This is a genomic window from Pseudomonas sp. CCNWLW23 (genome assembly GCF_037095675.1).
Lineage (GTDB): Bacteria > Pseudomonadota > Gammaproteobacteria > Pseudomonadales > Pseudomonadaceae > Aquipseudomonas > Aquipseudomonas atacamensis.
On sequence record NZ_JBAWKM010000011.1, the window covers coordinates 57,672 to 115,342 of the forward strand.

The 57,671-nt window shown below is 60.1% G+C and carries 46 protein-coding genes and 1 riboswitch (2 of these 47 cut by a window edge); of the genes, 30 read left to right on the forward strand and 16 right to left on the reverse strand.

Features of this window, described 5'->3' with window-relative positions; translation table 11 throughout:
- Both V8J63_RS15435 and V8J63_RS15440 read left to right on the forward strand, forming a co-directional pair.
- Positions 1-521, forward strand: partial view of a glycosyltransferase family 2 protein gene (locus tag V8J63_RS15435; protein WP_130902891.1) — the 3' portion only. The gene continues 241 nt to the left of window position 1, outside the view; only the last 521 of its 762 coding nucleotides appear in the window; its start codon lies off the left edge, out of view; it ends in the stop codon at positions 519-521.
- Positions 522-575: 54 nt separating this feature from the next.
- A complete protein-coding gene (locus V8J63_RS15440; RefSeq protein ID WP_024011333.1) occupies positions 576-1,670 on the forward strand; it encodes a glycosyltransferase in 1,095 nt (364 codons plus the stop codon).
- Here V8J63_RS15440 and V8J63_RS15445 read toward each other — a convergent pair.
- On the reverse strand, positions 1,665-2,270 hold the full coding sequence (locus tag V8J63_RS15445) for a lipopolysaccharide kinase InaA family protein (protein ID WP_038860760.1): 606 nt from the start codon (positions 2,268-2,270) through the stop codon (positions 1,665-1,667). The two genes, V8J63_RS15440 and V8J63_RS15445, sit on opposite strands and share 6 nt — an antisense overlap.
- Before the next feature lie 111 nt (positions 2,271-2,381).
- On the opposite strand from V8J63_RS15445, the gene V8J63_RS15450 reads away from it, so the two are divergent.
- The 3 genes from V8J63_RS15450 (at position 2,382) to hldE (ending at position 6,896) form a co-directional block, all read left to right on the forward strand.
- Positions 2,382-3,554 carry an O-antigen ligase family protein gene (locus V8J63_RS15450; RefSeq protein ID WP_336464286.1) on the forward strand — a complete coding sequence of 391 codons (1,173 nt, stop codon included), beginning with the start codon at positions 2,382-2,384 and terminating at the stop codon, positions 3,552-3,554.
- Positions 3,555-3,569: 15 nt separating this feature from the next.
- Positions 3,570-5,375, forward strand: a complete 1,806-nt coding sequence (msbA, locus tag V8J63_RS15455) for a lipid A export permease/ATP-binding protein MsbA (protein ID WP_016771984.1) — start codon at positions 3,570-3,572, stop codon at positions 5,373-5,375.
- Positions 5,376-5,474: 99 nt separating this feature from the next.
- The gene (gene hldE / locus V8J63_RS15460; RefSeq protein WP_016771983.1) at positions 5,475-6,896 is read left to right on the forward strand and encodes a bifunctional D-glycero-beta-D-manno-heptose-7-phosphate kinase/D-glycero-beta-D-manno-heptose 1-phosphate adenylyltransferase HldE; all 1,422 of its coding nucleotides are present in this window, start codon (positions 5,475-5,477) and stop codon (positions 6,894-6,896) included.
- Between the two features lie 78 nt (positions 6,897-6,974).
- Here hldE and V8J63_RS15465 read toward each other — a convergent pair whose 3' ends face one another.
- From V8J63_RS15465 to V8J63_RS15480, 4 genes are all read right to left on the reverse strand, one after another.
- Positions 6,975-7,943, reverse strand: a complete 969-nt coding sequence (locus V8J63_RS15465; RefSeq protein ID WP_024011335.1) for a hypothetical protein — start codon at positions 7,941-7,943, stop codon at positions 6,975-6,977.
- 32 nt (positions 7,944-7,975) lie between these two features.
- Complete coding sequence (locus V8J63_RS15470; protein WP_336464287.1) at positions 7,976-8,788, reverse strand: aldo/keto reductase; 813 nt, start codon at positions 8,786-8,788, stop codon at positions 7,976-7,978.
- Positions 8,785-9,960 (reverse strand): NAD(P)/FAD-dependent oxidoreductase, encoded by a 1,176-nt coding sequence (locus tag V8J63_RS15475; protein WP_125926289.1) that lies wholly within the window; start codon positions 9,958-9,960, stop codon positions 8,785-8,787. The genes V8J63_RS15470 and V8J63_RS15475 overlap by 4 nt, the downstream gene beginning before the upstream one ends.
- 198 nt (positions 9,961-10,158) lie before the next feature.
- Complete coding sequence (locus tag V8J63_RS15480; RefSeq protein ID WP_016771980.1) at positions 10,159-10,491, reverse strand: DMT family transporter; 333 nt, start codon at positions 10,489-10,491, stop codon at positions 10,159-10,161.
- A 108-nt stretch (positions 10,492-10,599) separates the two neighbouring features.
- Here V8J63_RS15480 and V8J63_RS15485 point away from each other — a divergent pair, with 108 nt between their 5' ends.
- A complete protein-coding gene (locus V8J63_RS15485; RefSeq protein WP_125926288.1) occupies positions 10,600-11,496 on the forward strand; it encodes a LysR family transcriptional regulator in 897 nt (298 codons plus the stop codon).
- Positions 11,497-11,507: 11 nt separating this feature from the next.
- Positions 11,508-12,782 (forward strand): lipid IV(A) 3-deoxy-D-manno-octulosonic acid transferase, encoded by a 1,275-nt coding sequence (gene waaA, locus V8J63_RS15490; RefSeq protein WP_336464288.1) that lies wholly within the window; start codon positions 11,508-11,510, stop codon positions 12,780-12,782.
- Between the two features lie 386 nt (positions 12,783-13,168).
- Here the strand turns inward: waaA and V8J63_RS15495 are convergent, their stop codons facing one another.
- The gene (locus V8J63_RS15495; protein WP_336464289.1) at positions 13,169-14,602 is read right to left on the reverse strand and encodes a TolC family outer membrane protein; all 1,434 of its coding nucleotides are present in this window, start codon (positions 14,600-14,602) and stop codon (positions 13,169-13,171) included.
- Between the two features lie 204 nt (positions 14,603-14,806).
- A riboswitch (TPP riboswitch) is annotated at positions 14,807-14,912 on the forward strand.
- Positions 14,913-15,056: 144 nt separating this feature from the next.
- Here V8J63_RS15495 and thiC point away from each other — a divergent pair.
- Entirely contained in the window at positions 15,057-16,946 is a 1,890-nt protein-coding gene (thiC, locus tag V8J63_RS15500) for a phosphomethylpyrimidine synthase ThiC (RefSeq protein ID WP_130927047.1), read from the forward strand.
- 140 nt (positions 16,947-17,086) lie between these two features.
- Complete coding sequence (gene cytX / locus V8J63_RS15505; protein ID WP_336464290.1) at positions 17,087-18,379, forward strand: putative hydroxymethylpyrimidine transporter CytX; 1,293 nt, start codon at positions 17,087-17,089, stop codon at positions 18,377-18,379.
- Here the strand turns inward: cytX and V8J63_RS15510 are convergent.
- The gene (locus V8J63_RS15510) at positions 18,348-19,094 is read right to left on the reverse strand and encodes an RsiV family protein (protein ID WP_137215183.1); all 747 of its coding nucleotides are present in this window, start codon (positions 19,092-19,094) and stop codon (positions 18,348-18,350) included. The genes cytX and V8J63_RS15510 overlap by 32 nt on opposite strands.
- A gap of 227 nt (positions 19,095-19,321) precedes the next feature.
- Here V8J63_RS15510 and V8J63_RS15515 point away from each other — a divergent pair, with 227 nt between their 5' ends.
- The 9 genes from V8J63_RS15515 (at position 19,322) to V8J63_RS15555 (ending at position 28,821) form a co-directional block, all read left to right on the forward strand.
- Positions 19,322-19,939, forward strand: a complete 618-nt coding sequence (locus V8J63_RS15515; protein WP_024011344.1) for an NUDIX domain-containing protein — start codon at positions 19,322-19,324, stop codon at positions 19,937-19,939.
- Entirely contained in the window at positions 19,930-20,382 is a 453-nt protein-coding gene (locus tag V8J63_RS15520; RefSeq protein WP_016771972.1) for a DUF1249 domain-containing protein, read from the forward strand. The genes V8J63_RS15515 and V8J63_RS15520 overlap by 10 nt, the downstream gene beginning before the upstream one ends.
- Positions 20,383-20,479: 97 nt before the next feature.
- Entirely contained in the window at positions 20,480-21,295 is an 816-nt protein-coding gene (cpdA, locus tag V8J63_RS15525; protein ID WP_336464291.1) for a 3',5'-cyclic-AMP phosphodiesterase, read from the forward strand.
- Between the two features lie 290 nt (positions 21,296-21,585).
- On the forward strand, positions 21,586-22,194 hold the full coding sequence (locus tag V8J63_RS15530; protein ID WP_076565352.1) for a YqiA/YcfP family alpha/beta fold hydrolase: 609 nt from the start codon (positions 21,586-21,588) through the stop codon (positions 22,192-22,194).
- A 41-nt stretch (positions 22,195-22,235) separates the two neighbouring features.
- Entirely contained in the window at positions 22,236-24,143 is a 1,908-nt protein-coding gene (gene parE, locus V8J63_RS15535) for a DNA topoisomerase IV subunit B (RefSeq protein WP_024011346.1), read from the forward strand.
- Complete coding sequence (locus V8J63_RS15540; RefSeq protein ID WP_336464292.1) at positions 24,143-25,132, forward strand: esterase-like activity of phytase family protein; 990 nt, start codon at positions 24,143-24,145, stop codon at positions 25,130-25,132. Before parE ends, V8J63_RS15540 begins: the two co-directional genes overlap by 1 nt.
- Positions 25,129-25,653, forward strand: a complete 525-nt coding sequence (locus V8J63_RS15545) for a retropepsin-like aspartic protease family protein (protein WP_024011348.1) — start codon at positions 25,129-25,131, stop codon at positions 25,651-25,653. The genes V8J63_RS15540 and V8J63_RS15545 overlap by 4 nt, the downstream gene beginning before the upstream one ends.
- A gap of 7 nt (positions 25,654-25,660) precedes the next feature.
- On the forward strand, positions 25,661-27,925 hold the full coding sequence (gene parC / locus V8J63_RS15550; protein ID WP_024011349.1) for a DNA topoisomerase IV subunit A: 2,265 nt from the start codon (positions 25,661-25,663) through the stop codon (positions 27,923-27,925).
- Between the two features lie 185 nt (positions 27,926-28,110).
- Entirely contained in the window at positions 28,111-28,821 is a 711-nt protein-coding gene (locus V8J63_RS15555; RefSeq protein WP_336464293.1) for a PqiC family protein, read from the forward strand.
- A 347-nt stretch (positions 28,822-29,168) separates the two neighbouring features.
- Here the strand turns inward: V8J63_RS15555 and V8J63_RS15560 are convergent, their stop codons facing one another.
- A complete protein-coding gene (locus tag V8J63_RS15560) occupies positions 29,169-30,680 on the reverse strand; it encodes an AhpA/YtjB family protein (RefSeq protein WP_130902880.1) in 1,512 nt (503 codons plus the stop codon).
- Between the two features lie 134 nt (positions 30,681-30,814).
- Here V8J63_RS15560 and serB point away from each other — a divergent pair, with 134 nt between their 5' ends.
- Entirely contained in the window at positions 30,815-32,029 is a 1,215-nt protein-coding gene (serB, locus tag V8J63_RS15565) for a phosphoserine phosphatase SerB (protein ID WP_125926283.1), read from the forward strand.
- A gap of 104 nt (positions 32,030-32,133) precedes the next feature.
- On the opposite strand, the gene V8J63_RS15570 is transcribed toward serB, so the two are convergent.
- The 4 genes from V8J63_RS15570 to V8J63_RS15585 all read right to left on the reverse strand — a co-directional run bounded on the left by V8J63_RS15570 (position 32,134) and on the right by V8J63_RS15585 (position 37,224).
- A complete protein-coding gene (locus tag V8J63_RS15570; RefSeq protein ID WP_336464294.1) occupies positions 32,134-33,882 on the reverse strand; it encodes a molecular chaperone in 1,749 nt (582 codons plus the stop codon).
- A gap of 66 nt (positions 33,883-33,948) precedes the next feature.
- Positions 33,949-34,809 (reverse strand): archaetidylserine decarboxylase, encoded by an 861-nt coding sequence (gene asd / locus V8J63_RS15575; RefSeq protein ID WP_024011354.1) that lies wholly within the window; start codon positions 34,807-34,809, stop codon positions 33,949-33,951.
- An 18-nt stretch (positions 34,810-34,827) separates the two neighbouring features.
- Positions 34,828-35,643, reverse strand: a complete 816-nt coding sequence (gene rhdA, locus V8J63_RS15580; protein WP_336464295.1) for a thiosulfate sulfurtransferase — start codon at positions 35,641-35,643, stop codon at positions 34,828-34,830.
- 42 nt (positions 35,644-35,685) lie between these two features.
- The gene (locus V8J63_RS15585) at positions 35,686-37,224 is read right to left on the reverse strand and encodes an HDOD domain-containing protein (RefSeq protein ID WP_130888309.1); all 1,539 of its coding nucleotides are present in this window, start codon (positions 37,222-37,224) and stop codon (positions 35,686-35,688) included.
- Positions 37,225-37,390: 166 nt separating this feature from the next.
- Here V8J63_RS15585 and motA point away from each other — a divergent pair, with 166 nt between their 5' ends.
- Together motA and motB are read left to right on the forward strand one after the other, a co-directional pair.
- Complete coding sequence (motA, locus tag V8J63_RS15590; RefSeq protein WP_016771962.1) at positions 37,391-38,242, forward strand: flagellar motor stator protein MotA; 852 nt, start codon at positions 37,391-37,393, stop codon at positions 38,240-38,242.
- A 3-nt stretch (positions 38,243-38,245) separates the two neighbouring features.
- Complete coding sequence (gene motB, locus V8J63_RS15595) at positions 38,246-39,286, forward strand: flagellar motor protein MotB (RefSeq protein WP_073471668.1); 1,041 nt, start codon at positions 38,246-38,248, stop codon at positions 39,284-39,286.
- Positions 39,287-39,551: 265 nt separating this feature from the next.
- Here motB and V8J63_RS15600 read toward each other — a convergent pair whose 3' ends face one another.
- From V8J63_RS15600 to rsgA, 3 genes are all read right to left on the reverse strand, one after another.
- A complete protein-coding gene (locus V8J63_RS15600; RefSeq protein ID WP_125926278.1) occupies positions 39,552-40,037 on the reverse strand; it encodes a toll/interleukin-1 receptor domain-containing protein in 486 nt (161 codons plus the stop codon).
- Positions 40,037-40,996 carry a caspase family protein gene (locus tag V8J63_RS15605; RefSeq protein ID WP_336464296.1) on the reverse strand — a complete coding sequence of 320 codons (960 nt, stop codon included), beginning with the start codon at positions 40,994-40,996 and terminating at the stop codon, positions 40,037-40,039. Before V8J63_RS15605 ends, V8J63_RS15600 begins: the two co-directional genes overlap by 1 nt.
- Before the next feature lie 313 nt (positions 40,997-41,309).
- Positions 41,310-42,341 carry a small ribosomal subunit biogenesis GTPase RsgA gene (gene rsgA / locus V8J63_RS15610; RefSeq protein WP_024011360.1) on the reverse strand — a complete coding sequence of 344 codons (1,032 nt, stop codon included), beginning with the start codon at positions 42,339-42,341 and terminating at the stop codon, positions 41,310-41,312.
- 107 nt (positions 42,342-42,448) lie between these two features.
- Between rsgA and orn the strand changes: the two genes are divergently transcribed.
- The 6 genes from orn to V8J63_RS15640 all read left to right on the forward strand — a co-directional run bounded on the left by orn (position 42,449) and on the right by V8J63_RS15640 (position 53,803).
- Entirely contained in the window at positions 42,449-42,991 is a 543-nt protein-coding gene (gene orn / locus V8J63_RS15615; protein ID WP_016771957.1) for an oligoribonuclease, read from the forward strand.
- A 151-nt stretch (positions 42,992-43,142) separates the two neighbouring features.
- Complete coding sequence (locus tag V8J63_RS15620; protein ID WP_177421648.1) at positions 43,143-43,757, forward strand: trimeric intracellular cation channel family protein; 615 nt, start codon at positions 43,143-43,145, stop codon at positions 43,755-43,757.
- A gap of 175 nt (positions 43,758-43,932) precedes the next feature.
- The gene (locus V8J63_RS15625; protein WP_125926275.1) at positions 43,933-44,967 is read left to right on the forward strand and encodes a hypothetical protein; all 1,035 of its coding nucleotides are present in this window, start codon (positions 43,933-43,935) and stop codon (positions 44,965-44,967) included.
- A gap of 176 nt (positions 44,968-45,143) precedes the next feature.
- The gene (locus V8J63_RS15630; RefSeq protein WP_130902876.1) at positions 45,144-47,666 is read left to right on the forward strand and encodes a hypothetical protein; all 2,523 of its coding nucleotides are present in this window, start codon (positions 45,144-45,146) and stop codon (positions 47,664-47,666) included.
- Between the two features lie 339 nt (positions 47,667-48,005).
- Positions 48,006-48,992, forward strand: a complete 987-nt coding sequence (locus V8J63_RS15635) for a hypothetical protein (RefSeq protein WP_336464297.1) — start codon at positions 48,006-48,008, stop codon at positions 48,990-48,992.
- Positions 48,993-49,072: 80 nt separating this feature from the next.
- Positions 49,073-53,803: an RHS repeat domain-containing protein gene (locus V8J63_RS15640; RefSeq protein WP_336464298.1), complete on the forward strand. Its 4,731-nt coding sequence runs from the start codon at positions 49,073-49,075 to the stop codon at positions 53,801-53,803.
- A gap of 76 nt (positions 53,804-53,879) precedes the next feature.
- On the opposite strand, the gene queG is transcribed toward V8J63_RS15640, so the two are convergent.
- Positions 53,880-54,974: a tRNA epoxyqueuosine(34) reductase QueG gene (gene queG, locus V8J63_RS15645; RefSeq protein WP_125926271.1), complete on the reverse strand. Its 1,095-nt coding sequence runs from the start codon at positions 54,972-54,974 to the stop codon at positions 53,880-53,882.
- A 63-nt stretch (positions 54,975-55,037) separates the two neighbouring features.
- Here queG and V8J63_RS15650 point away from each other — a divergent pair, with 63 nt between their 5' ends.
- The 3 genes in view from V8J63_RS15650 to V8J63_RS15660 are tightly spaced (at most 51 nt apart) and all read left to right on the forward strand, a layout consistent with a single transcriptional unit that may run on beyond the window.
- Positions 55,038-56,537, forward strand: coding sequence for an NAD(P)H-hydrate dehydratase (locus V8J63_RS15650; RefSeq protein ID WP_336464299.1), 1,500 nt, complete (start codon positions 55,038-55,040; stop codon positions 56,535-56,537).
- On the forward strand, positions 56,525-56,995 hold the full coding sequence (tsaE, locus tag V8J63_RS15655) for a tRNA (adenosine(37)-N6)-threonylcarbamoyltransferase complex ATPase subunit type 1 TsaE (protein ID WP_016771950.1): 471 nt from the start codon (positions 56,525-56,527) through the stop codon (positions 56,993-56,995). The genes V8J63_RS15650 and tsaE overlap by 13 nt, the downstream gene beginning before the upstream one ends.
- A gap of 51 nt (positions 56,996-57,046) precedes the next feature.
- Positions 57,047-57,671, forward strand: the beginning of a protein-coding gene (locus V8J63_RS15660; protein ID WP_370593506.1) for an N-acetylmuramoyl-L-alanine amidase. Its footprint extends 755 nt past the window's final position; only the first 625 of its 1,380 coding nucleotides appear in the window; it begins with the start codon at positions 57,047-57,049; its stop codon lies off the right edge, out of view.

Here is a 57,671-nt window from a genome sequence, read left to right on the forward strand (position 1 = left end):
CCTACGGGCAGGTCAGCACACCCTATATCTTTCATTGCGAAGACGACTGGGAGTTCTACCGTCCAGGGTTCGTCGAAGACTCGATGACCGTTCTGCAGGCCCGGCCGGAAATTCTGCAGATCTGGTTGCGCAGCTATAATCACGATCTGCGGGTTCACAGTCCTTACATCCATTTGGGCGCGCGCGAGATTGTCGATGGCGTTGCGTGTTATCCGCTGATTTCCGACAAGCCGGAGTGGCAGGGGTTCTCGCTGAACCCTGGGTTGCGTCGACTTGAGGACTATCGGTTGTGTGCGCCTTTCGCCGGCCATGGTGGCGAGAAGGCCTTGTCACAGCGCTACTCACAACTGAACAGGGACGCCTTGATACTCGAGGCAGACGCGGTCATGCACACCGGTTTCGGTCTGCATGTGCAAACGGATGTCGAGCGTGAACGCAAAGCGCGCCGCAATCGCCGCGAACAGATCAAATTTGCCTTGTTTCTGTTGCTGGGAGTCTGCATTGGCTGGTTCATCAACTGAGTTCGAGTACCGCGCAGCTTGTCCCCGCAAATCCGTGCAACGGCTTTCTGCCCTATGAATATTCTCAATATCATGTGGGCCGGTGGCGCTCCGTTCGCATCAATCCATAAAGTGCATCAGCAGATACTCTCTCAGGCTGCGCCGTCGGCGGTGGTCAAAACCTGGCTCCTCCAGGGGCAGGGAGCCGAGTGCGGCGTGGATGTCGGTGAGGTCCGGGAGTGGCGGTTATCGTCAGCCCGCCTGAAGGGCCGGCATTTCTGGCGTTTGGCCAAACCCGTGATGCGGGCGAGGTTTCGCCAGGCGCTCGTGGACAGTGACGCTCGATTGCTGCTGCTGGACGGCATGGGTGTCGCACGCACGTTGTTACCGGTCCTCAAGAAACTGCCGCATATCCGCGCGGTAGTGATCTTCCACGGTTCGGCGCGTTTGAATGCCGGCGACCAGGCTCTATTCCAGGCAATCCCTGCGTCCCGACTGACATTGGTTGCCGTTTCCAGCACCCTTGCCGATTCACTGGCCCGCGATCTGCAGATGCCTGTCACCGCGCTGCGAAGTGCGTTCGATCCTGAGGCGTTTCGCGCTGACCTGTTCACCCGCGAGCAAGCCCGGACACGGTTGGGTTTGCCGCAAGGCGATACGCCAGTATTGGGCGCGGTAGGGCGGCTGGTCTCCGAGAAGGGTTTCGGCTATCTGCTGGATGCCTTTGCCGCAGCACTCGACACCCGCCCGGACTTGCGCCTGGTCATTGTTGGCGAAGGCTCCAAACGCGCGGCGCTGGAGCAGCGCATCGACGCGCTTGGCTTACAGGAGAAGGTCTTGCTGACCGGCCATCTGAACGAAGCAGCGCAGCTTTATCGTGCGTTCGACTGGGTGGCCATCCCTTCGCTGGAAGAGGGCCTGGGTCTGGTCATGCAGGAAGCGGTGATGGCCGGCGTACCGGTGCTGTGCAGCGATCTGGAGGTGTTCAGCGAACAGCTGGGCAGCGCCGGCTGGTATGCGCCGGTCAATGACACGAAAGCCTGGGCCGAGGCCATCGACCGCGCCTTCAATGCCTCATCTCAAGCGATCAATGCCGAGCAGTACCGGATGCTTGCACCGGACGAGGCCTGGTCGAGCTTCAGCCAGGCTGCCCGCGCATTGTTTTCATGACGACAAGACCGCGCGCTCAAGTGCCTGCATCGGAAAGCTGTCGTTCAGCTTTTCGCGCGCAATATAGCGTGCGAAGTGTTGCAGGTTGCGTTTGATCAAGCGCTTTGGCAACGGTCCGCGGGTAAAGCGCATGTCGGCAACATCGATCAGGCCCATGCGGTTGTCTGGCGTGACCACGATGTTGCCAAGATGCAGGGAGCGGAAATAGATGCCCGAGCGATGCAGGCTGCGTATCAGGGCGGCGAGGTCCGGCAACGCCTGCTTCCACTCGAATCCTTGTTTGCTGGCGATCTGACGCAGCGTCTGCCCTGGCAGAGGCTCATACAGCACGGCGGTCATGCCTGGTTTTTCAAGGCGAAAGAACTGGAGGATCTGCAAGGTCGGTACGCCGAGTTTTTGCAGCTCGACGGCATTGTCGATGAACCGCTTCGAATAGGGGCGCAGCAGAGCGGATGAAAAAAACCGCTTGCGACGGAACAGTTTGAGAATTTTTCCATCTTGCAGCAGGTAGACTTTCGGCCCGTAGCTGTCCGCTTCCAGCACTTTGGCAGCGTCGATCATTTGGTCTAGAGCGGCTTGGGAGAGCCGGGAGCATCGCATCGTAGGAAGCCTTGTCGAAAGTGCGGGGTGTAGTAGCGGGCAATGATGCCGAAAAGTTTCGATTTTAACCATGCCGCGTCGCATGGGCGAACCCTTGTCAGGAGCAGATTGATGCAGGAAACACGCTGGGCGCAACTATGGATGGCGACGGGGCTCTTGTGGTTTTTACTGGCCATTGCCTTAGCGCCCACCAACAAGGTTTACCAGCAGGGGCTGGTCGCTCTCGTCTGGTTGCCGGCGCTAGTGCTGGGCTGGTCTGCGCGGCACCGCGTCAGGGAAGTGCTTTACGAGCAACGCTGGATCTACCTGCCGTTGCTCGGATTGCTGGTCTGGTCGCTGATCAGTCTGGCATGGACAAACGCACCGGAAACGGGTCGCGAGGCCAAGCGTCTGTTGTACATCGTGGTGTTCCTGCTGTTTTTTCCGGTGTTTGCCAGCGGACGCCCCGAGCGGTTGATTCGCCTGATGCAGTGGGGCGGGCTGGGATTGGCGGTGACGGCGCTGGTGGCGATTGTCAGGTTCTACGTCATTGACGGCAACGTCTGGTCTGCGCGGGTGGAAGGTCTGGGTGAACTGGCGCATCCGATCCTCGGCGGCTATGTCATCGGCCTCGCGGCCGTGTGGCTGGCCCTGTGGGCGCCGCGTGATTTGATGCGGCAAGGGATCTGGGCGCTGGCGTTGACGGTGCTGGTTGTTTTTGTCCTGATGAGTCAGAGCCGCGGTGCGGCGTTGGCGCTGTTTCTGACCATCCTGGCCATGCCGATCTGGTGCCGTGACCGGCACAGCCGAATCGTCGCAGCCGTGGCACTGGTGGTGGCGATTGCGGCGCTGTGGCTGTTCGAGCCGTTGGTGCTGGCGCGCGGGGTCTCGTATCGTCCGCAGATTCTGATGGCTTCTCTGGATATGATTGCCAAGCACCCCTGGGGCGGGCTGGGTCTGGGTGGGGACTATCGGGTGCTCTGGTCTGGAATGACCTTCGATCACGCCCACAACCTGTTCACCCATGTCGCGATCGTGCTGGGTCTGCCGGGACTGCTGTTATGGTCTGCCGTCTGGTTCGGCGTGGTTTTTCAGGCGTGGAAAGTTCGGGAAACGCTGTATGCCCGCGGTGTTATCGGTATCTGGCTGTTCTCGACACTGGCGATGCAGTTCGACGCTGCCAGCCTCACCGGCACCCCGCGCGCCGAGTGGTTCATCAGCTGGCTGCCGTTGGGGCTTGCCAGCGTTTTGGTATGGGCGCGGGCCAATGGCGGCGCTTGTGATAAAATTTCGCGTTCTTCTTAACCAGTGAGCTCTACGATGACTGACGCACCGCCCAAAGCGGAACAGGAATCCAGCCTGAAAATCTACTTTCGGCTGTTGGGGTACGTAAAACCCTATATCGGTCTTTTCCTGCTGAGTATCGTGGGCTTCGTGATCTTTGCTTCCACGCAACCGATGCTGGCCGGGATTCTCAAGTATTTTGTCGATGGCCTGAGCAATCCCGAAGCGGTGCTCTTCCCCAATGTGCCTTATCTGCGAGACGTGCAGCTGTTGATGGCTGTGCCGTTGCTGATCATTTTGATCGCAGCGTGGCAGGGCCTTGGCTCGTTTCTCGGCAACTATTACCTGGCGAGGGTTTCGTTGGGGCTGGTGCATGACCTGCGTATCGAATTGTTCAACAAACTGCTGGTACTGCCCAACCGCTATTTCGATACCCACAACTCGGGTCATCTGATCTCGCGCATCACCTTCAACGTGACCATGGTCACCGGCGCCGCCACCGATGCCATCAAAGTGGTGATCCGCGAAGGCCTGACCGTGGTTTTCCTGTTCGCCTATCTGCTCTGGATGAACTGGAAGCTGACCTTGGTGATGCTGGCGATCCTGCCCGTGATCGCGTTCATGGTCGGCAACACCAGCAAGAAATTCCGCAAGCAGAGCAAGAAGATTCAAGTGGCAATGGGCGATGTCACTCACGTCGCTTCCGAAACCATTCAAGGCTATCGCGTCGTGCGCAGTTTCGGTGGCGAGGCTTATGAGCAGCAGCGCTTTGCGGCGGCCAGCCAGAGCAACACCGACAAACAGTTGCGCATGACCAAGACTGGCGCCGTGTATACGCCGATGCTGCAGCTGGTGATCTACACCGCCATGGCCGTTCTGATGTTCCTGGTGTTGTTCCTGCGCGGTGATGCAACGGCCGGTGATCTGGTCGCGTACATCACGGCAGCAGGTTTGCTGCCGAAGCCGATCCGGCAATTGTCCGAAGTCAGCTCGACCATTCAGAAAGGCGTGGCCGGTGCTGAAAGCATTTTCGAGCAACTCGACGTTGAACCGGAAATCGATACCGGCACGATCGAGCGTGATCGGGTCAGTGGCCACCTGGCGGTGAACAACCTCAGCTTCACTTACCCGGGCACCGAACGGGAAGTGCTGAAAAACATCAGCTTCACCGCGTCGCCAGGTCAGATGATCGCACTGGTCGGGCGTTCCGGCAGCGGCAAATCGACGCTGGCCAGTCTCATTCCGCGCTTCTATCACCACGAGACCGGCGAAATTCTGCTCGATGATGTCGAGATCGAAGATTATCGCCTGCGCAATCTGCGCCGCCATGTAGCGCAAGTGACCCAGCACGTGACGCTGTTCAACGACACCATCGCCAACAACATCGCTTACGGCGATCTGGCAGGCGCGCCTCGCGAAGATATCGAGAAAGCCGCCAGGGATGCATTTGCCATGGACTTCATCGCGCAAATGCCTCAGGGCCTGGATACCCAGGTCGGCGAGAACGGTGTGCTGTTGTCTGGCGGACAGCGTCAGCGTCTGGCGATTGCCCGGGCCTTGCTGAAAAACGCCCCGCTGCTGATCCTCGACGAGGCGACTTCGGCCCTTGATACCGAGTCCGAGCGGCACATTCAGGCAGCACTCGACCATGTCATGAAAGGCCGCACCACGCTGGTGATTGCCCACCGTTTGTCGACCATCGAGAAGGCCGATCTGATCCTCGTCATGGATCAGGGCGAGATCGTCGAACGCGGCACTCATGCCCAATTGCTTGCTCACAATGGCTATTACGCACGGCTGCATGCGATGGGGCTGGATGCTCCGGCCGAAGACATTGCCTGATCTGCAGATGAGGGTGGGCCAGCCTCACCCTCGTGTATTCCCGGTGCGCGCGATCCTGTTAATATCGCGCCCCTGTTCATTTTGTATGTGGGTTGCTCCATGAAATTGTCGATGCCGCGATTCGATCAAGCCCCTGTCTTGGTGGTCGGCGATGTCATGCTCGACCGTTACTGGCATGGCGGAACCTCACGGATTTCCCCTGAGGCACCGGTGCCGGTGGTCAAGGTCGAGCAGATCGAAGATCGCCCGGGCGGTGCCGCCAACGTGGCGCTCAACATTGCCGCGCTGGGTGCACCGGCATCACTGGTGGGCGTGACCGGCGATGACGAAGCCGCCGACAGCCTGAGCAACAGTCTCAAGGGCGCCGGCGTGCGCGCCTTGTTCCAGCGCATCGCGCACCAGCCGACCATCGTCAAGCTGCGGGTCATGAGCCGGCATCAGCAACTGCTGCGTATCGATTTCGAAGAGGTGTTCGCCACCGATGCGCTGGCACTGGCCGCGCAGGTCGACGAACTGCTGGAAGGCATCAAGGTGCTGGTGCTGTCGGATTACGGCAAAGGTGCGCTGAAGAATCATCAGACGCTGATCCAGGCCGCCCGTGCCAAAGGCATTCCGGTGCTGGCCGATCCCAAGGGCAAGGATTTTTCGATCTACCGCGGTGCCAGCCTGATCACGCCGAACCTCAGCGAGTTCGAAACCATCGTCGGTGGTTGCGCCGATGAGCACGAACTGGTGAGCAAGGGTGCCGTCCTGATGCAGGACCTCGACCTTGGCGCACTGCTGGTGACCCGCGGCGAACACGGCATGACCTTGTTGCGCCCGGATCATCCGGCGTTGCACCTGCCGGCCCGCGCCCGCGAAGTGTTCGACGTGACCGGTGCCGGCGATACGGTGATTTCGACCCTGGCCGCGGCCATTGCCGCTGGCGAAGAACTGCCGCACGCCGTGGCGCTGGCCAATCTGGCAGCAGGTATCGTCGTCGGCAAGCTCGGTACAGCAGCGATCAGCGCCCCGGAGCTGCGCCGCGCCATTCAGCGCGAAGAAGGTTCGGAGCGAGGTGTGCTGGGTCTTGAGCAACTACTGCTGGCGGTTGATGATGCCCGTGCGCACAACGAGCGGATTGTTTTCACCAATGGCTGCTTCGACATCCTCCATGCCGGCCACGTGACCTATCTGGAGCAAGCCCGCGCTCAAGGCGATCGTCTGATCGTCGCGGTCAACGATGACGCCTCGGTCAGCCGCCTGAAAGGCCCGGGCCGGCCGATCAACAGCGTTGACCGACGCATGGCGGTACTCGCCGGTCTCGGCGCGGTGGACTGGGTGATCAGTTTCTCTGAAGGCACACCGGAAAACCTGCTGCGCGAGGTCAAGCCGGACGTGTTGGTCAAGGGTGGCGATTACGGTATCGATCAGGTAGTCGGCGCCGATATCGTCACCGCCTACGGCGGCACGGTGAAAGTGCTGGGGCTGGTGGAAAACAGCTCGACGACAGCAATCGTGGAAAAGATCCGCGGCCAATAAGCTCAAGAGATCGCAGCCTGCGCCAGCGCCTGAACAGAATTGTGCAGGCGCTGGCGCAGGCTGCGATCTTTTTGCTTTTCAGGAATTCACTTTCTTGCGCGGTACGATTTTCTTCAGCAGCTGCCTGGCCTTGCCGCGCAGGCGGGCCAGTCCAGTGGCCTTCTCCGCTGGCGTCAGGCCCTGTTGGCGCAACCAGTCCTTCCAGCGAATCCGCTCATCGCGCACCAGCCAGCCATCCTGGCGGGCAAAGCTTTCAGCCAGATACAGACCGCGCGTACTCGCCGGATACAGCTGATCCTTTTTCAGGGTATACAACTCAGGCAGCGGCTGACCGTCGTGCAATGGCATCAAATACAGGTCAGGCCGTTTGCGATCGAGCCGCGCCACCAGTTGATCACCTTCCAGACGCTCGTCGACATGAAACAGGCTCAAGGACTTCGCCTCTTTGGGTACGTCCAGGCGCAGGTCATAGATCAATTGCAATGACGCCGTCGGCAAATGCACGTAGGCCCGTGGCCGCTCCAGCAATTGCAGGTTGGCGCAGCGCACCGGCCGTGCTGAACCGGAGAGCGGTGTCAGGCGAAACGGCAGCGCTTCGCGGTAATGCAGCGCAGCGGAGTAGGGCGCCGGCAACCAGGTGTCATTGAAACGCCCACCGAGCCAGCCTTCCGGGGTTTCCAGCAGGCACTCTTCGGCAATTTCCTGAATTGCTGTGTGCAGCGGAATATTCAATTCGTGGGCCGGCACGTAGCCGGAAATCAGCTTCAGTACCACGTCGCCGCGATCCTGGCGACGCTGGCGCACCAGCACCCAGTAATCGCGATTCTGCCAATGCAGGGTCAGGCGCACGGACACGCCGAGGTTGGCCAGCTCCAGGGCAAAGCGTTCGCTGTCTGCAACGCTGACCGGTTTGCGCCGTTGCAGGGTCTGGGCGAAGTTCAGCGGCATGCCGACGCTCTGGTAGCTCAGGCCTTCGGGCGTGGCTTCGACGAACAGCGGCAGCGTCTTGAAGTTGCTCGGGTTCTTGCGGATGAGCGTGCGCGGCATATCGGCTCCTGGCTTAAGGCCGCGGGGCGGCGTCAGTGACTACGCAGGACCTGGGCAACGGTCGCTACGTTATGGGCGAGGTGCAGCGGATTGATTGTGCCGACAATAGCACTGGCAACGCCGGGATGAGTGAACAGCAACTCGAAGCTGGCGCGCACCGGATCGACTCCCGGACTCAGACAGACATGACCGCTGGCCAAGGCTTTTTTCACCAGAATGGCTTTGCCGTGGGCAGCAGCATAGTCAATGACCGCCTTTTCGTTTTGTTCGTTCAGATTGTAGGTGACCATCGCGCAGTCGCCTTGCTCCAGCGCTTTCAGCCCACCTTCGACGGTTTTCCCGGAAAAACCGAAGCCGCGAATCTTGCCCTCGGCCTTCAGCACCGCGAGAGTGGCGTAGACCTCTTCGTGCTCAAGGATGGCCATGTCGTTGCCGTCCGAGTGCACGAGTACCAGGTCGATAAAATCCGTTTCCAGACGTTGCAGGCTGCGCTCGACGGACATTCGCGTGTGCGCAGCGCTGAAGTCGTGGCGCGACAGGCCATCGGCAAACTCTTCGCCGACCTTGCTGACAATCACCCAATCCTGTCGCTGACCGCGCAGCAGCGGGCCGAGGCGTTCTTCGCTGCGACCATAGGCCGGCGCGGTGTCGATCAGGTTGATGCCCAGATCCCGCGCCTGGCGCAGCAGCATGCGCGCCTCGTCATCGTCGGGAATCTGAAAGCCGTTGGGGTATTTCACCCCTTGATCGCGGCCGAGTTTGACTGTGCCCAGACCCAGCGGCGACACCGACAGGCCGGTGCTGCCCAGCGGGCGATGCAGTTCGTGCAGAGTGGCGATGCTCATGGCAGCAGTTGCTCCCACGCGGGTACACCGAGCGGCGGTTTCGGCAGCGGCGGCAGCGGTTCAGTCACCTGCGGCTGGATGCCGTCGCGTTGCAGCGAGGCGATAACGCGGTCGGCGAAGTCCGGCGCCAGTGCCAGTTTGGTCGGCCAGCCGACGAGCAAGCGACCTTCCTCGGCGAGGAAAGCGTTGTCCGGGCGGGTCAGGCCGGTTTGCAGCGGCTCGGCGCGATCGACGCGCAGGGTCGCCCATTGCGTTGTGCTGAGGTCGATCCACGGCAGCAGCTGGGCGATTTCCTTTTGCGCGGTGGCGATCTGTTCGGCCGGCTCGCGGGCCACGCCTTCGCTTTCGGCGATGTCGCCGCCCATGTACCAGACCCACTGGCCGTCAGCGGCCGGGTGCGTGGTCACGGTGATGCGCGGCTTGGTGCCGCCGCCCAGGCAGTGCGCGTATAACGGTTTCAAGCCGGGGCCCTTGGCGAGGATCATGTGCAGTGGTCGGCGCTGCATGGCCGGACGACTGAGGCCCAACGCTTCGAGCAGTTCGGCAGTGCCGGCGCCAGCACTGAGGACGATGCGCTGGGCGCGGATCTCACGCCCATCGACTTTCAGGCCGACCAGCACGCCGGCTTCCAGCAGCGGTTCGATGACCTGCCCGGCGAGCAGACCGTCACCGGCCAACTCGGCCAGGCGCTGGATCAGGCTCGGGACATCCACCACCAGTTCGGCGAGGCGATAGACTTTGCCCTTGAAGCGCTTGTCTTGCAGGGCCAGCGGCAGCTCGTCGCCCTTGACCTGATCGACCCGGCCACGCACGGCTTTGCTGGCGAAGAAACTGGTCAGGTTGCCGGCCAGCGTGCCCGGCGACCACAGGTAATGCGCTTCGGACAGCAGGCGCACGCCGGACAGATCCAGCTCGCCCGTGCCGGCCAGCGCCTCGCGCCAGCGGCGCGGCATGTCGGCGATGGCTTCCGAGGCGCCCGTCAGCGCACCGTGCAGCGCGTACTTGGCGCCGCCATGGATGATGCCCTGGGACTTCACACTCTGCCCGCCACCGAGGCTGGCGCTTTCCACCAGCACGGTCGAAAAACCCTGACCGCGCAGGCGCGCATTCAGCCAGAGGCCGGCGACACCAGCGCCGACAATCAGAACGTCGGTGGAAATAACGGATGGCATGCAGCGACCTCAGTGTTCAAGACGAGGGCGCAGTATACAGACTCGGGAAAAGGGCGGATTTGTCGATGATCAATGCGCCGAATGCAAATCCAGATGTGGGAGCGAGCCTGCTCGCGAATGGGGAGTGTCAGATGACCATGATGTATCTGACCCAATGCCTTCGCGAGCAGGCTCCCTCCCACAAGTAATGGGTTGATCTCAGTGCCCGGCAGTTTTCGAAAACAGCTGAATCACAACGACCCCCAGCACGATCAACGCCATCCCCAGCATCGCCGGTACGTCGAGCTTCTGCCCGTAAATGAACAGAGCGGCGACGCTGACCATGACAATGCCCATCCCCGCCCAGACCGCGTAGGCAACGCCCACCGGTACGGTGCGCACCACCAGCGTCAGCATCCAGAATGCGATCCCGTAGCCGACAATCACCAGAATCAGCGGCAGCGGCGTGCTGAAGCCCTTGACCGCTTTCATCGAAACGGTGGCGATCACTTCGGCGCAGATGGCGATGGCCAGATAGACGTAGGCGTTCATGGTTTCGATCCTCAAATAAATCGTTGCTTGCTGAGGTGACATTCTAGGGACTGCTCAGATGGGGTAAAGTCATTACCTATCTGTTCAGAAGATGGGTTGGTGGCAAGCATGCAATGGAATCTCGAGCAGCTGCGGGTATTTGTCGACGTTGCAGAACAGCGATCTTTTTCCGCCGTGGCACGTCGACAACGCAAGGCGCAGTCGGCGATCAGCAGCGCCGTTGCGATGCTCGAAGAGGATTTGGGCGTGAGCCTGTTCGAACGCAGCAGCGGTCGGCAGCCGATGCTCACCGAGGCGGGCGCGGCATTGCTGGAAGAGGCCCGCGAAGTGTTGCGCCAGTGCGAGCGCCTCAACGGCAGGGCCATGGCGATGCTGCGCGGTCAGGAGGCGCAGTTGCGAGTGGCTCAGGACGAGGCGATGCCGTATCAGGCGCTGGTGGAAAGTTTCGGTGAACTGGCCGAGCAGTTTCCCAGCCTGGAAGTGCAACTGACCAGCGCCGCCCAGGGTGAAGTTGCGCGCAAACTGGTCGAACGTCGCGCCGACCTCGGCCTGCTGTTCTATCACGATGAAATCCCCGAAGCCCTTGAGCGCCGCGTGCTGGGTCGAGTGGAAATGGTCACGGTTTGCGGTGTCAATCATCCGCTGGCGCAGCAGGCCTACGTGACCTGCCAGCAACTGGCGCAGCACCGGCAATTGCTGATGTCTACGCAGACCAGCGTCTATCCCGGCAATGAGCCGGCCAGCCCGCAGGTGTGGCGCGCGGACAGTTTTTATGTGATGTCCGAATGGCTGGTGCGCGATCTCGGCTGGGCGTGGTTGCCGCGCCACGTTGTGCAGTACTCGGCGTATCAGGGCCAAATGGTTGAACTCGATAGCGAATGGACGCCGCCGGCGTTGGTGGTGGAACTGGTCTGGCGCCGCGACGAACCGCTCGGCCCCGCCGCGCGCTGGCTGGCGGAACGTTTTGCCGTGCACTTGCGGGCGATCGGCGACAAAAGCCGATAAACTCCGCCGCCATGAATAGAACTCTCTACACCGCGCTGTTTTACCTGGGGCTGCCATTGGTGGCGATTCGGCTGTGGCTGCGCGCGCGCAAGGCGCCGGCGTATGCCAAGCGCATTGGCGAGCGCTTTACTCTTGGCATGCCGACCTTGCAGCCCGGTGGCATTTGGGTGCACGCGGTATCGGTGGGCGAAAGCATTGCCGCCGCGCCGATGATCCGTGCGCTGCTGGAACGCTATCCGGCGCTGCCGATCACCGTGACCTGCATGACCCCGACCGGTTCGGAGCGGATTCAGGCACTGTTCGCCAACGAGGCGCGCATTCAACACTGCTATCTGCCGTATGACTTGCCTTGTGCGGCGGCGCGTTTTCTTGATCGCGTGCAGCCGAAACTTGCGGTGATCATGGAAACCGAGCTGTGGCCCAACCACATTCATCAGTGTGCCAAGCGCGGAATTCCGGTGGCGCTGGCCAATGGGCGGTTGTCGCAGCGTTCCGCCAAAGGCTATGGCCGCTTCAGCAAACTCACCGCGCCTATGCTCGCCGAGATGAGCCTGTTGGCGGTGCAAACCGAAGCCGAGGCCCAGCGCTTCCGCGATCTCGGCGCGCGTTCGGAAACCGTTGACGTCACCGGTTCGATCAAGTTCGACCTGACCATCGACCCGCAACTGTTGCAGCGTGCAGCCGATCTGCGTAGCCAGTGGCAGGCACAGGATCGTCCCGTGTGGATCGCCGCGAGCACTCACGAAGGCGAAGACGAAGTGGTGCTCGACGCTCATCGTCGCCTGTTGGCCAATCATCCGGATGCATTATTGATTCTGGTGCCGCGTCATCCGGAGCGCTTCAATTCGGTGTTCGAGCTGTGCCAGCGCGAAGGTTTCGCCACGGTACGTCGCTCGACCGGGGCCAATGTCGATGCGCAGACGAGCGTGCTGCTTGGCGACACCATGGGCGAGTTGCTGTTTCTCTATGCCCTGGCCGACAGCGCTTTTGTCGGCGGCAGTCTGGTGCCGAATGGCGGGCACAACCTGCTCGAACCCGCCGCGCTGGCGAAACCGGTACTCAGCGGCCCACACCTGTTCAACTTCCTCGACATCGCCGCGCAACTGCGCGAAGCCGGGGCGTTGGCCGAAGTGGATGATGCCGAAGGCCTCGCAGTCGAGGTGCAGCGCTTGTTCGAACTGCCGCGTGATGCGCAGCGCATGGCCGAGGCCGGGCTGGCGGTGATGCGGCGCAATCAGGGCGCATTGCAGCGGCTGCTGGATGGCTTGGCGCGGCTGATCCAATAGTCGCTTGGAATATGACTGTGGTGAGGGGATTTATCCCCGCTGGGTTGCGAAGCAGCCCCAAAACCATTCAACACGGTGATTCAGTTAGATCTGGCAAGTCGGGTTTACGACTGCTGCGCAGCCGGACGGGGATAAATCCCCTCGCCACAGTGGATTCATTCCAGATTTTTCATGGCCGTGCCTTTGGCTGGATGGTCTGGCGCGGCTGATCCAATAGTCGCTTGGAATATTACTGTGGTGAGGGGATTCATCCCCGCTGGGTTGCGAAGCAGCCCCGAAACCATTCGACGCGGTGATTCAGTCAGATCTGGCAAGCCGGATTCACGACTGCTGGGCAGCCGGACGGGGATAAATCCCCTCACCACAGGGGATTCATTCCAGATTGCTTATGGCCGGGCCTTGAGCTGCGCCTCGGCCGCCGACGCCAGATCCGGCGGCAGGAAATCCTTGTCAGGGTTGTAGTCGGCTTTCAGATAGCGCCGCAGGTCTTCCAGGTCACCCGGGTTCAGCGTCCCCGCCGCCTGCTTCAGGCGCAGGTTGTCGAGGATGTAGTCGTAGCGGGTGTTGTTGTAGTTGCGCACCGAGGTGTACAGCTGGCGCTGCGCGTCGAGCACGTCGACGATGTTGCGTGTGCCGACCTGATAACCGATTTCCGTGGCTTCCACCGCGCTCTGGTTGGAGATGATCGATTGGCGGCGCGCCTGCACCTGCTCGACGTCGGTGTTCACCGCGCGGTGCAGATTGCGGGTGTTTTCCACCACTTGCCGGCGCAGCGATTCGCGCTGCTGTTCGCTCTGATCCAGTTGCGCATAGGACTGACGCACTTGCGAACTGGTCAGCCCGCCGCTGTAGATCGGGATGTTCAGTTGCAGGCCCAAGGTGCTCTGCTCGACGTTGCCGCCATAAGGCGCGCCGAACGAGTTGGGGTTGGCTAAGCCGAGGGCGTCGTTGTCGCCTTTCTCGTATTTCGCCACGGCGTCGAGGGTCGGCAAGTGGCCGGCCTTGCGCTGCTTGAGCGTCTGCTCGGCGGAGCTGACCGCGTAGTTGCTGGCGAGCAGATTGAGGTTCTGCCGCGCCGCGGTGTCGACCCAGGATTTCGCATCGTTGGGCGCCGGCGGCAAGATCGGTAGCGTATGAACGATGCCCTGAATCGAGTTGTACTGACGGTTGGTCAGGGTGATCAACGCCTGGAACGCATCATCGACCTGACGCTGGGCGACGATGCGGTTGGCTCGCGCGGTGTCGTAACTGGCTTGCGATTGCAGCACGTCGGTCTTGTCCGAGAGGCCGACATCGAAGCGCTCATTGGACTGATCGAGCTGACGTTTGAACGCCGCTTCTTCAGCCTTGGTCGAGGCCAGATTGTCCTGGCTGCGCAGCACGTTGAAGTAGCTTTCGGCGCTCTGCAGGATCAGGTTCTGTTCGGTCGCCGACAGCTGCAGCGCGGCCTGCTCGTTGACGTCCTTCGCCGCTTGATACTGGAACCAGCGATCGGCGCGGAACAGCGGCTGCGCCAGTGTCGCCTGATAGGAATGCGCGCTGCGGTTGGCGATGGCCGAAGGCTGGTCGATCGAGGTGCGCACGTCGGCGACTTCGGCGCCACCGGACAGGTTCGGCAGCAGACCGGCGCGGGCCTGGGGCACCACTTCTTTCTGCGCGCCATACTGGGCGCGGGCCGCGGCGAGGTCGGCGTTGTTGTCGACCGCTTCCTGATAGACGCTGACCAGATCGGTTTTGGTCGACAAGGGTGCTTCCGCTGCCCAGGCCATTGTGTTGGACGCACAGGACACGGCAACAGCCAATGAAAGTTTGCGCAGCATGAGGCGATCCCTAGCATGAATATTATGGAAGTAATCCGGGCGCCAAAGGTAAGGCGCAGCCCGCACAGCGTCAAGGCTGAGCAGGCCCAGCGAGTGTAGTTGCGCATTGCTCCGGCAACAATCGGCCAACCTGGGTATTTACGCCATTCATCATGGCGTTCGCTGCGGTGTTGGCGTTCCTTGATGGTTGTGTCTAGACTGGCCGGGTTCTTGTCGGGGTGCCTTGCTATGAGGCTGAGATCGAATAATTTCGGATCCCGTTGAACCTGATCAGGTTAGCGCCTGCGTAGGGAACAAGATTTCTCGTCACCCGGCGAGTCCTCTTGTGCTTCGTCCGGGATATTGTTCGACAATCGAACGCCATGACGAATGCACAGCACCGGTCCTGGTGCGTCCGTGCCTTTCAGGTTCTGCTCCGACAATCCACTGCTGGATGCTGTCTGGAGAGCCTGTGATGACAACAAAAGAAAAAAACGCGATCAACCTGAGTGACTCGGCCAAGGTCGACGAGCAGTCGGTCAAGCCGTTCACCCGTTCGCAAAAAGTCTACGTTCAGGGCTCGCGCCCGGACATTCGCGTGCCGATGCGCGAAATCAGCCTCGATGTAACCCCGACCGATTTCGGCGGCGAGATCAATGCGCCGGTCACTGTCTACGACACTTCCGGCCCGTACACCGATCCGAACGTGGTCATCGATGTGCGCAAAGGTCTGGCCGATGTGCGTTCAGCGTGGATCGATGACCGTGGCGATACCGAGCGCCTGCCGGGCCTGAGCTCGAACTTCGGCCAGCAGCGTCTGGCCGATGCCGAACTGACCAAACTGCGCTTCGCCCACGTCAACAACCCGCGCCGCGCCAAGGCCGGGGCCAACGTCAGCCAGATGCACTACGCGCGCAAAGGCATCATCACTGCCGAGATGGAATACGTCGCCATCCGCGAAAACATGAAGCTGCAAGAAGCGCGCGCGGCCGGCCTGCTCAAGCAGCAACATGCCGGCCACAGCTTCGGCGCAAGCATTCCGCAAGAAATCACCGCGGAATTCGTCCGCGAAGAAATTGCCCGCGGCCGCGCGATCATTCCCGCCAACATCAACCACGTCGAACTGGAACCGATGATCATCGGCCGTAACTTCCTGGTGAAGATCAACGGCAACATCGGCAACAGCGCCCTGGGTTCTTCGATCGAAGAAGAAGTGGCGAAGCTGACCTGGGGCATTCGCTGGGGCTCGGACACGGTGATGGACCTGTCCACCGGTAAACACATTCACGAAACCCGCGAGTGGATCATCCGCAACTCGCCGGTGCCGATCGGTACCGTGCCGATCTATCAGGCGCTGGAGAAGGTCAACGGCGTCGCTGAAGACCTGACCTGGGAGCTGTTCCGCGACACCCTGATCGAACAGGCCGAGCAGGGCGTCGACTACTTCACCATTCACGCCGGCGTGCTCCTGCGCTACGTACCGCTGACCGCCAAGCGCGTCACCGGCATCGTCTCCCGTGGCGGTTCGATCATGGCCAAGTGGTGCCTGGCGCACCACAAAGAGAACTTCCTCTACACCCACTTCGACGAAATCTGCGAAATCATGAAGGCCTACGACGTCAGCTTCTCGCTGGGCGATGGCCTGCGTCCGGGCTCGATTGCCGATGCCAACGACGAAGCGCAATTCGGCGAACTGGAAACCCTCGGCGAGCTGACCAAGATTGCCTGGAAGCACGACGTGCAATGCATGATCGAAGGCCCGGGCCACGTGCCGATGCAGTTGATCAAAGAGAACATGGACAAGCAGCTCGAATGCTGCGACGAGGCGCCGTTCTACACCCTCGGTCCGCTGACTACCGACATTGCGCCGGGCTATGACCACATCACTTCCGGTATCGGCGCGGCGATGATCGGCTGGTTCGGTTGCGCGATGCTCTGCTACGTGACGCCGAAGGAGCACTTGGGCCTGCCGAACAAGGATGACGTGAAGACCGGGATCATCACTTACAAGATCGCCGCGCACGCAGCGGACCTGGCCAAGGGACACCCGGGCGCGCAGATCCGCGACAACGCACTGAGCAAGGCGCGTTTCGAATTCCGCTGGGAAGACCAGTTCAACCTCGGCCTGGACCCGGACACCGCACGTTCCTATCACGACGAAACCCTGCCGAAGGACTCGGCCAAGGTCGCGCATTTCTGCTCGATGTGCGGGCCGAAATTCTGCTCGATGAAAATCACCCAGGAAGTCCGCGAGTATGCGGCCAACCAACGCATTGACGCGGTCGATGTGGACGTCGCCAAGGGGCTAGCTGAGCAGGCCGAGCGGTTCAAACAGGAAGGCAGTCAGCTGTACAAGAAAGTTTGACCCCGTACTGATCGTTCCCACGCTCCGCGTGGGAATGCAGCCCGTGACGCTCCGCGTCACTGGACGCGGAGCGTCCCGAGAGGCATTCCCACGCAGAGCGTGGGAACGATCACAACAAATGTCCCTTTGAGATAACACCCTTGAGCATTCAACCCGGCACTTATTCCCCCGACCTCGCCGTCCCCGCTGAAAAGCGTGTCTTCGGCGGTCGCGATCTGTTTTCCCTGTGGTTCTCCCTCGGCATCGGCCTGATGGTTTTGCAGACCGGCGCATTGCTCGCGCCGGGCCTGGGCCTGTCCGGTTCTTTGCTGGCGATCTTCCTTGGCACGTTGGTGGGCGTGCTGCTGCTCGCAGCGGTCGGTGTGATCGGCAGCGACACCGGCCTGTCATCAATGGCCGCGCTGAAGCTCAGCCTTGGCAGCAAAGGCGCGAGCCTGCCGGCGCTGCTCAATCTGCTGCAACTGATCGGCTGGGGCTCGTTCGAAATCATCGTCATGCGCGATGCCGCCAGCCTGCTCGGCACCCGCGCCTTCAGCGAAGGTTCGCTGTGGGCCAATCCGATGCTGTGGACGCTGTTTTTCGGCGCACTGGCGACCTTGCTCGCGGTGAGCGGGCCGTTGACGTTCGTGCGGCAGATTCTGCGCAAGTGGGGCATCTGGCTGTTGCTCGCGGCGTGCCTGTGGCTGACCTGGAACCTGTTTGCCAAAGCCGACCTTGCTGCGCTGTGGGCGCGCGCCGGTGACGGTTCGATGCCGTTCGCGGTGGGCTTCGACATTGCCATCGCCATGCCGCTGTCGTGGCTGCCGTTGATTGCCGACTATTCGCGTTTCGGCAAACGCGCGAAGAATGTCTTCGGTGGCACGGCTGTGGGTTTTTTCATCGGCAATTTCTGGCTGATGAGCCTTGGCGTGGCCTACACCCTGGCGTTCGCGCCGAGCGGCGAAGTCAATGCGCTGCTGCTGGCTCTGGCCGGTGCCGGTCTGGGCATTCCGCTGTTGCTGATTCTGCTCGACGAGTCGGAAAACGCTTTTGCCGATATTCATTCGGCAGCGGTCTCGAGCGGGATTCTGTTGCGTCTGAAAGTCGAGCACCTGGCCTTGGCCATCGGCGTGATCTGCACGCTGATCGCACTGCTGGCGCCGTTGGCGCAGTACCAGAATTTCCTGCTGTTGATCGGCTCGGTGTTTGCGCCGCTGTTCGGCGTGGTGCTGGTGGATCACTTCATCCTGCGCAAGCGCAGTGCTCAGGTCGCCTCAGCCGCATTGCGCTGGCCGGCGTTGCTGGCGTGGCTGGGTGGCGTGAGCACCTACCACTTGCTGGCGAATCTGTATCCGGATGTCGGCGCAACCCTGCCGGCGCTGGTGCTGGCAGGGCTGTTGCAGTTAGTGCTGGGCCGGGCCTTCAGTTACGGCCGGGAAACAGCTCAGGCTTGAGAATGCCGTTCAGGCGCGGGTAAGGAATCTTCAGTTCGACGTGGCCCAGCGCATAGGGCGCGATGGTGGTCACGTCGTACTTGAGGATCACGCCACCGTAGGTCAGCGCCACGTGCGGGGTTTTCACGAACGGCCAGTTCGCGACGAATTCCGCCTCCTGATCGAGCTTGGTGCTGATCAGCCAACTGTTGTGCGCCACTTGCGCGGCTTTCCAGAATGCCTCTTCCTGACCCGGCAGCAGCATGTCGGAGAGATTCAACACCTTGTGCTGCTGGCGCGAATAGTTGATGAAACCGCGACCCGGCGTGCCGTGGGCGCCGCCAGTGTCGAGGTAGCTCGACAACTCGATGATCACCAGTCCGTCATGCTGCTCGCGTACTTTCGCTTGCAGATAGCTGCTGTTGCGCGGGCCGGCGCTGGCCAGAAACTGCTCGCGGTAGGCGGCCAAGGTTGGCGCTACCGGCGCGTTCTTCTCGGTGCGGGTCATTTGCAGCAGACGTTTTTCGATGATGCCGTCCAGTGCCGGCTCATCCGGGAAACGCAGGGTGTCGATGTTCACCAGCGGGCAATCGGGATTGGAACAGCCGGGTTTGAGTTGTTCCGAGGCGTCGCGGGTGGCTTCCAGCGGCGTGCGATAGTTGGGCTGGAACAGGCTGGCACAGGCGCCCAGAGTCAGGGCAATAGCGGCCACAGAGGCAATTTTGAAAAGCGACATGGGCGTCCTTTCGAAAGCAGGGGAAGGCAAAAAGATACCGCTTCGACTCTCAACGAAGCAGTCAGTTCGCCACTAAGCTGATTAGAGTGTGTTTCAGCTTCACCGTCCATCCCGCTGACGGTAAAGGGGCTGCATCAAACGGTGCGGGCGCGTTAGGATGGCGCGAAGTCGAGGTTGCCGGTTGTACGCGGAAACCCCGTAAAGGATATGCAGTAAAGAGGATGATCATGACTGACTTTGCCAACGCCATTCCGACCGCCGTGGATATCGTGCGGCGCGAAAAATGCTACGAGGGCTTCTACAAGCTCGACCGTGTGCACTTGCGCCATGAGCTGTTCGCCGGGGGCATGAGCCGCGAGATCAACCGGGAAATCTTCGTGCGCCACGATGCCGTGTGCGTCCTGCCTTACGATCCGCAGCGCGATGAAGTGGTGCTGATCGAGCAGTTTCGCGTCGGCGCCATGGGCAAGGCCGACAACCCGTGGCTGGTCGAACTGGTCGCCGGTCTGATCGACAAGGATGAGCAACCGGAAGAAGTTGCTCACCGCGAGGCGCAGGAGGAAGCTGGGCTGGACATCAAGGCGTTGTGGCCGATGACCAAGTACTTCCCATCGCCGGGTGGCAGCAACGAATTCGTGCATTTGTATCTGGGGCGTTGCAGCACCGACGGTGTCGGCGGTCTGCACGGGCTGGAAGAAGAGGCCGAAGACATTCGCGTAACGGTCTGGGCCTTTGAAGATGCCTTGCAGGCCGTGCGTGACGGACGGATTGCCAACGCGGCGAGCATCATCGCCTTGCAGTGGCTGGCGCTGAACCGCGCCGAAGTGAGGGGGCTATGGTCGTAAACAAGCTGCGCGATCGTTATCGGGTTGACCTCGTAGGGCTGCAAGCCGCCTGCGAGGCCAACTACGCGCGCCTGATGCGACTGCTGCCGGACATGCGCAACGAACCCGAAGCGCGGCGCATCGCTGTGACCCAGGGCGAGCAGATGCTCGGCGTGCTCGCCCTCGAAGTGCTGCAGACCTGCCCGTACACCACGACCTTGCAGGTACGCCAGGAGCACAGCCTGCCATGGTTGCCGGTGCCGCAACTGGAAGTGCAGGTCTACCACGACGCGCGCATGGCCGAAGTGGTCAGCGCCGAGCATGCACGACGCTTTCGCGGCATCTATCCTTACCCGAACGCCGCCATGCACCAGCCCGATGAAAAGGCCCAGCTCAATGTGTTTCTGGGCGAATGGCTGAGTCATTGCCTGGCGTTGGGGCACGAGTACGAAGTCGTTCGCTAGTTGTGAACTGCGTCCGCTTCGGCGGTTTCCCCTTTGTGTCATCCCCCAGCATAATTGCCGCACCCATCCATTGCGTGCCTAGCCCCGGGAGAGCGCCTTGCCCAGCGTATCGACAATTACCAGCGCCGACCCGGCGCTGCTGGTGCAGTTGTCCGACAGCCACCTGTTCGCTGAAACGCACAGCAAGCTGCTGGGCATGAAGACCCGCGAGAGCCTGCAACAGGTCATCGACCTGGTGTTGGCGCAACAGGCGCAGATCGATCTGCTGCTGGCGACCGGAGATATTTCCCAAGACGGCACGCTGGAGTCGTATCAGGCCTTCCGCCAGATGAGCGCGCAGATCAATGCCCCGGCGCGCTGGATTCCCGGCAATCACGACGAGCCGATGGTCATGGCCGAGGCGGCGGTGCAGAGCACCTTGCTCGAATCGGTAGTCGATATCGGCAATTGGCGGGTGACGATGCTGGATTCGGCGGTGCCGGGTTCGGTGCCGGGCTATCTGCAGGATGATCAGTTGCAGCTGCTGGCCTGCGCGCTGAGCGAGGCGCCGGAGCGTCATCATCTGGTGTGCCTGCATCATCATCCGGTGTCGATCGGCTGCGCGTGGATGGAGCCGATCGGCCTGCGCAACCCGGAAGCGTTCTTTGAAGTGCTGGATCGCTTCCCGCAGGTTCGCGCGGTGTTGTGGGGGCATGTGCATCAGCAAATCGATCGCGAGCGCAATGGCGTGCGCTTGATGGCCTCGCCTTCGACGTGCATCCAGTTCGAGCCGGGGAGTGCGGATTTCAAAGTGGGCGAGCAGGCGCCGGGGTATCGCTGGCTGCGGTTGTTGCCGGACGGGAAATTGGAAACGGGCGTCGAAAGAGTCACCGACTTCGAGTTCACAGTCGATTACGGCTCCAACGGTTACTGAACTGACAATCAAAGACCCTCACCCCAGCCCTCTCCCAGAGGGAGAGGGGGCCGACCTCGGTGTCTTTGGCTGTGCATCGGCCTGAAACAGCGATATCGATTATGGATTCGCAGCATAACGTTCAGGTCGGTGTAGCTCTCGAATATCCCCCAGTCGGTTCCCTCTCCCTCCGGGAGAGGGTTAGGGTGAGGGCAGCTTGTGCTGTCACACCAATTTATTGAACCCACCCCCAATCCCGGTCCTTCTCCCTGTAAACTCCGCTATCTTTCGCCGACAGCCAGGGAGCTCAAATGTCCGGTTCGATCCTCTATATCCACGGTTTCAACAGCGCGCCGGCCTCAAAGAAGGCTTGTCAGCTGGTCGCGGTCATGGAGCGGCTGGGTTTGAGCGAGCAATTGCGCGTGCCGGCGCTGCATCACCATCCGCGCGAAGCCATCGGTCAGCTCGAGCAGGCAATCGCCGAGCTGGGCCGGCCGTTGCTGGTGGGAAGTTCGCTCGGCGGCTACTATGCGACTCACCTGGCCGAGCGCCATGGCCTGAAAGCCCTGCTGGTCAACCCGGCGGTCAGCCCGCACCGGATGTTCGATGGTTATCTGGGCACACAGAAGAACCTCTACACCGATGAAACCTGGGAACTGACCCACGACCACGTCACGGCGCTGGCCGAACTGGAAGTGCCGCCACCGCAGGATCCGCAGCGTTATCAGGTCTGGTTGCAAACCGGCGACGAAACGCTGGATTATCGCCTCGCCCAACAGTATTACCGCGCCTGTGCCTTGCGCATCCAGGCTGGCGGCGACCACAGTTTCCAGGGCTTTGCCGGGCAATTGCCGGCGTTGCTGAGTTTTGCCGGCATGGCTGCCGATATGTATCAGGCAATCGATTTCACCACGCTGTGAAGTCTTGCCCCTCTTTCATGAATGACTGACGACGAGACCTTATGGCCACTCCCAGCGCTAGTTCTTATAACGCCGACGCCATCGAAGTCCTCTCGGGCCTCGACCCGGTGCGCAAACGCCCCGGCATGTACACCGACACCAGTCGGCCGAACCACCTCGCCCAGGAAGTCATCGACAACAGCGTCGACGAAGCCCTGGCCGGCCACGCCAAATCGGTGCAGGTCATCCTGCACGCCGACCATTCGCTGGAAGTCAGCGACGACGGCCGTGGCATGCCGGTCGACATCCACCCGGAAGAGGGTGTGTCCGGCGTCGAACTGATCCTTACCAAGCTGCACGCGGGCGGCAAGTTCTCCAACAAGAACTACCAGTTCTCCGGCGGTCTGCACGGGGTGGGTATTTCCGTGGTCAACGCGCTGTCGACCGAAGTGCGCGTACGGGTCAAGCGTGACGGCAACGAATACCAGATGACCTTCAAGGACGGCTTCAAGGCGTCCGAGCTGGAAATCGTCGGCACCGTCGGCAAGCGCAACACCGGCACCAGCGTGTACTTCGCGCCGGACCCGAAATACTTCGACTCACCGAAATTCTCCATCAGCCGCCTCAAGCATGTGCTCAAGGCCAAGGCTGTGTTGTGCCCGGGCTTGCTGGTCAGCTTCGAAGACAAAGGCACCGGCGAGAAAGTCGAGTGGCATTACGAAGACGGCCTGCGCTCTTATCTGGTCGATGCGGTCAGCGAGTTCGAACGGCTGCCGAACGAGCCGTTCTGCGGCGCTTTCGCCGGTAATAAAGAAGCGGTCGATTGGGCGCTGCTGTGGCTGCCGGAAGGTGGCGACGCGGTGCAGGAAAGCTACGTCAACCTGATCCCGACCGCCCAGGGCGGCACGCACGTCAACGGTCTGCGTCAGGGCCTGCTTGATGCGATGCGCGAATTCTGCGAGTTCCGCAGCCTGCTGCCGCGCGGCGTGAAACTGGCGCCGGAAGACGTCTGGGAGCGCATCGCTTTCGTCCTGTCGATGAAGATGCAGGAACCGCAATTCTCCGGCCAGACCAAAGAGCGTCTGTCATCCCGTGAAGCGGCGGCGTTCGTTTCCGGTGTGGTCAAGGATGCGTTCAGCCTGTGGCTCAACGCCAACCCGGAAACCGGTCTGGCCCTGGCCGAACTGGCGATCAACAACGCCGGCCGCCGTCTCAAGGCGAGCAAGAAAGTCGAGCGCAAACGCGTCACCCAAGGTCCGGCGCTGCCGGGCAAACTGGCTGACTGCGCCGGGCAGGACCCGATGCGTTCCGAGCTGTTCCTGGTCGAGGGTGACTCCGCCGGCGGTTCGGCCAAGCAAGCGCGGGACAAGGAGTTCCAGGCGATCCTGCCGTTGCGCGGCAAGATCCTCAACACCTGGGAAGTCGACGGCAGCGAAGTGCTCGCCAGCCAGGAAGTGCACAACATCGCCGTGGCCATCGGCGTCGATCCTGGCGCGGCGGACATGAGCCAGCTGCGCTACGGCAAGATCTGCATCCTCGCCGACGCCGACTCCGACGGTCTGCACATCGCCACTTTGTTGTGTGCGCTGTTCGTCCAGCACTTCCGCCCGCTGGTGGATGCCGGTCACGTCTATGTGGCGATGCCGCCGCTGTACCGCATCGACCTCGGCAAAGAAATCTACTACGCCCTCGACGAGGCCGAGCGCGACGGTATTCTCGATCGCCTGGTGGCCGAGAAGAAACGCGGCAAGCCGCAGGTCACCCGATTCAAGGGGCTGGGCGAAATGAACCCGCCGCAACTGCGTGAAACCACCATGGACCCGAACACCCGGCGTCTGGTGCAGTTGACGCTGGGCGAAGACTTCGCCGAAACCTCGGAAATGATGGACATGCTGCTGGCGAAGAAACGCGCCGGCGACCGCAAATCCTGGCTGGAATCCAAAGGCAACCTCGCCGAGGTGCTGGCCTGATGCAGTTTGGCTGGGCCTTGGCGGGTGCGTTGCTGCTGAGTGCGCTGAGCGTGTCGGCCGAGCCGCTGCAACAATTGCGACTGCTTTCCGAGCACCCGGTCGAAGGCATGCGCGGCGGTAACCTGTCGGGGCTGGCCATGTGCGGCAATGAGCTGTGGACGGTTTCCGATCGCGATGACGAGCAGATCTATCGGCTCGATACCCGCGATCCGGTCTGGCAGGCGCAAACCGTGCACATCGACGTGCCGCCTGTGCCGGAGAGCGGCCTGCCGTGGGGCTTGAGTTCGCGTACCTGGGCGGCGTCGTTCATTCGTGGGGGCGATCTGGATTTCGAAGGCATCAGTTGCGACAGCGTAGGCAATCGCTACATCGTCAGTGAGGCCCATGCGGCGGTGTTGCAGGTGCCGGTCAGTGGCCCGGCGAACTGGCTGAAAATCTCGCCGCTGCTGGTTCGCGAAGCGCGGGCGAGCGGCCTGCTGCTGAAGTTCAACTCGATCTTCGAGGGCCTGGCGATCAACCCGGCCGGTGATCAGGTATGGCTGGCCGCCGAACGGCAAAAGCGCGGTTTGCTGCTGATCAAGCGCCAGCAGACGGTGTGGGATTGTGACGGTCGCTGCGTGCTGCTCAGTGAGGGCGGCAAGGAGATGCAGCCGCCACAGTTTCCGAAAGCGAAAGCGGTTCATCGCGACTTTTCCGACATTTCCTTGTTCAACGGCAAGCTGTTTACCCTTGAACGCAACGCTTTCGAGATCTGCCGTCGCGATGCACAGACGGCCAAGGTCGAGCAGTGCTGGTCGTATGCCGGCGAACTGTTGCAGGAACAACGTCGGTATTCGCAGAACTACGGACTGGAGGAAGCGCTGATCATTGATGCCGAAGGCGCGTGGATCGGCGTCGACAACAATTTTGGCCCACGTGCCGACGGTGAGGTCCGCCCGGTGGTCTGGCGCTTTGCCGCGCCGGACGGTGGCTGGAGTGCCAGGCCATGAGCCAGCAGCCACCGGGCAAGCGTGCCGGTCGGGTGTTGATGATCCTCGCCTGGTGCGCGGCGCTGTTTCTCGCGACGCGGTTTTTCGGTCAGTGGGAACAGCGCCAGCAGAATCCGAACATCGTGGTCACGTCGGAGCAGGGCGAAGGATTTATCGAAGTGAAACTGGCGAGCAATGCCCAAGGGCATTTTGTCGCCAGCGGCCAGATCAACGGCGAACCGGTCGAGTTCATGCTCGACACCGGCGCCACCGATGTGGCGATTCCGGCGGATCTGGCCAAGCGTTTGAAGCTGCAAGAAGGTTTCGGCGTGACCCTGAGCACGGCCAATGGCCTGAGCCAGGGCTATCGAACGAAGATTGCCCGCCTGCAATTGGGCGACATCGTCCTGCGGGATGTCCGCGCACTGGTGGCGCCGGGGCTGCATGGCGATCAGGTGCTGCTCGGTATGAGCGCCCTGAACAGACTTGAATTTACCCAGCGCGGTGGCACCATGCTGCTGCGCCAGACAACGAACCGATGAGGCCCGCATGAGCGACTCCCTTGATCTCAGCCTGGACGGTGTAGAACGCCGATCGCTGGCTGACTTCACCGAAAATGCCTACCTCAACTACTCCATGTACGTGATCATGGACCGCGCCTTGCCGCATATCGGCGACGGCCTGAAGCCGGTACAGCGGCGTATTGTCTACGCCATGAGCGAACTGGGGCTGGACGCTGATTCCAAGCACAAGAAATCGGCGCGTACCGTCGGTGACGTGCTCGGCAAGTTCCACCCCCACGGCGATTCGGCGTGCTACGAAGCGATGGTGCTGATGGCGCAGCCGTTCAGCTATCGCTACACGCTGGTCGACGGCCAGGGCAACTGGGGTGCGCCGGACGATCCGAAGTCCTTCGCCGCCATGCGTTACACCGAAGCGCGGCTGTCGCGCTATTCCGAAGTGCTGCTCAGCGAACTGGGCCAGGGCACCGCTGACTGGGGGCCGAACTTCGACGGCACCCTGCAGGAACCGCTGGTGTTGCCAGCGCGCCTGCCGAACATTCTGCTCAACGGCACCACCGGTATCGCCGTGGGCATGGCCACCGACGTGCCGCCGCACAACCTGCGTGAAGTCGCCACCGCCTGCGTGCGTCTGCTCGATGAGCCGAAAGCCACGGTCGAGCAGCTCTGCGAACACATTCAGGGGCCGGACTATCCGACCGAAGCGGAAATCATCACGCCGCGTGCCGACCTGCTGAAAATGTACGAAACCGGCAAGGGCTCGGTGCGCATGCGCGCCGTGTACCACGTCGAGGATGGCGACATCATCGTTACCGCGCTGCCGCACCAGGTCTCCGGCGCCAAGGTGCTTGAGCAGATCGCCGCGCTGATGCAGGCCAAACCGTCGAAAGCGCCGCAGATCGCCGATCTGCGTGACGAATCCGACCACGAAAACCCGTGCCGCATCGTGATCATCCCGGTCAACAGCCGCGTCGATCACGAAGCGCTGATGCAGCACCTGTTCGCCAGCACTGAGCTGGAATCGACCTACCGGGTCAACGTCAACATCATCGGTCTGGACGGCAAGCCGCAGCTGAAAAACCTGCGTGCGCTGCTGGTCGAATGGCTGGAGTTCCGCGTGCTGACCGTGCGTCGCCGCCTGCAATTCCGCCTCGACAAGGTCGAACGTCGTCTGCACCTGTTGGACGGTTTGCTGATCGCCTACCTCAACCTGGATGAAGTGATCCACATCATCCGCACCGAGGAACACCCGAAAGCCAAGTTGATCGAGCGTTTCGCCCTCAGCGAGATCCAGGCCGACTACATTCTCGACACCCGTCTGCGTCAGTTGGCGCGACTGGAAGAAATGAAGCTGCGCGACGAGCAGGACGAACTGCTCAAGGAACAAGCCAAGCTGCAAGCCCTGCTGGGCAGCGAAGCGAAGCTGAAGAAACTGGTGCGCACCGAGCTGCTCAAAGACGCCGAAACCTACGGCGACGACCGCCGTTCGCCAATCGTCGAGCGCGCCGAAGCCAAGGCGTTGAGCGAACACGATCTGCTGCCGAACGAGAAAGTCACTGTCGTGCTGTCGGAAAAGGGCTGGGTACGTTCGGCCAAGGGCCATGACATCGACGCCACCGGTCTGTCGTACAAGGCCGGCGATGGCTTCAAGACCTCGGCGGCGGGGCGCTCCAACCAGTTTGCCGTGTTCATCGACTCCACCGGCCGCAGCTATTCGGTCGCCGCGCATACCTTGCCGTCGGCCCGTGGTCAGGGCGAACCGTTGACCGGCCGCCTGACGCCGCCACCGGGCGCTTCATTCGAATGCGTGCTGATGCCCGAAGACGATGCGCTGTACGTGATTGCCTCCGATGCCGGTTACGGCTTCGTGGTCAAAGGCGAAGACCTGCAAGCGAAGAACAAGGCTGGCAAGGCGCTGTTGAGCTTGCCGAACAACGCCAAGGTCATCGCGCCGCGCCCTGTGGCCGATCGTGAACAGAACTGGCTGGCCTCGGTCACGACCGAAGGTCGCCTGCTGATCTTCAAAATCAGCGATCTGCCACAATTGGGTAAGGGCAAAGGCAACAAGATCATCGGTATTTCCGGTGAGCGCGTGGCCAGTCGCGAAGAATATGTCACGGACATCGCCGTTCTGCCGGAAGGCGCCACCCTGGTGTTGCAGGCTGGCAAACGGACTCTGTCACTGAAAGCCGACGACCTCGAGCACTACAAAGGTGAGCGTGGACGGCGCGGAAACAAACTTCCGCGGGGCTTCCAACGGGTCGATGCGCTGCTCGTCGAAAACCTCAATTAGGCGAGAACGCCTTCCTAGAGCGTTCGATCTGCGATTAAACGCGTAGATCGACGCTTTGGCGCTGGAGTCGGAACGCATATTCACGGATGATATGGCCTTTCAAGCGCCGGCGTGGCCGAGCGTTCTTCATATTTATTGAGTATTTTCACTGTGGTCAGCCTTGTGGCGGCCACCTGGACGGGATGATGACTGCTCTACGCCCCCTTATTTTGTTGCTCGCCGGCGTTTTTGGCCTGGCGGGTTGCAGCGTTCACCAGCCGGTGTCGCTGTACCAACTGGACAGCGGAAGTCCGGTTCAGCCTGCGCAAAGCGCGGGCATTGCGGTTTTGCTGGGGCCGGTGGTTGTAGCCGATTACCTGCAACGCGAAACCCTGCTGCAACGTCAACCCGACGGCAGCCTGCAAGCGGCGACCGACGGTCGTTGGGCTGGCAGCCTTTCGTCGGATATCGATCAGTTGCTGATGCGTCAGGTCGCCGGTCACCTGGACAGCCAGCGTGTGGTGCTGGCGCCTGCTACCGCCGGGTTCACGCCCGATGTGCAGGTGTTGCTGACCATCACCCGTCTGGATTCCGGGGCAAAACAGCCGGCGATTCTCGATGCGCAGTGGCGGTTGATCGATCGTCGCGGCAAGGTGCGTGATAACCGCATCATTCACCTGCAGGAAACGCATGCCGGCAGCACCGCGTCCCAGGTGCAGGCACAAGGGGTTCTGTTGCAGCGTCTGGCCGAGCAGTTGTCGGTGGCGCTCAAGCCACTGGCCAACCAGCCGCCCGTGGCCGAGGCACCGCGTAAAGCCGCGCCGAAACCCGCAGCGCCAGCGGCGGATGCCGAGAAGCAGCCGAAGATTCCAATGGCCTCGCCGATTCGTACGGATATGGAAGTGTTTCGCTTCTGAGGCTGGAACGAGTCAGAACAGAGCCCGCCTTGTGCGGGCTTTGTTGTGTCTGGAGGTGGGGTGGAAGATCAAAAGCCCCTCACCCTAACCCTCTCCCGGAGGGAGAGGGGACCGATTGGGGGATATTCGATAGCTACACCGACGTGAACGCGCGGAGGTGAATCCATAATCGCCAAGATCTGTCAGGTCGATATATGGCGCCAGACACCTCGGTCGGTTCCCTCTCCCTCTGGGAGAGGGCTAGGGTGAGGGGCTTTTCAGGGATGCACACATTCCAGTAACGCCGCGCACAAAAAAGCCCGCAGACAATCACTCGTCTGCGGGCTTTTGCGGATCGGGCCTAAGCCTTACGCCCGGCGCTCATGCATCCGCGCCAGTTGCCGCTCCAGCATCGACGGATAAGGCTCCATCAACCGCTCCACACAGCACGCGCCTTCAGGGCTGGCGATCGGCCGGATCCGCGCACGTTGGCGTATCAACGCGTCATCGCTGATCTTGCGTTCAACCAGCAGCAGATTGCGGCTGTGCTGCGACAAGGCCAGTGCATCCTGGGCCGAATCGGTCAGTAGCAGATCAATCTGGCTCAGGCCGAACAACTCATCGCCCAAGGTCAGGCCCAGCTGCAATTGCAGGGTGATGCCGCTGTCTGCGACCTCGATCTGCAATTGGTGGCCGAGTGCACGCAGCAGTTCGCCGCAGCAGATGGCATTGGTCAGGTAATCGTCGCCGCAATCTTCGGTGTGGAACAGCAACAGCGTGCTGCCATCGTTGAGGGTTTCGATTTCGCCCTGATACAGCGAAGCAGCCTGCTCGAGGCAGTCGCGATAGCGTTCCTGCAACTCTTCCAGACGTGCGCGAGGCAAGCGGCGCAATTGTTCCTGCGAACCCAGTTGCACGGCCAGTACGGCGGTATGCTGCGGAACGTCAGGGCTCGGTTTGCGCGTGAGCGGTTGGACGGCGCCGTTCAGCGATTCGTCGCGCAGGTCGGCGAAGGCGTCATCGTCATCATCGTCTTCGACGGTGCTGACCAGGTGACGCGGCGCCGGTTTCTTCGCGGCCAGCGGGCGGCTTTCGTCGAAACTTGGATCGCGCAGGTTACGCACCTCGAATTCAGGCTCGTCTTCTTCCTCGGCGAATTCCGGCTCGGGTTCAGGTTCAGGCTCCGGTTCCGGGGCGTAGCTGGCGTGCAGCTGGCGCGCCAGATCGCCGATTTCATCCTGGCGATCGATGCCCGGTGTATGCGCGTCGATGCGGCGCAGCCACACACGCAATTGCAGCAGTGGCGTCGACAGATAACGGCCCATGCGCAGGCTCAGAGCCAGCGACAGTGCCAGCAGAATCGCGCTCAGAATGCCCATGCTTTGCAGGCTGATGGTCATTGGCTGCTGGAACTGATCCATGTCCAGGCTGATGCGCAGTTGCCCGGCCGTCACGTCCTGGAAAGTGATCTTGCTCTCGTACATGCCCTCGGCTTCGCCCAGCAGGCTGTGCTTGGGACGCTGACCGGACTCGGCGAGGATGCGGTTGTCCACGCTGTAGATCGCCGCGTGGGCGACCAGTTTGTTCTTGGTCAGGTTGTTGAGCAGCACGTTGAGGCTGAGGATGTCGTTGGACACCAGCAGCTCGGTGGCGGAGGTGGCGGTCTGCGTCGTCAGGCTTTCGCCCAGCGCATCGGCCTGCTCGTGCATGGCCTGCTTGAATTGCAGACCCATCACCCCGGCATAGATCACCAGGGCCAGAGCGACCAGGATCACGTTGTGGCTGGCAATGCGCAATGCAATCGGTACACGGCGATGGCGCAGTGCACGGAAGATCAGCAGGAAGAAGTTATCGGTTTTGACTGGCGTGGGCCGGTTCACTTGAGCTCGGCTCTTTGTCCGTGAAGTTGACGCGCAGTATAGCGACAGGCCCCAGACCGGCAAAGCGCTCGCGGTGCCCGATGGTCACTGAAAGTGGGTAGAATGCGGTTTTTTTCCAGTTGCGGGGGTGCGCGTTGCGCGAAATCGTCCTGATTAACATCACGGGAGTCGACCGTCCGGGTCTGACGGCGGCCATCACCGGTGTTCTGGCACAAGGTGGTGTGAACATTCTCGACATCGGTCAGGCGGTGATCCACGACACCCTGTCGTTCGGCATCCTGGTTGAAATTCCCGATTCCGAGCAAGGCAAATCGGTGCTCAAGGACATCCTGTTCAAGGGCTACGAACTGGATCAGCAAGTGCGCTTCACCCCGGTATCCGAAGAGGATTACCAGCAGTGGGTGGGCAATCAGGGCAAGAAGCGCCATATCGTTACCCTGCTGACGCGCAAGGTCACTGCCGGCCAGTTGCAGGCGGTCAGCGCGATCACCGCCAAATATGGCCTGAACATCGACCATATCGACCGTCTGTCGGGGCGCATGCCGCTGGACACACCGGCCGACAAGGGCAAGGGTTGCATCGAGTTTTCCGTGCGCGGTGAAGCGGCCGATCCGCAGGCCTTGCGCGCCGAATTCCTCAGCGTTGCCCAGGAATTGAACGTCGATATCGCCTTTCAGGAAGACTCGCTGTTCCGTCGCAACCGACGTCTGGCCGTGTTCGACATGGACTCGACGCTGATCGAAGCGGAAGTCATCGATGAGCTGGCCAAGGCGGCCGGCGTGGGTGACCGGGTCTCGGAAATCACCGAGCGCGCCATGGCCGGCGAACTGGATTTCCGCGCCAGCTTCAAGGAGCGTCTGGCGCTGCTCAAGGGCCTCGACGTCAGCGTGCTCGACTCGATCGGCGCCTCGCTGCGCCTGACCGAAGGCGCCGAAACCCTGTTCGCCGAACTCAAGCGCCTCGGCTACAAAACCGCCATCCTGTCCGGCGGCTTCACTTATTTCGCCAAGCAGTTGCAAGCCAAGCTTGGCATCGATTACGTGTTTGCCAACGAGCTGGAAGTGGTCGACGGCAAGTGCACCGGCGTGGCGATCGAGCCGATTGTCGATGCGCAGCGCAAGGCTGACTTGCTCAAGGAATTGGCGCAAAAGGAAGGTCTGCGTCTGGAGCAGACCATTGCCGTCGGCGACGGCGCCAACGACTTGCCGATGCTGGCGATTGCCGGGCTGGGCGTGGCGTTCCGCGCCAAACCACTGGTCAAGCAGTCGGCGAAGCAGGCGATTTCAACGCTGGGGCTGGATGGTGTGTTGTATCTGCTGGGTTTCCGCGATCGCGACGGGCAGCTCTGAGATCTCGATAAGCTGATCTGGCCTCTTCGCGAGCAAGCTCGCTCCCACATTTGAACTGCATTTGAATGTGGGAGCGAGCCTGCTCGCGAAGGCCGCGCCTCGATCTAGAGCGAATTCCACAACGAATCAAAATCCTCCTCACCTCCGCCATTCTGCGCAGGATCCAGCGAGCGATAGGCGAACTGGTTGAAGCTGTGCGTACTCGCCACCCGCCGATCCAGCCCGGCGCGGTGTTCTTCGCCCTGTGTATTGATCAACACCTTGTTGCCTTCCTGAAAGGGCAGGCGCGGCGCAAGCACGGTGGCCGGCACATCGATCGCACTGATTTCCGGCAACAGCAAACCGCGCAAATACTGGCTGTGATCATCTTTCGTTCGGACCAGTTGCAAGCCGCACGGCTGCGCGTGTGGCGCGACCAGTTCAATGCCCATCTGTGTGCCGCTGCCGCGCACCTGGCGGATCCAGCGAATCACCGCAATGCTCCAGCCTTTGCCCTCGCTGTCCTGAATGCCGAGCATTTCCCCGGCCTGCAACTCCGCCGGTACGTCGCTCGGCCAGGCCAGGCAATAACCGCCGGGACTATGGTTGATCACCGGCAAGGCGTAAGTCGGATAATTCGGCGCGTTGCCCGGGCCTTCTTCTTCGCTCAACTGGTCGTACTGGATTTCCTCGTACGGCAACAGCTCATCGTTACTCTGCGGGGCAGCGTCGAACGCCTGACTCCAGCTGTCCTTTTCGCCGCTGGCCACCACGCTGCTGAAGTTTGCCGCGCGGGCACCGGGATGTTTGAGCAACTCGCTGAAGGTGCGCTCGCCGCCGAGGTAGAAGTGCAGGGCGCTCATGCCAACGCACACGGTCAGCGTGCCCTGGCCGGCGATGCGTTGAAAGCTGCGTTCGGCCGCTTGGCCCCAGGTAGCGTGCAGATGTTGCAGGGTGTCGACGCTGAGGCCGGCGGAAACGGGTAACGGGGTCGAGGTGGACTGGTGCAGCAGGTGCGTTTCGAGCTGTTTGACCAGCGGTTGCGGATCGAAGCCCAGCAGCCCGTTCTGTTGTTCGCTGCGAAACATCTTGCGGTAGCGCGGGCCGACATCTAGTTCCGGGCTGATGGCGAACAAACCGTCGTCGGCGCTGCCGGGATGCAGTTTGAGCAGGGCGCTCCACGGCTCGATCACCTCGGCCAGCCGGGCAATCTGGCTTTGACGCAATTGATTGCAACGGGCACTGCCCAATAGCAGCGCGGCGATGTAGGTCTGTTCGACGCTCAGTTCGCTGGTCAAAAAGGCCAGATCATCGCGCAGCCGCCGTTGTTGCAGCTGCAATTGCGCCGCGCTGCGATACAGCTGGTGCAATTCGAACCACACATGTTCCGGCGGTGAACTGTACAACTGCGTGGCGCGCACCAGTTGCGCCTTCAGGGCATGCGCGGCGCGTTGCAAGGCGGTGCTGACCAACGTCGCGCGGTCCTTGCTGTATTTGGGCAGGATGCGCAGAACGATCTGTTTATAGCCGATGGCCAACTGACCTTGCAGCGCCTGACACAGGTTGCTGACTTTGCGCGAGCGCTCGTCGAGCATGATCGCCTGATGGAGAAAGTGCCGTTCCAGATGCTGGCAGACGAAATACACCTCGGGCCGCAGCAGTTCCAAGAGTTGCAGGCGATTGTCGCTGGGAGTGAGCAACAGGTTCAGTTCGCCGAGGCCTTGATAGAGCAGGCGGGCGGTTTCGCCGATGTTGGCCTTGGGCAGGCCGGCGATCCAGCGCTTGAGATCACGCGGGCTGGCGTCGCAGAACGACAGGCGCGTTTGCGTGGGAGTCGGAGCGCGCAGCTTGGGAGATAAGTTGGTCTGGCTCATGAGCAAAACCATAGCAGCAAATGCCGCGGTTTGCGGAAGCAGCCTCGGCTGCTTCCGCAAACAGGGTCACGCTTTTGGCAGCGCCAGACCTTGGCCCATCTGCACTGGCGAGCCGGCCACCAGCTCTTCGGCCCACTTCACCTGATCCGGGCCAAACAGCACGATCGCCGTTGAACCGAGCTTGAAGCGCCCCAGTTCCGCGCCTTTTTCCAGATGAATCGGTGCACGTGCGGCTTCGTCGTAGCGGAAGGTTTTCAGCTCGCGCTTCGGTGGGGTGACCAGACCGGCCCACACGGTTTCAATCGAAGCGACAATCATCGCGCCGACCAGCACCACGGCCATCGGCCCGCGTTCGGTGTCGAAAATGCACGCCACGCGCTCGTTACGGGCGAACAGCTCCGGGACGTTTTCGGCAGTAGTCTGGTTCACCGAGAAAATGCGGCCTGGGATGTAGACCATTTCGCGCAGGGTGCCGGCCAGCGGCATGTGCACGCGGTGGTAGTCCTTCGGCGACAGGTAGATCGTGGCGAAATCGCCGCCCATGAATGGCGCTGCGTTGGCCGCATCACCGCCGAGCAATTCGAGCACGCTGAAACTGTGGCCCTTGGCCTGGAACACGCGACCGTGCTCGATCGGGCCGAGTTGACTCACCGCACCGTCGGCCGGGCTGAGGATCGCGCCCGGAGTTTCGTCCAGTGGACGCGCGCCGTCTTTCAACGCACGCGTGAAGAATGCGTTGAAGTGCTCGTAAGCGGTCAGGTCTTCGACCAGTGCTTGCGACATGTCCACTTGATAACGCTTGGCGAACCATTGGGTGAAGGCATTCTTGAACCAGCGCACACGGCATTCGGCGATGCAGCCGGCCAGGCGCGACAGCAGGTGATGCGGCAGCAGGTACTGGCTGAGGATAAACAGACGCTCTTTCATTAGTTGTCCTTAAAAACCTTAAATCTCGACTGGCGTGTCAGGGTGGTTGCCCCATTCGCCCCAGGAACCGGCGTAGCCCTTGACCCGCGGATAACCGAGGGCTTTGGCCACCAGATAAGTGAAGCCCGACCGGTGATGGGTCTGGCAGTGGGTAATGATTTCCTTGTCCTTGGTGATCCCGAGGTTTTCGAGGATCTGCGGCATGTCGCTGCGGATACGCAGCTGACGAGTCTGGTCCATGCCGGCGGTCCATTCGAAATTGACCGCACCGGGGATGTGTCCACCCTTGGCAGCGAGGACTTTCTCGCCGGAATACTCCAGCGGCCCACGCGCATCCCAGATCGCCAGATCGGCGGCGCCGAGACGGCTTTGCAGGTATTCGCGGGTGGCGGTCGGTTCATCGTGCAGGGTCAGCGAGACCGGGCCACCGACGGCGGCCGGCACCTGAATTGACATCGGCATACCGTCCGCCAGCCAGGCCGGCAGACCACCGTCTATATATTGGTACTTGTCGTGGCCAATGACATCGAGCAGCCAGATGAAACGCCCGGCCCAGCCGCCGCCCTCATCGTCATACACCACGTATACCGCGTCTTTACGATGGCCGAGCTCACCAAACAACGCTTCCAGATCGGCCTTCGCCGGCATCAGCCCGGGCGCCGGTGGCTGGCCGAGCTGGGTGCGTTTCGGGTCGACAAAACGTGCGCCGGGCAAGTGACCTTCGGCATACCGCGCAGGGCTGGTCAGGTCCACCAGAATCAGTTCCGGGGACTCCAGACGCGGCAGCAGGTCGCTCGGCTCGATGACAAGCGGCAAGCCAGAGAAGTCAGACATGTGAGGTCTCCAGAGCACAAAGGGGAGGATTGTAGCGCAGGCTCATTGGCCGCGGCTGCTAAAGCTGTGCAGGGCTTTTTCGATGCACTGCGCGGTTTTGCCGAAGGCTTGTACGGTGATGTCGGCGAACGGCCCGCCACCCTGATCGGCAACGACGATCATGATCACCCGGCCGTTATTCACCAGTGAGCGCAAGAATAAGTGCTCGCCGCGAAACAGCGTGCGCAGGCTCGCTGGCAATAAGGCAGAGAATTGCCCGTTGTTCTCCGGCGTGATCCGCACCTGCGCCTGCTGAGCGAGCAGGCGTTGCAGGACTTTGCTCTGGCTGACGACAAAACTCAGCGCCGCCGCATCCTTCGGCAAACCGGCGGTCTGGTGCACGCGCAGGGTCGAGTGCGTGCGGTCGGCCATCAGAATCATCACCCGGCGCATGCCGCTGGCCACCAGTGCATCGCGGGCGGCGACGGTCAGGCTCATGGCATTGGTGAAGCGGCTGGGCTCGGCGAGCAGTTCGGCGCATTGCCGACGCCACTGGCCCAGATCATCCGCGTTCGGCGCTGCTGCCGGGAGCATGCCGGCCGGCAAGCGACGAGTGCCCCACGGCCAGATCAGCGAAACCGCCGGGTGCCACAAATCAGGCATCGCATGCTGACGCGCGCTGTTCGCCGCTTGCTGGTGCAGCTGTTGCTGCACTTCGTCCATGGAAATCTGCAGATACAGGCTGGTCAGGTACTGCCAGCGCTTGCTGTGCGGACTGTCCCAGGCCTGTTGCGCCGACAGCGCCAGCCCGTTGGCCAGCAGCACGGTATTGGCGGGTTGATTGAGCCAGCGGCGTAGCGTCGGGTCTTCGTCGAGGCGATTCTGCTGGCGCAGCGGGTGCTCGCTGTCGCGGGCGATGCGCAGCACTTTGACCAGTTCGCGTTGTTCGCTGAGCAGCAATTTGTAGCCTTGCTCGACCCAGATCGGCAGATGCCAGGCCTGGACCAGTGCCTCGGCAATCTTCAACAGGCGCACGCCGAACAATTGCTTTTCGACCACACGCGCCGACTCGCCCTTGTGGATCACCCGCAGTTCCCACTCTTCGAGCAACTGCGGATAGGTCAGTGCCAATGGCCACAGCGGCGACAAAAACAGCAGACTGCCCCAGTGGATGTCCTGCCACAGCCGCGCCAGGCGACTGGCAAAAAAGCCGTTGGCCTGCTGTGTTGCGTGTTGGCTGATCAACTGCAATTGGCGCAAAGCCTTGGGGATCTGCCGGTGCGGTTCGGCGGGCAGGTGCGCGAGCAATTCTTCGGTGCGCGCAAGGCCCAGGCGATTGATTGCCACCTCGAGATTTTCCGCCGGCGCGGCCATGGTGCCGTGGGTGTGACGATTCGCCTCACGGATGATGCTCAAGGCCAGCGCCGGGCTGTCCTGCATCAACTCGGCGATGTCGCGCAGCGAGCTGCGATTGTCGCGGATCGCCCGGCAGACTTTGTCGTGAGCCTCTTGTGGTACGGGCAGGCGGACGCTGTCCAGCAGCTTGACCCAAGCCTGGAGCGTGGTGGGTTTTACCGATGGAATGTTCGTTTCATTAGCCATGTCTGGACGAGATCTTCACTGACTGTAGACGCGCCCGGCATGGGCTAAATTGGCTTTTCGCCTGAACTGGCTATAGTCTGGCGCAGTTTTGCCGATAAGTAGAAGAAGAGATTTTTTAACTTCCGAATATGACCTTGAACCCGACTTAAACAAGTACCTTCTACCTATGGCTAAAATTATCGGCATCATCGTCGTATTCGCGAGCGTGCTCGGCGGATACGTGCTCTCCCACGGCAAGATTGCCGCCCTGATCCAGCCCTTCGAGGTGTTGATCATCGGTGGTGCGGCCCTTGGCGCGTTCCTCCAGGCCAACCCCGGTTACATGACGATGCACGTGCTCAAGAAATCCCTGAGCATGTTCGGTTCGCGCTTCACCCACACTTTCTATCTGGAAGTGCTCGGGCTGATCTACGAGATCCTCAACAAGAGCCGCCGCGAAGGCATGATGGCCATCGAAGGCGACATCGAAGATGCCGCCGCGAGCCCGATCTTCGCCAAGTACCCGGCGGTGCTCAAGGATGAACGCATGACTGCGTTCGTCTGCGATTACCTGCGCATCATGTCTTCCGGCAACATGGCTCCGCACGAACTGGAAGGCCTGTTCGACATGGAGCTGTACAGCCTCAAGGAAGACCTCGAGCACCCATCGCACGCAGTCAACGGCATCGCCGACGGCATGCCCGGTTTCGGTATCGTTGCGGCGGTACTCGGTATCGTGGTGACCATGGCTTCGTTGGGCGAGGGCGACCAGGCGTCGATCGGTCTGCACGTGGGTGCGGCACTGGTCGGTACCTTCTTCGGTATTCTCGCGGCGTACGGTTTCTTCGGTCCGCTGGCGCATTCCCTGGCCCACGATGCCAAGGAAGAGCTCAACGTCTACGAAGCCATCAAGGCCTCGCTGGTGGCTTCGGCGTCCGGCATGCCGCCGTCGCTGGCGGTCGAGTTCGGGCGCAAGGTTCTGTACCCCGCGCACCGTCCAAGCTTCGCCGAGCTGGAACAAGCGGTTCGCGGTCGCTAAGTCATGGAAAATAATCAGCCGATCATCGTCAAGCGCGTCAAGCGCATTGCTGCCGGGCACCACGGCGGGGCATGGAAAATCGCTTTTGCCGACTTTGCCACGGCGATGATGGCGTTCTTCCTGGTGCTGTGGCTGCTGTCCACTGCTACGCCGGAACAAAAGATCGCCATCGCCGGTTATTTCAAGGACCCGGTCGGCTTCTCCGAAAGCGGCACGCCGTACATCATCGACCTCGGCGGTACACCGACCCTGGCGCCGGAAAACACCCTCAACCCGGAAGTGAAGTCGCAGCCGCAACCGGACAAGGTCACGGTCGACACCGATCAGGTTGAAGGCATGGCCGAGCAGGTCGAGAAGGAGCGTCTCGAACTGCTCCTGCAAGAACTGCAGAACAAGGTCGACGAGAACCCGCAACTGCAGAAGTTCAAGGATCAGATCCTTTTCGAAATCACGCCGAACGGCTTGCGCATCCAGATCATGGACGCCGAGAACCGGCCGATGTTCGACTCCGGATCCGCACGCCTGAAGCCGTACTTCGAAGACATCCTGCTGGCCATGGCCGACACCATCAAAGCGGTGCCGAACAAGATCAGCATCAGCGGCCACACCGACGCCAAGCCGTACATTGGCACTGGCGATTACGGCAACTGGGAACTCTCGGCCAACCGCGCCAACGCCGCGCGTCGCGCATTGGTCGCGGGCAGCTATCCGGATGCACAGGTGGCGCGGGTGGTCGGTTATGCCTCGTCGGCGTTGTTTGATCGGGAAAATCCGTTCAACCCGGTCAACCGCCGCATCGATATTGTCGTGCTGACCAAAAAAGCCCAGGCCGCCATCGAAGGTGCGCAGGGGCCTGAGGCGGCGAAACCGGCGGATCAAGGTCAGAACGGTGCTGCTCCGGCAGCCCCGGTTGATCCGAATGCGCTGCCGGCGGACAAACAGCCAGTGCCGGCTCACGAGTTGCGCGAGCGGTTGAATTTGTTTGACGATGCGGCGCCGAAACCGGCCGAGCCGGGTGGGGCGGCGCCAGCGCCGAAGCAGTGATCGATAAAAACCGACAGTAATGTCGGTTTTTTGTTCGCGGCGCGACGTTTATTGCGTTGTCAACAATCCCCTCACCCCAGCCCTCTCCCCAGGGAGAGGGAGCCGATTTGGTGATGGCTGATAAATGTATCGAGGTGAAATTGTCTTACCGAATCCATAATCGCTGCGATCTTTCAGGTCGACGAACAGCGCAGGACACCTCCGTCAGTCCCCTCTCCCTCTGGGAGAGGGTTAGGGTGAGGGGCTTTTCGAAAGTGACAAAATTCTAAAACCCGCGACGAATCCGGTTCTTCAACTGTTCATGAAACATCTCCGCATCGCGCTTGTAAGCCCCCTTGACCGATTCGCTGATCGAATCCAGCGTGATCGAGCGCTGGTTCGACACCTCATCACGATACGCATCGATAAAGAAATCCAGATCGCTGGCCGTGCTCAGCTTCGGCCACTTGTCCAGATAGATCGGCAGTTGCGCAGGTCCGGTCTTGAACGTACAGATCCGCCGGTTGCTGATCGTCGCCTCGCCAATCTCGAACGGCACCCACCACGACAGTGCAGTCTTCTCCGATACCACCGCCAGCAGATGCGTGCACTCGGTGATGTTGCGGGTAATGACCCCGGTGATGTCGTCCGTGGTCTGCGATTCCGGATCCAGCACGTCGAGGTAAGTCCTGATCTTCGCCTGGGTCAGGCGGGTGTTGATGGCGATCGCATGGGCGCGATCCATGTGGCGATAGCTGATAAAGACTGGCATCAGAAATGTCCTTTGAGGGCGAGTTCGCGGTAATAGGCGCCGAGTGCCGTCAGGCGGCAGCCGGTCGAGTGAATGGCGGCGTAGTACATGTGCTCGGCGTCGACCGGTTCGATCAGGCTGTGCCGGTTGCACTTCTGCAACTGGGCGAAGATCTCGCCGTGCTCAGGCACGAACGCCTTCTCGGTGGGTTCGTAGCTGGGGTCGAGCGGCAAGACCGATTCGGCTTCGGCAAACCAGTCGGGCAATTTGCGCAGGATCTCTTTGGGAATCAGCGGCGAGACTTCGCGCAGGGAAATGAACTGCGACACATTGGTCTTGAACACCGGACGCTGCTCCCAGGCACCGAGGGCGTTGTCGACGAAGGAATACAGACTGCCGGGGGTGATTTTGCCGAGGATATTCGCCGCGCCGCCATGCAGCGCTTGCAGGAGCAGGCCGGTAAACACGCCGTGCTGCGCGCCCTCCAGCGCCGGCTCGGCTTTTTTGCAGGCGGTGAGGATGGTCATGCCTTCGCTGACCATGCTGCTCTCGCTGCGCAGGGCGCGCACTTCTCCGGCTGAACCGCTTTCGCAGCAGTCGAGGATGATCATTTTGTTTTTGATCCGCGTGGCTTTGTCCGCCCAGTTGAGGATGTCGCTGATGCGGATGCCGTCCTTGGCGTTGCGGTAGTCCTGCGCGATCAACATGCCTTCATCAGTGTCGGCGTCGAAACCGCCATGACCGGCGAAATACAGCAGGGCGACGTTGCAGTCGCCGGAAAACAACTCGCGGATCTGGTCTTCGAGTTTTTCCCGGCTCAGGTAATCCTCGGCAGACGTCAGTACGACATTTTTGAAGTTGGGGTCGCCGTTGGCGTTGCTTTTCAATACCGAAGCCATGGCCATGGCGTCGTTGCAGCAACCGCTGAGCCCGCCGATATGCGTGTAATCGTTGATGCCGATGAACAATCCTTTGCGCATGGTCACACCGCCTTGTGCAGGCGGATCGCGCCGGGGATTCTGTGGGTATTGCACGGGCGGGCGTCGCGAGACGAATGGATGATGAACAAAACACAGGTTGGCATGGCTTTCCTCGATGGTCGCTGTGAGCGAAGGAGGAAAGAAATGTAGGCCGCTGGCTCAGGCCTACAAGGTCTGCGCGGCAAAACAGAAAGGTCCTGCAAGCAGTCGTGCAAGTGCCTACAGAAGAAGCTGACGTTTAAGAGGAGGAGAGGTGAGTCAGACGCAGTCCGATAACCGGCAGCCCATCGCGTAGGGCTGCCGGCGTGGCTGTTTAATAGCCGTTTTCAGGCAGGCTGGCGATGATCGAGCGATAGCTGTTCATCCGTTGCTGCTGGATGCGGCCATCTTCCAGGGCCTTGAGCAGTGCACAACCCGGTTCGCGATCGTGCTTGCAGTCGCGGAAGCGGCAAGTGCCAAGCAGGTCGTCGAACTCGATGAAACCGGCTTCGACGTCGGCGCGGCTGACGTGGCCCAGACCGAATTCGCGGATGCCCGGGGAGTCGATCAGTTCGCCGCCACCGGGGAAGTGGAACAGCCGCGCGGTGGTGGTGGTGTGCGTGCCCTGACCGGACAATTCCGACAACGGCCCGACGCGGGTTTCGACCTCAGGCAGCAGGCTGTTGACCAGCGACGACTTGCCGACGCCGGACTGGCCGACGAACACGCTGATGCGCCCGTCGAGCTGCTTTTGCAGCTGTTCCATGCCATCGCCGTGGTGCGCCGAGACTTCCAGCACCGGATAACCCAGCGTGCGATACACCGCCAGCAACGCGTTCAGCGCCGGGGCGTTCTGCTCGTCGATCAGGTCGAATTTGTTCAGCAGCAAAAGCGGGCGGATGCCGGCATGTTCGGCGGCGACCAGATAGCGGTCGATCAGGTTGGCGTGAGGCTCGGGCAGCGGCGCGAACACGATGACGATCATGTCGACGTTGGCAGCAACCGGCTTGAGCTGGCCACGGCTGTCGGGGCGGCACAGTTCGGTGCTGCGCGGCAGTTGCGCGACGATCACGCCAATGCCCTGGTTGCCGGCCCGCCAGACTACTTTGTCGCCGGTGACCAGCGCTGGCAGGTTGGCGCGCAAGTGGCAGCGGAACACTTGGCCGGCGAGTTCGCCGTCAACAGCTTCGACTTCGACCTGCACACCGAAGTGGGCGATCACCAGGCCGTGTTGCTCAGGGCCGAGGTCGCCGCCCTCGAGGGCCTCGACCGCCGAGGACTCGCGTTTGGCGGCGCGTGCGGCGCGCTCGCCCTGAATCTTTTCGATGCGCCAGTTTTGACGACGATTGAGTTGGCGTTTGGCCATGGGTGTTCCGTCTGAAGAATGCAGCGATTAGGTAAAACGGCCGCGAGTTTAGCACGCCCGGCCACCGGCCTAGGCTAAACTGCGCAGCATTGCCTAGGAGCCCGAATATGCAAAACCCGCAGAACCTGATCTGGATCGACCTGGAAATGACCGGTCTGGACCCGGACAACGATGTCATCATCGAAATGGCCACCATCGTCACCGACAGTGAGCTGAATACATTGGCCGAAGGCCCGGTGATCGCCATCCATCACAGCGACGAAGTGCTCGCGCGCATGGACGAATGGAACACCCGCACCCACGGCAATTCCGGCCTGACCCAGCGTGTACGCGACAGCCGCATCAGCATGGCTGAGGCAGAAGCTGAGACCATTGCTTTCCTGGAAAAGTGGGTGCCGAAGGGCAAATCGCCGATCTGCGGCAACAGCATCTGCCAGGACCGTCGCTTTCTTTATACCCACATGAAGGCGCTGGAAAGCTACTTCCACTACCGCAACCTCGACGTCTCGACGCTCAAGGAACTGGCCGCACGCTGGGCTCCGGACGTGCGCGACAGCTTCAAGAAGGGCAGCACGCATCTGGCGCTGGACGACATTCGCGAATCGATCGCCGAGTTGCAGCATTACCGCAAGCACTTCATCAAGTTCTGAGGCAGCGGCATCAGCCCTGACGCTTTCGCGAGCAGGCTCGCTCCCACATGGAATGCGCCTTAGGTGGACGCGAGCCTGCTTGCGAAAGGCGCGCCCTCTTCTGGTGCGGCGCTGAAATGGCTAGACTGCGCGCCTTCCTGCCTGGACTGCCATCATGTTGCTGATGCTCTATCTGATCGCCATTACCGCCGAAGCCATGACTGGCGCGCTGTCCGCCGGACGACGTGGCATGGACTGGTTCGGCGTGGTGCTGATCGCCTGCATCACCGCGCTCGGTGGCGGTTCGGTGCGCGACGTGTTGCTCGGGCACTACCCGCTGACCTGGGTCAAACATCCGGAATATCTGGTGCTGACCTCGGTGGCAGCGATGTTCACCGTATTCGCTGCGCGCTGGATGCGCCACCTGCGCTCGCTGTTTCTGGTGCTCGATGCAGTTGGACTGGTGGCATTTACTTTGATCGGTTGCATGACGGCGCTGGAAATGGGTCACGGCATGTTGGTGGCTTCCGTCAGCGGAGTCATCACCGGCGTTTTTGGCGGTATTCTTCGCGATATCTTCTGCAACGATATTCCCTTGATCTTTCGCCGCGAACTTTACGCCAGCGTCTCATTTGCTGCGGCGTGGTGCTACATGTTGTGTCTTTATCTCAATGTGCCAGGTGAACAAGCCATTCTGATCACTTTGTTTGGCGGATTCCTGTTGCGTCTGCTGGCCATTCGTTTCCATTGGGAAATGCCGAAGTTCGTTTATAACGACGAACAATGATTGATCGTGCGTCCTTGTCATTGAAGTTGATTAATGGCAAATATGTTGTTTGTGACTGGCGCGCGCATATTTCTTACACTTTTCACTTTGATCTTTGCTTGATGGGTATGTAGTTTTTTCGCTGACATATTTTCGATGTCAGTACCAAACTATATTCTTACAAAGGAGCTGCATTTTGAGTGAAAGCATGGATGTTACAGATAATCAAAATGACAATCCGCCCACTCTGGCGGGGCTGTCCAGTTTAAAAGTCAAGTTTGATGCCGGTAATAATACTCAAAGCAGGGCACTTGTCGCTAATGGCCGAATGCAGGTCAAAGTTCAAGTACTCGTTGCCGGAGTGGACGCCGACGGCAACGCAATGCATGTACCCGCAGATGTAATGGAAAGCATCCAGCTTATTCATTACGCGACCGGCAAGACCTTGCGCGATGGCTGGGTCGCGAGCGCAGTCCAAGGGCGGTTTACGCGTGAGGCACGTCCTGCACCTGACGCCGAAGACAGGCACGACGATGATCTTGAGAATGACAGCGTTCATCCACAGGTTCGTACGTTCTGGGTTTCCTCATCGAGCGCCGGAACGACTGAGATCGGTGCGCGCCTGTCCGTGAATGGCGAGACGATCCTCAGTAACGGAACCACGCCTGCCAGTGTTCATTACAGCAGCGTGACTGTAGAAGCGGAAACGCCTTCGACATATGGTGTAGACGGAGTATTTCGGTTGTACCAGACCAGGATTGGTAATGAGTCGCCCGGTAACCGTATCTGGAAGTACCATTTGGGACTGTACCCGGGTGGGAAGCAGATCCGGCTGGTCGATTGGATTGCAGAGGGGGCAGAAGAGGGCAAGGATTACGATTTTGCGGGTGGTAACCGGCTTAACGAAATAAAAACAAATTACATGGAATGCATTTTCGTGCGTCCCGAAACATCCAGTGTCGTCGTCTCTTTGCCTGACAGGGGTGATCCGTTTGCATACACTTTTACCAGTGATGCGCAAACATGGAACTCGAAGCATTATCACGTAAATACTCAAAGCGACGGGGAGTTGACCATCGTCCAGGCTCTATCTGAATACTCGAAAAGCACCGGGCCACAAAAATATGGCGGCGTCCTCCACTTCATCGCGATCGATGAATATGGTACTGAGCATAAATTGGCGATCCGCGTGAATTTTCACGAGCGTAATTTATATCTTCAACGAGGCTGAGTTCGTTCACTGATGCAATGTCGGTGAATGTAGTAGATGTATATGCGTTTGGCATTTCGACTGCAGATAAGCTGCCATGTCGATGATCAGCATATGCACGAAAGTGCTTTTCTGATGACTCGCGTTGGCCCTGCACTCTGTGTGGCCAGCGCACCCCCTCTCAAGGATGAGCGATCATGACTGGCAAACCGCCGAAGATCAAACCTGTATCTGTCCCAACCAAACCCTCCGATTCCAGCATCGATGTCTCCCACCGACCGTTGTCCTCGTCTTCGACAGTGGCACATTTGACTGTTGCACATCATCAGGAACCGATGCGTTCGCCATCTTCATCAGATCCGCTTTCGATAACGCCTGGCGTCAATGTGAGCACGACCACGACGTATTCCACATTTGACGAATTCCCAAGGTTTTCCGCACAAGATTCCCTGGAGAGCTACTGGATACCCTCACAAGAGGGTCTCGATGAGTCCGTTGCACTGGGTATCAAAACCTTGAAGCATCGCCAGTATGTTGCCGTGGCTGATAACCACATCGTGCAAGTGGTCCGAGACGCTGAGAGCGGTCTGCTTCGCGCCACGCATGCCAGAGAACTGCATCCTTCCGGTCCGCTGTTGAGGCCGGACAGCGAGGGCCGGTTGTGGCACCCGCTGGACGAACCTGAGTCGACCAACCCGCTTGCAACTGTCTATTCCGAACAAAAACGCACGGCAGAGCTGCTTACCGGCGAGGAATATTCAATAGAAGATTTTTCTCCATTGATGATCAAACGCATGCTTGCTGTGAGCGGCATAGACACGATGATGGTGCACAGGTCCGAGATTCATCCCACCTCGCTGGCATTGCTGCAGGACACAGCGAGGCGTTTTGCCCTCGATCAAAAGATCCAGCTGTTCATCACCCAGGTGCAACATTCCGATCCCACCGTGCGGGCGCAGGCCGATTCACAACTGCAGGCTTTGTTGCCGCCACGGGCAGAAGATCTGAGCGAGCGCGTTACCGAACAATCCAGCGCCTTGCTCTTTGAGCAGAGTGAGCGGGCGTTCGAACTTGATTGCGATGCCAACACATTGCTGATGCGACGGATTTTTCCCGACCTGCCCAAGACCATCGCTCAGGCGTTGTGGCGAGAGGCCAGTGCCGCCGACCATATGCATTTGCGCCTGCGGCCGGGAATGCCGAGGCACATGGCAGAAAAGACGCTGGTGGCGCTGCGCGAGGTGCGTCTCGCCAGGGCGTGCGCAGGAATCTATCTGGATTCGGTAGCCAGTCTGGACAGTGATCTGCTGGCATTGCAGATGATCGGGCAGCTTGATCTTTGGCCGCGACAGATTCGTATCGAGATTCGTCGGCAAGCGTCAGAGGGTGAGTTATTGAGTGCTATTGGCGATGCTCGGTCGCCAGTGCGTCACACGTTTATTCGTCAGCATGAAGGCTACGTTATCCAGCTCAGCGGCGTCCCGTCACCCCAAGGTCGGACGGATCTGTATGCCGCCGTCTGGCTCCTTTTACTGCCCGGGCAGCGCCAGTTGCTCGGCGTAGCGCAGGGCGGTGGTGCGGCTCTGCGGCAGCTGGTACGTGCACAGCCATTGCCGTCGCGCCAACGCGTGAGCGAATTGTTGGGACTGGCACCGGTGCAGGTAACGGCTGTTCCGGCCAGCGCCCAATACGTGCAAGCGGGGCTGCGAGGGGGCGGCGATGTCAACCCGACGTCGACAAAATCCGTTGAAGAGCGTGTCCGTGATCTTTATCCGCAGCTTGCCGAACAAGAACTGGCCGTGTTCATTTCCGAGCGTCTGAAGTCGGACCCAGCCAGGGTCTTGGCTCGCCTGGAGAGAGAGTTGGCAACACTGCGCAATGAGTTGGCGATCTGGAGTGCGCAAGGATTGTCGACCCGCACGGATTCATCGCAGGGCGCACCGCAAACCGCAGAGCAACGGCTGGCTCGCGAGCGGTTCAGCGCAAAGCTGCAGGATATCTGGCAGCGCAAGTCGGTTTCGAGGTGGGGGTTCGGTGACTATCATTTTTCCCATCATGTCGATTTTTCCGCAGAGTTACCAAAGCTATCCGCCAGGTTCGACTACGTAACAGAGTTGATACTGACTGTGGAAAAGCCAGGCGCACGCATCGGCGCTTTTCTTGACAGTTTTCCCAATGTGCAATATTTGGTGGTCACTGGCATAAAAATGGAGGACTTTCCGTCAGGGATATTCCAGATGCGCCAGCTGCGTCAGCTTGTGCTGAACGATTGCTCGCTTGAATTATCTGAAGCCACGGCTGAAGGTTTGTCCAGGATCGAGACGCTCACTTTGTTGAATCTTGCCAACAACCCTCTCACAGTTGCTCCGCATGTAGGTTTCATGACAGGTTTAACCGAGTTGATGCTATATAATGCAAATCTTTACAGCCTGCCCTCCGGTATAGACAGGCTTGGAGACCTTCGTGTCATGGCGTTACAGGGTAATAATATTTCGCACATAGGAGACGATCTGTTCGATATTCCGGATACGCAAGACCTATACGTTGGTTTATTGAATAATCCGCTGAGTAACGAGTCAATGCGGCGGATTAATCAGTATCTTGCGAATTCCAGTATGGACCGGAAGGTAGAAATCCAAACGGCCGAGGCAGTTTCAGACGTTGATTCCGAAAGTGATTCATCGGAAAGCGGATTTTCAACAGGTTCAGATAGCAACTAGGTGTTTTCGAAAGTAACGGGTCGATCACGCTGCTAACATGATTTGGCAAACATAAACTACTCGCTAACTCCCCTTCTGATTCGGTTTGAGTGAATTCGGAAGGGGTAACAGGCCATCTTGGGCAGAATCAAAGGGGTCGAAGGTTAGTGTTGAAGTACGTAACATTCAGATCGCATTTTTTGAAGTTGTTAGCATCTGTGTGAATTATTCATGATGATGTTGAAAGATTACTACTTCACAAAATGTCAAATGTCGCGACTTCTTATATTCAGGTTCGATGTTAATACTCTGCTGAGCCCTTAAGGGGTGAAATATATTAATCAGCTGAGGTGTTATCAAATGTTTAGCGAGGAAGTAGGTATATCCCGTATAGAGGTAAAACTCGACACCACGAATCATGGTCAGCACAAAGTGCTTTATGCCAACGGTCGCATGCAGGTGCGTGTGTTGGTGCTTCTACACGGGATCGATAACAATGGCGACGGCGTATCGCTGCACGGACATCCCGCGTTGCACTCTCTGCGGCTGATTGCCTATAACGGTGCTCGCCCATTGGAGGGAGAATGGAATGTATCGATTCAGGAAAATCGTTACGCTCACGAAATGTCGGGCGGCGCAACGCGACTGACAGAAGTCCCGCGGGTCATTGACAACCGGATCAGCAACGCCGCAGATCCGGTACAGATTTTACAATTCTGGGTTTCGGCTTCCCGACCTGGAATCATGGAAGTGGCCGCCGAGATTTCCTTGAACGGCGCGGTATTGCGAAGTAATGGGGTTGGTTTCGACAGCAGTGTCACGCTGGAGGCGATTCCGCCGAAAGAGTACTCGTCGAGCAGCTTTTCGTTGAGCAAGTATGACAAGAAACAGAATCGGGGCCTGTATGAGTGGGTTCAGCACTATCATATTGGCCTGCGGGCGGATGGCAGGCAGGTTCACCTCCTTGATTGGTATAGCAGTGAAGTGAAACTTGATCCTTATGATTCCGAAGATGCGGTGCAGGTTTATGTGTCCGGGAATATTCCCGGTGAGCAAGGTAGTCGCAAAACCTTTTATGGATATATGGCGCCTGTATATGGCCCGCAGGCAACATTTCGCAGTCCCCATGGCTACGTCACCGTACCTATCAACAAAGTGCCTGGACAGTTGACGCTCGTTCAGTATGTTTCCGCTGACCCGCAAGCGGCGCGGGAAAGTGATAGCGCCTTCGAATTTGCCGTGACCGACGAATTCGGCTCGGAACACCGGCTTAGTATCGATGGTGATAAAAATCAGCTCACTTTTATTCTGGATCAATCCAAGCGGTCAATGAAGCGACTTGTCTGACTTCTTGTCTGGTCAGCGTACTTCGCTGGCCGGTGTTGACTGCCAAATTCTGAGTCTGGAAATAAAAGGACGATTCATTAATGGAAAGTAATTTCTCTCCCTCTGTGCATTCGAACGCTTTCAATTTCGGTGAATTTGTTTCCGGAGGCGTTGATCCCCGTACGGGCATGTATACGTGTGCGTTTTCGCTTGGCAAGTTGCACTCGGCAGATCTCAATGGTCCGGAGCTTGCACTTTCAGTGGGTTTCAATCCGCTCAATCAGGCGGATAGTGGTTTCGGCGTTGGCTGGTCTTTGACCCTGACCAATTATGACTTGCGCAGCAAAGTCATGACCTTGGCCAACGGTGAACGCTACAAGGCTGTCGAGACGTCTAGCGGCCTGAAGTTCAAGGAAATGAAACTGCAAACAGCAAAGGTGTCAGTCACTGGAGCAGGGCGCTATGAAGTTCGATACAAGGATGGTCGGCGGGAACTGCTCAAAGTGTTGGCCGGTACTCAGGTCGCCGTCGCGGAAAAAATAATCGCGGCGAACGGCGTGAGCATTACGCTGAAACATGAGTTGTTCAACCAGTTTCCCCGTTTGGCCGAAGTCCGTGATGCCACGCGCTGCCTTTTGAAAATTTCTCGTACGGCAGGTCAGGTGACGTTGTCGCGATATCCCGACACTACTTCGAGCTCCAACTTCAGGCTGATCTTGAGAAACAGTCGGGTAACGGCCATCGAGCTTCCGGTGGGTAAAGGTTGGGAACTTGAGTATGAAGTAATCGCTGGGGCCAGCTATGTGCATCGCATCGTCAACCCGCTGCGCGGGGTCGAAATCGTTCGCTACAAGCGGCACGGCCACCGCTTCATCAGCGGTGTGGAACAGACACTGCCGTTTGTTATCGCTCACGATGTCTACCCAGGGCGCGGCCAGCCCAGAGTGTGCAAGACATACACGTACTCCGACCATAACTTCCTTGGACAGGGCCTCCTTCCAGCCAAGGATAGTGAACTGGATCCGCTCTATCTGGCGCCCAGCAACTACGTCTACACCTCGGACGAGCACTTGCTGGTCAGCGGCAAAGTACATACCCGCATTAAACGCACCTACAACAAATTCCATCTGTTGATGGCTGAGGTTACAACCTGTGGCGACGCGCAGATCGCCACCGCCACGGAGTATCATTGTTCCGTTACCAAGCCGTTCAGTGAGCAGGTGGCCCAGTTCCGCATGCCTAAAGTCCATACGGTGACGTACCTCGATCGGCGCACCCAACAGCAGCGTGTGGAAACCACGATCACCGAGTTCGATGGCGAAGGTAACTTGCTCAAGCAGGTTGAGCCCACTGGGGTGACGACTACGACGGAATACTATCCGGCCATTGGCGGGGATAACTGCCCGGAGGATCCGCTGGGCTTTTCCAGGTTCCCGAAAAAGAGGACGGTGACTGCTGCCGCATCGGATGGTGCTTCGACAGTCACGTATTACGACTACGCTTTGCATCCGGCGCTTGAGGGTGCTGAACTGGCCTCTGTGTTACCGGTCGAGGAGCGTTTTTTCGAAGTGGTGGAGGGTGTAGAGGTGTTGCGTTCGAAAACCGCACGCAGCTATCTGAATACGCCCGAGGATCCACTCAAGCATGGAGCCACAAAAGAGCAAAGTGTCACCCTGAATGAAAAAAAAACCGCTATCGAATTTTCCTATGAGCTTGAGGGTGACAGGCTGCGAGTCAGGTCCAGCACGCGCGGATTCGACGGCGTGCTGCAGACCAGTGAGAAGGTGCTTTCGACGCTGACCGGATTACAGGTCTCTGAAGTCGGTGTCGATGGCGAGCACATCGAATATGAATACGATGCAATCGGCCGCGCCGTGGGCAAAACGGTTGCTGCCGGCACCCCCTATGCGGCCGCTACCCGGTGGGCCTATCTGGCCGCCAGCAAACAGCAGCCGGCGACGATGGTGACCACGGATCCTGCTGGCGGCGAGCAAAAAGTCGCCTATGACGGACTGGAACGGGTGATCACCGTTCAGGAAAAGGACTGCGACCATCCCGACAAGGACGGTCTCATTCAGACACGCACGCTTTATTCTGCCCTGCATGATTCGGTCGGTCACAAGGTGAAAGTGACGCTGACTGATTGGCGTGATGGCAAGCCTTATCCGTTCAGTACCCGCTACGAATTCGATTCCTGGGGCCAGGTCAGCAAGACGCTGCACGATGATGGGCGTATCGAACACAGCGAGGCGGATCCGGTGCTTCGCCGGCAAACCAATTGGCTCCAGGGCATGGGCAAGACGATCACCGTCGTCAATGATTTCGGAAAACCGCTGAGTGTCGAAAGCTTCAATGTGAAGAACAAGAGTCTGGGCAAAACCGTTTACACCTATGACGGTTATGGGCGCACAGCCAGCCAGACAGACCCTGTCGGCAACACCAGCCGATATGAGTACGACGTTTTTGACCGAATGACCCGCAATGTCCTGCCCGACGGCAGTAAGGTCGTGACCGAGTACGCCGAGCATAGTGATGAAGGGCTGGCGATCGACATCAGGGTCGGTGACAAAGTGCTGGGCCAGCAAACGTATGACGGTTTGGGGCGGTTGATCCAGAGTACTGTGGGCGGGCGAAAGTCCGAGGCTGGTTATGAAGCGGGCTTCACTCAGCCACAGTGGTACAAGAGCGCTGATGGCAAAAAAACCGAATTCACTTATTTGCGGGAACTGGGCGGTTTGCTGACCGAGCGCAAGGCAGAGGACCTGGTCACAACCATGACCTATGACCCCGTCAGTGGCAAACCCTTGACCTGTACCGAAAGCGGCAGGAGCCGCAGCTTTGCCTATCACCCTTCCGGGCGCCTGAAATCCGAAACGACGAGCTTCGGCGCTGTCACGAAAGCAACGTCCAGTACCTGGTCCCTGCAGGGGCGACCGATCAGCCACGTTGATGTGCTCGGTACCGACAACAGATCTGAATACGATGAGTTCGGCCGCCTTCTATCCGCCTCGCAAGGCTTGCTGACAACCGCGTTCCACTACAACGCCCAGACGGGGATGCTGGAGTGGACGAAAACCGAAGACACCTCGATCAAGCGTCAGATGATCACCCGGTTCGCCTATGACGATATCGGTCGTGAAGCCCGGCGTACATTCGAGATTCAGGGTCAGCCTGACCAGACCCTCGAATCGACTTACACGCTGGCTGGCAAACTGGCGCAGAAAGTGTCCAGACGTGGCACTCAACTCTTACGTGATGAACAGTTCACCTACGACGTGCGCGGGCGCTTGATCCAGTACGACTGTGCTGGCACCCAAAAGCCCCGTGACCCGTATGGCAAGGAAATTATCCAGCAGACGTTCACCTTCGATGCGCTGGACAACATTCTGACCGTGCAGACGAAGTTCCCGCTGGGCGTGAATCTGACCACCTTCAGTTATGACAATCCCGATCCGGTACAGCTCAGCGCAGTCAAACATTCCCATGTCGACTACCCACCGGCAGTGACGCTGGAATACGACGCCAACGGCAGGATGATCAAGGACGACCAGGCGCGAACGCTGGCCTATGACGCGTTCGGACGTCTCGAACAACTGTCCGGCGCAGGCGGTTCAGTCATTCGTGGCTACCATTACGACGGTTTCGACGATCTGGTTGAGCTGTCGCAACCCGACGAGGTTACTACGCAGCGTTACTACTACGCAGGCCGGGTCGCCAATGAGGTGAGTGGTGAAAACTCATCCAGTATCGTGCGTCACGGTGGCGCGCTTGTGGGGCAACAGCAACTCGGTTTGAACGCCGGCGCGCAACTGTTTGGCACCGATCAACAGCAAAGCGTGCTGGCAACACTGGGTAAGGAGCACCTCACCGATTGCGCCTACAGTCCTTATGGGCACCGTCCTGCCGACGGCGGATTGTTCAGCCTGGCGGGGTTCAACGGCGAGCAACTGGATCCGGTTACCGGGTTGTATCTGCTGGGCAATGGTTATAGGGCCTATAGCCCGACACTGATGCGCTTTCTTTCCCCCGATAGCATGAGTCCGTTCGGTGCGGGCGGACTAAATGCCTACAGTTATTGCCTGGGCGACCCGGTCAATCGGGTTGACCCTACCGGGCATGTCTCCTGGCAATCGATCCTGGGCATCGGCCTCAGTATTCTCGGCATTGTTGCCAGCGTGGTAACGATGGGTGCGGCGACGCCATGGGCAGTGACGGCACTGGGGCTGGCGGTTGCTTCAGGCCTGGCGGGTATTGCCAGCGAGGTGGTCAATGAACTCGCACCGGGTTCTCAGGCGGGCGAGATATTGGGCTGGATCAGTTTTGGTCTCGGGCTGGCTTCGGTGGGGGCAGGGCTGGCAGCTGGTGCCAAAGCGGGCATCAATGCTGGCAGGAAACTGGCTGGCGCCTTCAAGCAAGGCCTGAGTAGTAAAGGCTCCAAAGCAGCGGGTCGAGAGATGGCCCGAGGTATGATCAAGGGCAAGGGAAACAAGGCGGCGGCCAAGGCTAAGGCGAAGGCCAGCGCGGCCGTTCAGGAAGAGGCCGACAAACCATGGTCACTCGTCAGGGTCAATCCCAAAAATAACATGCTTGAGAAAAGGGGGCTTACGGGCTTGCTTGAAAAGGCCGAAACCTTCATGCAGCACATTGAGGCGGGTAACTCCCCAACGTCTTCTGCAGCGCTGATTCATGCCGAATACACGCCCATGTATGGCCCATCCGGATCAGCATCAAAGTCGATGCATCTCTATCTGTCGAAAGGAGACCGAATATATATGACCGAAAACGCTAAGGAGCGGATCGCGGTCATCGACCAGCTGGGTGGTCATAGGTAAAGGACAAACAATAAGCTTGGAGCACGCAATGAAACGATACATAGCGAAAGCAGGAGCACTCAAGGTCCGGCTACGATTAGAACATTGCGCTTGCCGGTTTTGCGAACGCGCGGCGGGCGTGCCGTTCCAGTGCCCACTCGACATGTTCCCTGACCAACTCTGACGGATAATCCCGTCGCGCCTTCAACGCTTCCAGCACCGGAATCGTTGAAGGCGCATTTCCCAGCCCCACCGCCAGATTGCGCAACCAGCGCTCATACCCGGCGCGCCGCAATGGCGAACCTTCGGTGCTGCTTAGAAACTTCTCTTCATCCCACAAAAACAACTCGGCCAACTGTGCGTTATCCAGATTGTGCCGTGGCTTGAAATCGTTTTCCCCGGTCGGCCGGGCGAAACGGTTCCACGGGCAGACGATCTGGCAATCGTCGCAGCCAAACACGCGATTGCCAATCAACGGCCGCAACTCTTCGGGAATCGCGGTTTTCAGCTCGATGGTCAGATAGGAAATGCAGCGCCGCGCGTCCAGCACATAGGGGCCGACGAAGGCGTTGGTCGGGCAGATATCCAGACACGCAGTGCAACGGCCGCAATGTTCGCTGCTATGCGGTTCATCCACCGGCAACGGCAGGTCGACGAACAACTCACTGAGGAAGAAATAACTGCCGGCCTTGCGATTCAGTACAAGGGTGTTTTTGCCGATCCAGCCCAGCCCGGCCTGTTCGGCGATGGCTTTTTCCAGCACTGGCGCACTGTCGACAAAGGCACGAAAACCGAACGGGCCGATCTCTGCCTGGATCCTGTCGGCCAATTGTTGAACACGTTTACGGATCAATTTGTGGTAATCGCGGCCCAAGGCATAACGCGACACGTAAGCCTTTTCCGGTTCAGCCAGGCGTTTGGCCATTTCGGTATCGCCCGGCAAGTAGTCCATGCGCAGGGAAACCACGCGCAACGTGCCCGGCACCAGCTCGTCGGGGTGCGAGCGTTTGCTGCCATGGGCGCCCATGTAGTCCATATCGCCGTGATAGCCGGCGTCGAGCCAGCGTTGCAGATGCTGCTCGTGTTCGGCCAGGTCCAGACCGCTGATGCCGACTTGCTGGAAGCCCAGCCCGCGGCCCCAATCCTTGATCGATTGGGCGAGGGCGGGCAGGTCTGTGGTGATGGCGGACATGAGGCGAGAGAAACCGGAGCTGAGGTGCGTATAATTCTGCCAGACATCGGAGCCCGAAGACGCATGCCGCAGACGAAAGATGAATTACCCGACGCGCTGTACCGCGCCGCGCAGGTGCGCGAACTCGACGCGCGGCTGATCGCCGCCGGCACGGCGGGCTTCGAATTGATGCAGCGCGCCGCCCGCGCGACGTGGCGCGCACTGGTGCGCAAGTGGCCGGCAGCGAACGAACTGACGGTGCTCGCCGGGCACGGCAACAACGCTGGCGACGGTTATCTGGTGGCCGGGCTGGCGCTGCGGGCCGGTTGGACGGTGCGGGTTCTCGCCGTCGGCGATCCGCAGCGTTTGCAGGGCGATGCCGCACTGGCCCATGCCGAATCGGTGGCTGCTGGTGTTGTGGTGCAAGGCTGGCAGGGGCAAAGCGAGCTGCGCGGTGTCGTCCTCGATGCCTTGCTCGGCACAGGTCTGAGCGGCGAAGTGCGCGAGCCGTATGCATCGGCGATCAAGGCGATCAACGCCTGCGGTTTGCCGGTAGCGGCGGTCGATATCCCTTCCGGGCTATGTGCCGATACCGGGCGTGAACTGGGGGTCGCGGTCCACGCCGATCTAACGGTGACATTCATTGCTATGAAGATCGGGCTGTTGACCGGCGACGCGGCGGATCATATCGGCGAACTGGTCTTCAGCGATCTGCAAGCCGCCGACGAAATTTTCAGTGACATTCCTGTCTGCGCTCAGCGCCTGAGCGCCGCTAATCTCCCAGCACTTGCGCCGCGTGCGCCGACCTCGCACAAGGGGCGCTTTGGTCATGTGTTACTGATCGGCGGCGATCACGGTTTCGGCGGAGCGATTGTGCTCAGCACGGAAATGGCCTTGCGCGGCGGCGCGGGCATGGTTTCGCTGGCGACTCGCCCAGAGCATGTGCCGGCGGCGCTGACTCGGGTGCCGGAGGCGATGGCGCTCGGCACCTCGTCAGCCAATCAACTGATGGGTCTGCTGGAAAAGGTTTCGGTATTGGTGATCGGGCCGGGACTCGGTCAGGCCAGTTGGGGCCGTGCCCTGCTGTCGGCTGCCGCCAATGCACCATTGCCGCAGGTGTGGGACGCTGACGCGTTGAACCTGCTGGCCAGCGATTTTGTCCAGTTGCCCAAGGATTGCGTGATCACCCCGCATCCGGGTGAAGCGGCGCGCTTGCTTGGCATCAGTACCGCCGAGGTGCAGGCCGATCGCCCGGCCGCTGCTCTGGCGTTGAGCAAAAAGTATTCAGCGGTAGTGGTTCTGAAAGGTGCCGGCAGTCTGATCGCCCATCCAGACGGACGTCTGGCCCTCTGTCATCAGGGCCATCCGGCGATGGCCACGGGCGGGTTGGGTGATGTGTTGGCCGGTCTCACCGGCGCATTGCTGGCCCAAGGCATGGACGCGTTCGATGCGGCATGCCTGGCCGTCTGGCTGCACGCCAACGCGGGTATGCAACAAGGCAAATTCGGCCGTGGGCTGGCGGCCAGTGATCTGATTCCAGCCATTCGTCAGTTGTTGGAGGAGCAAGCACCGTGTCTGAAGTAACCCTGTACCTGGCCGATGAACAGGCGATGAGCGACTTTGGCGCACGGATCGCCCGCGTCACCCAGGGCCATGGCCTGATTTTTCTCGAGGGCAATCTGGGTATGGGCAAAACCACCCTGTCGCGGGGCATCATTCGCGGTTTGGGGCATGTTGGCGCGGTAAAAAGTCCGACCTTCACTTTGGTCGAGCCCTACGAGATCGGTGACATTCGTGCCTTCCACTTCGACCTCTATCGCCTGGTCGATCCCGAGGAGCTGGAGTTTCTCGGCATCCGTGACTACTTCGAAGACGATGCCCTGTGCCTGATCGAGTGGCCCGATAAAGGTGCAGGCTTTTTGCCAAAGCCCGACCTGACCATTACCATTAGCCCGCAAGACAGCGGGCGTTCGCTGAAAATTTTAGCCCAGGGCTCGCGTGGCGAGGCCTGGTGTGCCGCTTTGGCATTGGAATCCAATTAAATGATGGGGTTTGGTATGCGCTTTCGCGCGTTGGTGGCTGCCGCTGGACTGATGTTGATGGCAGTAACCGTCAACGCTGTGGCCGATTCAAAGGTCAACAGCGTGCGCCTGTGGCGGGCGCCGGACAACACGCGACTGGTCTTTGACCTCAGCGGCCCGGTGCAGCACAGCGTTTTCACCCTGACCGCGCCGGACCGGCTGGTGATCGACATAAACGGCGCCACCCTCGGCGCGCCGTTGAACGTGCAGACCGCGAACACGCCGATCACTGCGATGCGCTCGGCCCAGCGCACCCCGACCGACCTGCGCGTGGTCATCGACCTGAAAAAAGCCGTCACTCCAAAAAGCTTCTCGCTGGCGCCGAACGCGCAGTATGGCAACCGTCTGGTGGTCGATCTGTTCGACAACCCGGCCGATGCCGCGCCGCCGCCGGCCCCTACGCCATCGGTGGCGACCGTGCCGGCAGTGCCGGTGACCCCGACCGAACCGGCGATCAAGCTGCCGCCAGCCCCGGCCGGCAAACGCGACATTATCGTGGTGATCGACGCCGGCCACGGTGGCGAAGACCCGGGCGCGTCCGGTTCGCGCGGCCAGCGTGAGAAAGACGTGGTACTGCAAATCGCTCGCGAGCTGCAGCGTCAGGTCAACGGCATGAAAGGCTTCCGCGCCGAGCTGA

Excerpts from the sequence above, each read along its gene's own strand:
- V8J63_RS15635 (WP_336464297.1), top strand. The coding sequence starts at position 48,006 with ATGTTTAGCGAGGAAGTAGGTATATCCCGTATAGAGGTAAAACTCGAC.
- V8J63_RS15640 (WP_336464298.1), top strand. The coding sequence starts at position 49,073 with ATGGAAAGTAATTTCTCTCCCTCTGTGCATTCGAACGCTTTCAATTTC.
- thiC (WP_130927047.1), top strand. The coding sequence starts at position 15,057 with ATGACAACAAAAGAAAAAAACGCGATCAACCTGAGTGACTCGGCCAAG.
- V8J63_RS15470 (WP_336464287.1), bottom strand. The coding sequence starts at position 8,788 with ATGAGCATCGCCACTCTGCACGAACTGCATCGCCCGCTGGGCAGCACC.
- V8J63_RS15465 (WP_024011335.1), bottom strand. The coding sequence starts at position 7,943 with ATGCCGCGCACGCTCATCCGCAAGAACCCGAGCAACTTCAAGACGCTG.
- V8J63_RS15630 (WP_130902876.1), top strand. The coding sequence starts at position 45,144 with ATGACTGGCAAACCGCCGAAGATCAAACCTGTATCTGTCCCAACCAAA.
- V8J63_RS15555 (WP_336464293.1), top strand. The coding sequence starts at position 28,111 with ATGACTGCTCTACGCCCCCTTATTTTGTTGCTCGCCGGCGTTTTTGGC.
- V8J63_RS15495 (WP_336464289.1), bottom strand. The coding sequence starts at position 14,602 with ATGCTGCGCAAACTTTCATTGGCTGTTGCCGTGTCCTGTGCGTCCAAC.
- V8J63_RS15440 (WP_024011333.1), top strand. The coding sequence starts at position 576 with ATGAATATTCTCAATATCATGTGGGCCGGTGGCGCTCCGTTCGCATCA.
- V8J63_RS15540 (WP_336464292.1), top strand. The coding sequence starts at position 24,143 with ATGCAGTTTGGCTGGGCCTTGGCGGGTGCGTTGCTGCTGAGTGCGCTG.
- V8J63_RS15475 (WP_125926289.1), bottom strand. The coding sequence starts at position 9,960 with ATGCCATCCGTTATTTCCACCGACGTTCTGATTGTCGGCGCTGGTGTC.
- rhdA (WP_336464295.1), bottom strand. The coding sequence starts at position 35,643 with ATGTCTGACTTCTCTGGCTTGCCGCTTGTCATCGAGCCGAGCGACCTG.
- waaA (WP_336464288.1), top strand. The coding sequence starts at position 11,508 with ATGAATAGAACTCTCTACACCGCGCTGTTTTACCTGGGGCTGCCATTG.
- V8J63_RS15570 (WP_336464294.1), bottom strand. The coding sequence starts at position 33,882 with ATGAGCCAGACCAACTTATCTCCCAAGCTGCGCGCTCCGACTCCCACG.
- V8J63_RS15650 (WP_336464299.1), top strand. The coding sequence starts at position 55,038 with ATGCCGCAGACGAAAGATGAATTACCCGACGCGCTGTACCGCGCCGCG.
- orn (WP_016771957.1), top strand. The coding sequence starts at position 42,449 with ATGCAAAACCCGCAGAACCTGATCTGGATCGACCTGGAAATGACCGGT.
- parE (WP_024011346.1), top strand. The coding sequence starts at position 22,236 with ATGGCCACTCCCAGCGCTAGTTCTTATAACGCCGACGCCATCGAAGTC.
- rsgA (WP_024011360.1), bottom strand. The coding sequence starts at position 42,341 with ATGGCCAAACGCCAACTCAATCGTCGTCAAAACTGGCGCATCGAAAAG.
- V8J63_RS15530 (WP_076565352.1), top strand. The coding sequence starts at position 21,586 with ATGTCCGGTTCGATCCTCTATATCCACGGTTTCAACAGCGCGCCGGCC.
- V8J63_RS15520 (WP_016771972.1), top strand. The coding sequence starts at position 19,930 with ATGGTCGTAAACAAGCTGCGCGATCGTTATCGGGTTGACCTCGTAGGG.
- hldE (WP_016771983.1), top strand. The coding sequence starts at position 5,475 with ATGAAATTGTCGATGCCGCGATTCGATCAAGCCCCTGTCTTGGTGGTC.
- V8J63_RS15605 (WP_336464296.1), bottom strand. The coding sequence starts at position 40,996 with ATGCGCAAAGGATTGTTCATCGGCATCAACGATTACACGCATATCGGC.
- msbA (WP_016771984.1), top strand. The coding sequence starts at position 3,570 with ATGACTGACGCACCGCCCAAAGCGGAACAGGAATCCAGCCTGAAAATC.
- V8J63_RS15450 (WP_336464286.1), top strand. The coding sequence starts at position 2,382 with ATGCAGGAAACACGCTGGGCGCAACTATGGATGGCGACGGGGCTCTTG.
- V8J63_RS15600 (WP_125926278.1), bottom strand. The coding sequence starts at position 40,037 with ATGCCAGTCTTTATCAGCTATCGCCACATGGATCGCGCCCATGCGATC.
- V8J63_RS15445 (WP_038860760.1), bottom strand. The coding sequence starts at position 2,270 with ATGCGATGCTCCCGGCTCTCCCAAGCCGCTCTAGACCAAATGATCGAC.
- V8J63_RS15515 (WP_024011344.1), top strand. The coding sequence starts at position 19,322 with ATGACTGACTTTGCCAACGCCATTCCGACCGCCGTGGATATCGTGCGG.
- queG (WP_125926271.1), bottom strand. The coding sequence starts at position 54,974 with ATGTCCGCCATCACCACAGACCTGCCCGCCCTCGCCCAATCGATCAAG.
- V8J63_RS15585 (WP_130888309.1), bottom strand. The coding sequence starts at position 37,224 with ATGGCTAATGAAACGAACATTCCATCGGTAAAACCCACCACGCTCCAG.
- motB (WP_073471668.1), top strand. The coding sequence starts at position 38,246 with ATGGAAAATAATCAGCCGATCATCGTCAAGCGCGTCAAGCGCATTGCT.
- V8J63_RS15480 (WP_016771980.1), bottom strand. The coding sequence starts at position 10,491 with ATGAACGCCTACGTCTATCTGGCCATCGCCATCTGCGCCGAAGTGATC.
- V8J63_RS15545 (WP_024011348.1), top strand. The coding sequence starts at position 25,129 with ATGAGCCAGCAGCCACCGGGCAAGCGTGCCGGTCGGGTGTTGATGATC.
- motA (WP_016771962.1), top strand. The coding sequence starts at position 37,391 with ATGGCTAAAATTATCGGCATCATCGTCGTATTCGCGAGCGTGCTCGGC.
- V8J63_RS15510 (WP_137215183.1), bottom strand. The coding sequence starts at position 19,094 with ATGTCGCTTTTCAAAATTGCCTCTGTGGCCGCTATTGCCCTGACTCTG.
- asd (WP_024011354.1), bottom strand. The coding sequence starts at position 34,809 with ATGAAAGAGCGTCTGTTTATCCTCAGCCAGTACCTGCTGCCGCATCAC.
- V8J63_RS15485 (WP_125926288.1), top strand. The coding sequence starts at position 10,600 with ATGCAATGGAATCTCGAGCAGCTGCGGGTATTTGTCGACGTTGCAGAA.
- parC (WP_024011349.1), top strand. The coding sequence starts at position 25,661 with ATGAGCGACTCCCTTGATCTCAGCCTGGACGGTGTAGAACGCCGATCG.